Raw genomic sequence first — 57671 nt, forward strand, 5'->3', positions numbered from 1 at the left:
AAAGTAAACGTGGAAAAGAGCGTGGTTACCCGTCCATGGCAAACCAGACTACTGGGCTTTACCTTTTATCACAAGAAAGGTAGCAAAGGCATTACGGTACACCGTAAAAGCATTAGCACTTACAAGGATAAAATCAGGGAGATTACCTGCCGCAGAAAACCTTACCCGATCGAGGATCGGATGATGCAAATCAGGCAGCTGAACCAGGGTTGGGGGAACTACTTCAAGCTGAGCGAAGCTCATACTGTATTCAGAGAACTTGATGAGTGGGTCCGCAGTCGAGTCAGGCTATGTTATTGGATACAATGGAAGCAGGTAAAGACCCGCGTTAAGCAACTCGAGAAACTTGGGGTTCACCCTGATCAGGCTTATCAATGGGGAAATACCCGAAAAGGCCATTGGCGAACCGTACACAGCCCGATACTGACCCGGACTCTTAACAATGCATTTCTAAAGAAACAGGGGCTACTATGTCTAAAAGAAATAGTAACCCCTAAAGCTGTTTATGTTTAATGAACCGCCGTATGCCGAACGGCACGTACGGTGGTGTGAGGGGACAGGTAATCAAATAATGATTACCTTCCTACTCGATGCCTGATTAGTTTGTTTTCAGGCCATATTTCTCACTGAACTTCTTGTTCAATTGCTTGTGCAGGTTATCTAAGGAGATATTTCTGCCTTGGATAAATGCATTTTCTACGTTGATGGTGGTCATGTTCAGGGCATCACCTGAAGAGATGAACAAGGTCGCATCTTTACCAACCTCCAGACTTCCGGCAGTTTTGTCGATACCTAAGACCTTTGCTGTGTTCAACGTGATGGCTTGTAGTGCTTTTTCCTTATCCAAGCCCCATGCAGCTACGGTACCAGCCATAAATGGCAGGTTACGTTGTTGCCAGTAGCCATCAATGCTAATCACGATCGGAATGCCTGCATTGGCCAGAATTGCGCCGTTCTTATAAGGCATATTCACATCGTCGTCCACTGAATTCGGCAAAGCATGCGGTTGTTTAACCACCACGGTAATGTTGTTCTCTTTCAGGAAGTCCGTGATCAGATGTGCTTCATCGCCGCCTACAATCACCGGTGTGATCTTGTGCTTCTTGGCGAAGTTCACTGCAGCCACGATATCCTTCTGACTATCTGCTGTGATGAACAGCCGTTCTGAGCCCTCAAATACGCGCTTCATAGCTGCCAGACGGGGATTGGTTACTGCAGGTCTGCTCTCCGAGTAGGCCTTTGCTTCCGCGAAGAAAGACTCCAGTTCACTCAGCGCGGCATCGCGGCGCTCACGCATGGCTTCTTCTGACATGGCCATACGACCAAAGCGGCTGCGTGGGATTACCGGCCAGTTCAGGTGAATAGCGTCATCGGTACGCAGTGCTGCATCTTCCCAGTTCCAGGCATCCAGCTGCACGACAGAGGAACTGCCAGCAATAATACCACCTTGCGGGGTAATCTGCGCCATCAAGACCCCGTTGGAGCGTAGGGTTGCAGGAACCTTCGAATCCGTGTTGTACGCTACCAAAGAGCGGATATGAGGATTCAGGTTGCCTATCTCGTTAAAATCCAGTGTAGCTTTCACGGACTCGAACTCCGTTAGGCCCAGGTTGGTGATCGGTGCAATGAAACCCGGATAAACGTGCTTGCCATTGGCTTTGATCTCCGTTGAACCAGACTGAGCGGTGCCTCCCGCGGATACGGAAATGATCTTGCCTTTATCAAATACCAGCGTGCCATTTTCAATTACGCTGCCATTGCCAATATGGATCGTGGCACCTGTAATGGCGATGGCCTGGCTTTGTTTCGGTGCCGGAGAGATGTTCGCCTGCGCAAAACTTGTTGTGCTGACAAAATTTGTAACACTAAAGACGCTTAATGCTGCGGCTAAAATATATTTATTCATGTGAGTGGCTCCTTTCTAAAGTATTGAATTCAGCAGCATAGTCTTCTTCCATTGTCTCGCAGTTGTAGATGCGTTGTGCCGGTGCTGCCGCGCGTTGCGTTCTGCCGCCTTTGTTTTTGCTGTCTAACATTTTCTTAATGATCCTTGCTTTCTCTGCCTGCTGATCGGCACGTACTTTCGCATCACGCTCGATGTCCCAGTAAGCGACACCGTCTACGAAGGTTTTCTCTGCTTTAGCATAGATGGTAAGTGGATTTGCAGACCAGATCACCACATCGGCGTCTTTGCCAGCTTTTAAGCTACCAACACGGTTGTCGATATGCATCATGCGGGCTGGATTTAAGGTTACCAGCTTCAGGGCTTCCTCTTCAGGCACGCCGCCATAGAGCACAGATTTACCAGCTTCCTGGTTTAACCTTCTCGCCATTTCCGCATCATCGGAGTTGAAGGCAGTCGTAATACCGACGTTGTGCATGATCGCACCGTTGTAAGGTATCGCTTCTGCAACTTCCATCTTGTAAGCCCACCAATCGGAGAAGGTCGATGCGGCAATACCATGGGCCTTCATCTTGTCGGCCACTTTGTAGCCCTCCAGGATGTGGGTAAAGGTGTTAATTTTGAAGCCTAGGCTATCCGCCACATGCATTAACATGTTGATCTCTGATTGCACATAAGAGTGGCAGGTGATGAAACGTTTGTTGTCCAGGATCTCCACCAAAGCATCCAGTTCAAGGTCTCTGCGGGCATTGCTACCTTTCGCTGCCAATGCTTTTTTGTATTCTTTAGCACGGGTAAAGTCATCCACAAACACCTGCTCCACGCCCATGCGGGTTACCGGGAAACGCATGCCTGTACCGAAATTACTTTGCTTCACGTTCTCACCCAAAGCGAACTTGATGAAACCATCATTGCCTCCGAACTTAAGTTCCTCGGAGTTCTTACCCCAGCGTAGTTTGATCAGCTGACTTTGTCCGCCGATTGGATTAGCAGAGCCGTGCAACAAGTGCGAGGTGGTTACCCCGCCTGCCAGCTGACGGTAGATGTTTACGTCTTCCGAGTTCACTACATCGGCAACACGCACTTCCGCAGAGTTGGATTGTGCACCCTCATTCACGCCACCAGTGATGGCAATGTGAGAGTGTTCGTCGATGATACCCGGAGTGATGTGTTTTCCAGTGGCATCAATAACCTTTGCAGCACCGGCCGAAAGACCTTTACCTACCGCTTTGATCTTGCCGTTTTCAAGCAAAACATCTGCATTCTGCAAGATGCCCTCTTTCTCATTGGTCCATACCGTAGCGTTTTTAAGCAATACCGACTCCTGAGCAGGTGCTGTCGTTACACCAAAGCTGGTGAATGGATAGATCAATGGACCGTTCTCTGCCTGTTGTTTCGGGCTTTCTTTTTTAGGTTGTTCAGTGTTCGCCGATGTAAATGTTGCTGTCCAGCGACCTTCCTTGCCACCAGAAACTGCTTCGCCTTTGAAGGTTAATGGGTTTTCGCTGGTCACATAGCCGCTTAAACGTACGTCAGTGGCCGGATTTTTAAGACTGAAGCTCATGCTTACCCAGTCGCCATTACGGTTGAAGCTCGAGGTCACCTTTGCGCTGTCCGTTGCTGAACGCTGTACCGTAGCCGAATTGCCGCTACCTGTACCAGAGATCTTCAGTACCAATGGCGATTGTCCCTCGATGTTCAAGGTGTAAGTGCCACGAAGATCTGCCGTGTTTATCTTGTTTACCACAAAGCGTTTACCCTGCACCCAGTTCTCAAACACGATATTGCTGTTGCTGAATAGCTTGTCAGAAGTAATCAGGAAGTTCGCCAGTTTACCCTTGTCCAGGGTCCCCACTTTGTCATCAATACCCAGCATGGCAGCAGGGATCTCTGTTGTAGACAATAAAGCCTGTTTCTCCGTAAGACCGTTTTCGATTGCTGTCCTAAGGTTGGTCCAGAAATCTCTAACCTGCTCCAGACCAGTTGCGGTGATCGCAAAGCGGATGCCTGCTTTCTCCAGTGCTGCCGGGTTTGTTGGTGAAAGCTCCCAATCCTTCATCTGCGCCAAAGTGATGTTGCGTGCTTCTGCAGGATCTTCCACATCAAAAGCCTTGGTGAAGGTTAAAGGGATGATCAGGCTTGCACCCGTTGCTTTGACTGCTGGGATACGCTGATACTCGTCACCGGTAGATTTGAAGATGTACTGTTTGCCGAATTCCTTGCCGATCTTGTCTGCACGCAGGATATTCTGCCAGCCGTCCACCTCAAAGATCTGCGGTAACGTTTGCTGTTTATTGAACGCATCAAGCGAGATGTTGTATTCTTCTTTTTGTTTAGCGTACCATTGTCCGTCGTAGTAGGTCTGACGAAGCAAAGCGATAGCACCCATCAGGGAGGTTGGATAGTCGTTCTTTGAAGTCCCTTTGCTGAAAGAGAAATTCGCAGCCGTTTCACCTTTAATGATATTCTGATTCTCACGCTCCGTACTCAAGGTCACTGCTGCCGAGGTACCTCTCACAATACCATCACGGTTCACGACGTTTACGGCACCGAAGCCCACCTTACGCAGTTCTTCCGCTTTTTTGTCGTCATTGCCGAAGATGCCTCTTACTTCTGTTTCCGGACGGATGGCTTCGTTCCAGTTGTAAGCGCCTTTTTTGGTGGATACAAAGATCGACTGCCTGCCACCAAAGCCACCAGTTGCACGTGCAGGTTCTGCCACGCCATAGCTGCTGAATGCATCAATCAGAGATGGATAGATGTACTTGCCTTTCAGGTCGATCACCACATAGCCCTTTGGGACTGTGGTTCCCGAGCCCACCGCCTCGATGGTCTGGCCTTTGACCAGCAGGGTTCCGTTGCTGATCGTTTTGTTGGCATTAACAACAATGTTCGCATTTGTGAAAGCAAACTGTCCCGGGCGGTTGTCGAATGTACCATTAACCGGATAAGTTTGCTGCGCAAATAACACTGAAGCAGAAAATACCAACGTTAGCGTAAGTAAAATTTTCTTCATTTGATTATAGTTTTTCTAAAACTATCATTTATAATGCAGTAAATGTATATATAACACGTTTTTTACCCTGTTTTTTATGGGGTTTTTTAGATCCTGCCGCTGTTTTCGCAGAAATTGCCCGGAAGCCCAGTCTTATTGGCATCATGTGGGTGGATTTGGGGCCTCGAAAGCGCAGTATGCATTCGAAAATACTGCTGAGATGTATCGCTAAGGTATATCTCCGATCATTGTATAAGCGATTTCAAGCCCTAATGTGTTCGTTAACTAAAGTCAGAAGCTCTTCTGTCTGCAAACAGCGACTGTCCAATGTTCATATACAGCAACTCGCAAGGTTCCTATGCAGCAACTTGCAACCTTCCTCTGTAGCGATTCGCAAGGTTCGTATATAGCAACTCGAACCCTCCTCTGCAGCAAGTTCGCAAGGTCTCCTTGCTTAGCTTGTAGCAACAAAGTCCAAGAGGCAAAAGCCGCTCAATACCCAAGCTCAAAGCATAACATAACCGCTACCGAAAAGAAATGCCTTAAAAATTCTCAAACAGGCATTCTCTTTGTATGTTGCTTTTATTTATGTTTGAAAAAATAATTCTATCCGTATGTATGAAATTTTAAGGAGTGCACACTCAGGCTGGAGATACGTTGTTATCTTATTATTGTTAGCCGCATTTGTTACAGCAGTATCCGGCTTCACAGGTAAAAAAGCATTTACAGAAGGCAACAGAAAACTTGCTGTATTTGCATTGATCAGTTCACACATTCAACTGATATTAGGCTTGTTGCTGTATTTCATGAACGACTGGTACAAATTGGATAGTTCTGTGGCTTCTAACCGTTACTGGAAGATGGAACATATCGCCATGATGATCATTGCCATTATCCTGATCACCGTTGGAAATGCGAAATCTAAAAAGGCCGTAGATGCCGTTGCTAAACACAAAAACATCTTTGTATTCTTTGGTTTTGCATTACTGATCATTACAGTAGCCATATTCTTAATGGTGAAGAATGATGCTTCAAGATCTTTATTCGGGATTTCATAAAAATGCTCAAGAAATAAGTGTTTTTAAGTTTAATTTATAATTTTGCAAACCATGAATGCGTTATAGTCTCCTACAAAGGTTGATTATAAGTGAATCATAACCGTTAAAACGAAATTAAGATGAAAAACAATGTTAAAAGCTGGCAGTGGCGTGGTTATTCTGAAAAGGGTATCGTCGTAGCTTTGTGTAACATTTAGTTTTTCAACCTAAACCTAAAAACACATTTGAAAACCCGGCGTATACCACGCCGGGTTTTTTGCATTTTAGACATTCACAACCGACATACCAGCAAACATGAATCTCAGACCTCTCCAAAGCAATCTTAAGATCATGGTCGCTATCAACAAACTAAATTAAACAGATGAAAACGTTCGACATTAAAACATCTTTCCTTAAAAAGCTGGCCGACACCGCCACGCCGGTGAGCATTTATCTCCGCTTAAGAGACGTATTTCCAAATACGATTCTGTTGGAAAGTTCCGATTACCACAGCCGTGAAAATGCAGTCAGCTATGTCTGCGCAGATCCGGTTGCCGGCATTACCGTAAAAAATCAGCTACTCCGCAAATACTTCCCTGATGGGAGTAGCGAAACCATGGAATCCTTTGATCTTACCAAAGAGATCGAGGTGTTCAAGTCTGCCTTCCAGACCAGCGAGCTGCCCGATAAACGATATGTTTCTAATGGCCTGTTCGGCTACTTCACCTGGAAAGCCATTCCGTACTTTGAAGACATCACTTTCAAAGCACAAACACCCGCAGACGATGCTATCCCGGAAATGCAGTACCACATCTACCGCTACATCATAGCAGTCGATCACTTCCGCAATCAGGTAACCTTATTCGAAAACACCTTCCAGGGAGAAGAAGCGTCGGGGCTGGACAGAATAGCCTACCTTATTCAGAACAAGAACTTCCCGGAATATAAATTCAATACGCAGGGCGAAGAAAGCTCTAACCTGAAAGATGAGGAATTCATTGCTATCGTTGAAAAGCTTAAAACGCACATCCTAAGGGGAGATGTCTTCCAGATCGTACCCTCAAGGTCCTATAAGCAGGGTTTCAGCGGAGACGAATTCAATGTTTACCGCTGCCTGCGCTCCATTAACCCATCACCATACCTGTTCTACTTCGATTATGGCAGCTTTAAGCTTTTTGGTTCCTCGCCTGAAGCACAGATCACCATCAAGAACAACACGGCAAACATCTTCCCGATTGCAGGTACCTTTAAACGGACCGGCAACGATGAGGAAGATGCCATCCTTGCCAAACAGCTCGAAGAAGATCCTAAAGAAAGTGCAGAGCACGTCATGCTGGTCGATCTGGCCAGGAACGACCTGAGCAGGCACTGCAAGAACGTGGAAGTTAAGTCCTTCAAAGAGATCCAGTATTACTCGCACCTGATCCACCTGGTATCCAAAGTTAGCGGTACCCTGCAGCAGGATGCTACCGCCATCAAGGTGGTGGCAGATACCTTTCCGGCAGGCACGCTCAGCGGCGCACCGAAATACCGCGCACTGGAGCTGCTGGACGAGTACGAAGGGCTGGCCAGGAACTTCTACGGCGGAGCAATTGGCTATATGGGCTTCAATGAGGAGTTCAACCATGCCATCATGATACGTACCTTCATGAGCAAGAACAACCATTTACACTACCGCGCAGGCGCAGGCATTGTTGCCGATTCCGTACCGGTAAATGAACTGAACGAAGTGAACAACAAGATTGCTGCATTGCGCAAAGCAATGGAAATGGCTAACGACATTTAAAACATACCCAATGAAAAAGAAAGTCTTAATCATCGACAACTACGACTCCTTTACCTACAACCTGGTTCACTTAATCAATGAAGCTGGTCATGAGGCGGAAGTCTGGAGGAATGATAAATTCAATATAGAAGACGTGGATCGGTTCGATAAGATCCTGCTGTCGCCAGGCCCCGGTATCCCTGAAGAGGCAGGGTTACTGCTGGAGGTAATCAGAACTTATGCGCCAACAAAGAGTATCTTTGGCGTCTGTTTAGGTCAGCAGGCCATTGCAGAGGCTTTTGGCGGTACACTGTTTAACCTGGGCCGCCCAATGCACGGCATTGCAACCACCATCGACGTTAAAGATCAAGGCGAGTTAACCTTTAAAGACCTGCCAGAGCACTTCAAGGTTGGTCGTTACCACTCCTGGGTGGTCAGCAATGAAGGCTTACCGGAATGTTTAACTGTAACCGCCAAGGATGCCAATGATCAGATCATGGCCTTAAGGCATAAGGATTTTGACGTGAGAGGCGTGCAATTTCACCCGGAAAGCGTGTTAACGGAACATGGTAAACAGATGATGATAAACTGGTTAGAGGCATAAGATGAACATATTAGACAAAATCGTAATTCGCAAAAAAGAAGAAGTTGCACAGGCGAAAAGCAATAAGCCGGTCAACACGCTTGAAGCTTCCAGCTATTTCAGCAGAACTCCATATTCTTTCAGGGAGTTCCTGTTAAACCCTGAACGTACCGGCATTATTGCAGAATTCAAGCGAAGCTCACCCTCCAAAGGACTCATCAACGGAAACGTATCGGTAGCCGAAGTGACCAAAGGTTATGCCGCTGCAGGTGCCTCCGCACTGTCGGTGTTAACTGACCAGGATTTCTTCGGCGGCAGCTATGCCGATCTTGCCGTAGCCAGGGAGAACAACGAAATCCCCGTGCTTAGGAAGGACTTCATCATTGATGAATACCAGATCATCGAATCAAAGGCCATGGGTGCCGACATCATTTTACTCATTGCCGCCATCCTGACACCGGAGCAGGTCAGCAGCTTCGCCCGGCAGGCCAAAAGCCTCGGCTTAAACGTTTTGCTGGAGGTGCACAGCCGGGAAGAGTTACAACGCAGCATCGCCGATAACATTGATGCGATTGGCGTGAACAACCGGAACCTGGGCGACTTCAGTGTAGACATCCAGAACTCCTTTAACCTGGTTAAGGAGATCCCTGATGAGGTAATGAAGATCTCGGAAAGTGCGATCAGCGATCCTGCGATTATCGCGGAGCTGAAGCAGGCAGGTTTCAACGGCTTCCTGATCGGCGAAAATTTCATGAAAACCGACGATCCAGCAGCCGCTATGCAGCGCTTTGTCAGTGAATTGAGATCGGTATAACTTTTGTACCTTTAGCGATAACAATGGGAAAACAAAAGTTTTATGACACAGCACTCAAGCAGGAACGCGCGGTTCTTGTGGGAGTCATCAGACCTGGCGAAAAGCCAGAAGAAACTAAGGAATATCTCGATGAGCTGGCTTTTCTTGTAGATACTGCAGGAGGCGCAGTGGAGACGGTATTCACTCAAAAAATGCTTAAGCCCGACCGTGCAACCTTCGTAGGTACCGGAAAGCTGGAGGAAATCAAAGGTTATGTGCAGTCTGAGGAGATCGATATGGTTGTTTTTGACGACGAATTATCGCCTTCACAGCTCAGAAATATAGAACGTGAACTACAAGTAAAGATACTCGATCGAAGCAATTTAATACTTGATATCTTCGCCGGGCGTGCACAAACTGCCCAGGCGAAAACACAGGTAGAGCTTGCACAGCTGCAGTATTTGCTGCCACGACTAACCCGTTTATGGACCCACTTGGAACGTCAAAAGGGTGGTATCGGTATGCGTGGTCCGGGGGAGACCCAGATCGAGAGTGATAGAAGGATGATCCTGGACAAGATCTCCCTGCTCAAAGACAGGCTTAAACATATCGACAGGCAAAACGAAACTCAACGTAAAAACCGGGTGCAGCTCATCCGTGTAGCACTGGTCGGTTATACCAACGTGGGTAAGTCGACCATCATGAACATGTTGGCCAAGTCAGAAGTATTTGCAGAGAACAAGTTGTTCGCAACACTGGACACCACCGTAAGGAAAGTCGTAATTGAAAACCTGCCATTCCTGCTTTCAGATACGGTAGGATTCATCCGCAAATTGCCTCACCACCTGGTAGAATGTTTTAAATCTACACTCGATGAGGTTCGCGAGGCAGATATTCTGATCCATGTCGTGGATGTTTCACACCCCAACTTTGAAGATCAGATCAACGTAGTAAACGAAACCTTGAAAGATCTGGGCGCCAGAGATAAGCCGACGATCATGGTCTTTAACAAGATCGATGCGTATGTAAGTCCGGAAGCCCGTGAAGAGCATCATGAAGATGAAAAGGTAACACTAACCTTGGCCGAGTTTAAAAACAGCTGGATGGCACAGCATAATGCGCCTGCGCTGTTCATTTCCGCGCTGCACAAAGAGAATTTAGAAGAATTTAGACAGTTGCTGTACGATATGGTGAAGGGGCTTCATACCCAGCGCTATCCGTATGACAAGCTGTTGTTTTAACACACACAAATATGGAAAGTAAACGTCAACAGAAGTTTGCAGGCCTTCTACAGGAAGAGCTTGCCGCTGTTTTCCAGAAGGAAGGCGCAGCCTACCTTCCCAATACACTGGTTACCATAACGAAAGTAAGGGTATCCCCAGACCTGGCTGTAGCTAAGGTCTACTTAAGCTTTTTAAATACAAGCAACACAACTTTATCGGTTAATACCGTAAATTCACATGCCGGAGAGATCCGCTATAAGCTGGGTTCACGCATCCGCCATCAGGCACGTGTGGTACCAAGCCTTACGTTCTTCGTGGATGATACCAACGAGTACACCGAGCACATGGACAAGATCTTCGATAAAATTGCTAAAGAACGTAAAGAAAACGAAAGCGCAGAAGATGACGCCTAAACAAAAATTTGAGGCCCTTGGAAACAAGGGCCTTCATTTTCATCCAGTGGTTCCTTTTGAGCCAAATATCGATCAGCTGTTCCAGCTTGATCTTACCAGCAATAACAGCAGCCTTACCGAAGAGATCATCAGCGACACAACCATATTCAGCAAATGGATCAGTCAGGAGCTCGCAGATCATCACTGCCGCTACGGTATTGGTGGTTACAATGAACACCGCAGCATCTATTCCAGAAGTAGTTATTTCGACGGGGCAGAAGAACCCCGGCGCTTACACCTGGGAACTGATATCTGGGGTCCTGCGGGGACACCCGTTTACAATTTTTACGACGCTGAGGTACATAGCTTCAAATTCAATGACCACTTTGGGGATTATGGCGCCACTATTATCCTGAAATATAACCTGGAAGGGCTTGTTTTTCATGCCTTATACGGCCATTTAAGTCTTAATTCCCTAGCTGGCCTCAGAGAAGGACAAAAGATTCCCTCTGGCAAAGAATTTGCAGCTTTTGGCATTCCAGAGGAGAACGGATATTGGCCGCCCCATCTGCATTTCCAACTCATTATGGATATGCAGGGCAATGCAGGCGATTATCCGGGTGTTTGCCAGTATTCCAGAGCCGATCAATACTTAGAGAATTGTCCTGATCCAAAACTGATACTAAAAGATACCTTTGGACTTGCAGCAAGCTAAACCTAACAACCAGGCGATGCGTCGGATCTTCAAACTATTTGCTTTTTTAGACCTCATCAGTATCCTATTTATGTTTTCCCAGGTGTGGTTCCTGTTAACCCACCTTGGTAAAATAAAACCAGATGCATTTTCATTGATAAAAGCAGGTTTAACCCTGCTGATCTACATTTCGCTGTTTTATACCGCCTATGGGCAGTTCCGTTTCAAGCGCTACGGCATGATCATCTATTACATCCAATTTCCCTTCCGCTTATTCCTGATGGTGCTTTCCATTGGTTTCATCACCATGTTGCCTGAACTGGTACCCATGAGCGATAACGCCTTTACCTGGCTGTTCCGGATCTGTATTGTCGCTGAGTTTTTCCGGCTTTACTACACCATACTCGCGTATAAGAAATTCGTTAAAGTCAGACAATTACCCGGATTGCGTCAGTTATAATATGCGCTGATATCGTGTTTACCTTGCCCTGATATTCGCCATCCACCTGGAAATGTGTTCGGTGTTTAGACTTGATCACCAGCTTATCGGTTTTAAAGGTTTCAATGGAGTTCGGGTTAAATGGCAGGTTAGTGAAACGGATCTTCAGGATCTCCAGAATGTTGTAGTTCTTCACCAGGATCACTTCAAAAACATCGTCTTCCAGGCTGCCTTCAGGATTAATCTTTACGCCGGTACCGTACATCGTAGCATTCGCGATTACAACCATCGACGCTTCAGAGCGTATCTCTTCACCATCGATCTTTATCGTCACTTCCATTTTATGGTGGTTCCATAAGGCATGCCAGGCCGCTCTGGCGTAACCTTTCATGCCACGCTGCGGCAGGTCGTCAAACTTCTTGATGATGTAGGCATTGAAGCCGATGTCCGACAGGTGAATGCAAAGTTCATCATTAACCATTACCGCATGGATGCGTTTGGGGCTGCCAATTACCGCCGTTTCTAAGGCTTCATCAACCTCCACGGAAATACCCAGTTCTTTAGCCATACCATTTGCAGAACCCGCGGGAATGATACCGATAGGCATCTCTGAATTTAAGAGGCATTGGGCCACAAGCTTTAAGGTACCATCGCCACCCACGGCAATAACGCGGTCTGGTTTAGCTTCCTCAATACGTGCTTTAATCTGCTGGTTGGAGCAATCTTTCGGCAGTTCGTAGATTTCAAAATCATGTTGCAGCTCGGAGAAGAAATGTTGAATCGCAACTTTATAGTCTGTTTCGCCATTACCGGAACCCGGGTTAACGATAAACAGAAATTTTAAACCAGCAGGCTTAGGGTTCATGAAGTGTATTTTAATCTAAAAACAACATTGATGATCCTGATGTTTTAAATTCAATGAACAATTCTGTCAGCATTAAAGTCTACCATGGTTACGGCCATACCCACAACCTGGTCATCTATGGGAATGCCTTCAAGTATAAAGCCAGAACGGTTCAGCAATACAGTGATAACCTCTTCACCAATATCCTGTATTTACTGAAGCTCTTTATTCTTAAACCTTTTCCATCGTTGCGCCTGCGGCTGACCTTTTATGATCAGGTAGTGTACCAGACTTCCGAATACGATGGCTTTTTTAAGTTCGAATGGAAAGCAGCCGCGGAGGTGGCTCCGGGCTGGCACATGGTAAAGGTGGAAGCCCTCGACGAAGAGGATCAGGTACTGACGGAATGCAGCAGCACCATCTTTGTGCCGCACATTACCCAATATGCCTTTATCTCCGACATTGATGATACGATCATGGTGTCACACTCCGCAACCATTTACCGTCGCCTGCGGGAGCTGTTCATCAAAAATCCCAGGACAAGAAAAACCTTTACCGATGTGCAGCTGCATTACAGCCTGCTGGCACTGTCACATACCACGGCCGATCAGCCCAATCCTTTTTTCTATGTTTCCAGTTCTGAATGGAATCTCTACGATTACCTGGTCGAAACTTTCCGCTTCAATAAGCTACCCGAAGGGGTTTTCCTGCTTAACCAGATCAAGATGTGGACGAACTTTCTGAAGTCCGGCAAAACCGGGCATGAGGGGAAGCTGATCCGGGTGATGCGCATCATCGCTGCATTTCCCAACCAGCGATTTGTGTTTTTCGGCGACAACTCCCAGCGTGATCCTTTCATTTATGCGAGCATTGCAGAGAAGTATCCGGAGAAGGTAGAAGCCATATACATTCGCAACATTGTGCCACAGAATGAGCGAACAACCATAGATACGCTGGCACCGGCAAAAGAAAAAGGGATCAAGATTTGTGTATTCAACAGCAGTTCGGAGGCCATGACACACTCACGTGCTGTCGGACTGATCGCACCACTGTCGCACATCGAAGGCATTGAAACGATATTAAAATAATTATAATTGCAGTATGGTTTTTGGACTTGACGAAGTTTACCTGGCCTTTCCTGATCCTGCATTGGCAGATCCCGACGGATTGCTCGCTATTGGCGGTGACCTGAGTCCTGAGCGGCTTAAGAATGCGTATGCCAGTGGCATTTTCCCCTGGTTCAGTGAAGGCGACCCGATCTTATGGTTTGCACCACATGAGCGTTGCGTCATATTTCCGGAGAAGGTTAAAGTAAGCAAGTCCATGCGCAAGCTGCTGCATAGCGGTACTTTCCAGATCACCTGGGATCAGGCCTTCGAGCAGGTGATCAGATGCTGCGCGGAGGTGGATCGTACCAAGCAAGGGCAGGATGGCACCTGGATCACAGATGACATGCAGCAGGCTTACATCAAGCTCCATAACTTAGGAAGGGCCCACAGTGTTGAAGTCTGGCATAAGGGCAAGCTGGTGGGCGGGCTTTATGGCGTGGTGACGAACAAGGTTTTCTGTGGTGAAAGCATGTTCAGCCTGATGAGCAATGGTTCTAAAGCTGCCTTGATCTCCCTATGCCAAAGCGGAAAGTTTGATTTGATCGATTGTCAGCTGCCTAATCCGCACCTGATGAGCCTTGGTGCAGAACTTATTTCCTGCAAAGATTACCTCAGCATCTTAAAGCAGCCTTAATTCAGAATTTCCTGGATATCTGCTTTCGTTAAAGATTTGAAGAAACTCTCCTCCGTGGTGATCAATGAACTTGCAAGTCGCTTTTTGCGGTTCTGCAGGGCAAGGATCTTTTCCTCTACCGTGTCTTTGGCGATGAACTTATAGATAAACACCTTTTTCTCCTGGCCAATCCTGTGGCTACGGTCAATGGCTTGTTGCTCAACGGCAGGGTTCCACCAAGGGTCCAGAATGAATACGTAATCCGCCTGGGTGAGGTTTAAACCAACACCACCAGCCTTGATCGAGATCAGGAACACTTTAAGATCCGGGTCATTCTGAAAGTCCGCCACGGTTTCTCCGCGGTTCTTTGTAGAGCCATCCAGGTAAGCATAACGAATTTGCTTCTCCTCGAACTCCGCTTTAAACAGGTTCAGGTGTTTCACAAACTGGGAAAAGATCAGCACCTTGTGTCCACCTTTAAGCACGTTGTCTAAAGCATGAAGCACATTTTTAAACTTCCCGGAATCCGAATGGTAATTTTCATCGATCATAAAGGGATGGTTTGCCAGTTGCCGCAACAGGGTTAGTCCCTGCAGCAGTTGCACCTGTTTCTCCTTATAGCTGCCATCGTCCATGCTGCTCAGCAGGTCGTTCCGGTAAGCCGATTTGGTCTTCTCATAATAGGCCGCCTGATCCTCGCTCATGTCGCAATAGAACACCTGCTCGGTCTTCGGTGGAAGCTCCTCTGCAACCTGCTCTTTGGTCCTGCGTAACACGAAAGGTTTAATGATGGCCTGCAGCTTCCTTGCTTTTTCCTCATCCTTCTTCTTTTCAATGGCCTGCACATACTCTTCATTGAAAAAAGACTGCGTTCCCAATAAACCTGGGTTCAGGAAGGTCAGCTGTGTCCATAAGTCGCCCACGGAGTTCTCCACGGGCGTACCGCTCAGGATCAGTTTATGCCTGGACTTCAGGGAGCGCACTGCTTTGAAGGACTTTGAAGCCGGATTTTTGATGTTCTGACTCTCATCCAGGATGATGTAGTTGAAGTAGAAATGCTGCAGCAGTTCCGCATCTATCCTGGTGATGCCATATGTCGTGATGATGATGTCGTAATCAATAAAATGTGAGACATCCTTATTTCGGGCGCCACCGGTATGTGCAAAGATCTTCAGCTGCGGCGTAAATTTCTTCGCCTCATTGAGCCAGTTGTAGATCAGCGAGGTTGGCATGATGATCAGTGAGGTACTCCTGGTGTCATTATGCTGGTCCTCCTCCTTAATTTTCTGCAGCATCGCCAAGGTTTGGATGGTTTTACCAAGACCCATATCATCGGCAAGGCAGCCACCAAAGTGGTATTCCCGAAGAAAACTAAACCAGTTATAACCCGCTTTCTGATAGCTGCGCAAATGACCTTTAAAGTGTACCGGCATTTCCGTCTCTTCGATGTTTTCAAAATCATTCAGCTTTTGCAGCTTTCGGTTAAGCGTTACATGTACAATGCTGTCTTCAGACAGATCATTGATCAGTCCGACATGATGTTTATGCAGCTTCAGCGCTTTGCTGGAATCAGAGAAGTTAAAGAGACTTCCATATTGCGAGAACCATTTATCTGGGATGATCGCGATGGATCCATCGGGCAGTGGGAACTCTCTTTTTTTGCGAAGAATATATTGTTTTAAAGCAATGAATGGTATGGCAAAAGATCCAAAGTAAACGATGGCATTGATGTCAAACCAGTCATTTTCCTCTTTGATCTCGAAGTCAATGTGGTTGCTGGCAAAAAGAAATTTCTTCGGCCCGGCAGATTGCTGGATTTCAAATCCACGTTCCTGCAGCTCCTTGATGTGTTCGTTGGTCCAGTTGAGCACGCCATAGGCAGGGTCAGCATCCTCCTTATTGTTCAGTTCCAGGGTATAAAATACGGGTCCTGTTTTCCGGAGCCCCATTTTCAGCAGCTCTGCATATTTGCCCTTTTCCCAGTCGCTTTGTCTTTTGATACGGTTAAATATATATTCATCAGCTTCCTTTGAAACTCTTACCGTTACCTTTTGTTCATCGCCCATGGCAAAGGTGTAGCTGCCATAGCGGAAGCAGAGCTGAAGTTGCGAGATCCCGTCTTCCACGAAGGAAACATTCAAGATCGGTACCGGATCATTTTTCTCCGTTCTGATGTCAAAACCTTCTGCATATACGTGGTACTTTTCGATCAGCGGTGCTACGAATTTCTCAAAGTAGGTTTCCTCCGTTGCTTTGGGGATGGTGATGTAGCGTTTATTGAGAAAGGGCTGCAGCTTTTTACCCTCCATACCCGGCTCAAAGAAATACAAGGTCTGGTCTAAGAGCAGCCATGCGGGTTGATTGCTGATCAGCTGTGCATCCTTAAACATAAAGTCGATGCGCATACCGGCGTATTTAATCGTAGGGAAGTAGCGGGTTTCCTGAGGATTTCTTCTGAAGTGAAAAAGGATTGTAGCAGGCTCAGCGGCAATTTGTAGCCTTGATCCAACTGGCCAGCCATCTTTAGACATCAGGTAAAGTGATTTTGCAACCACCGGATTTTTCAGGATGTCTGCCAGCTTTTTTTCTACCCTTGGGCGCACATGATCGTAGAACTTATCGTCGAATACCTTACTGAAGAATTCAAAGGGGCGGATCTGCTTTTTATAGTATTTCTTAATGATGGAATCCTGCTCGATGTCATCGAGTGTTTTAATGATTTTCATATCCGCTTCCGAGAGGTGTTTTTCAAACTCTGCAGCAGTATGACTGAATATCCGCTGGTAAGTTAAGGAAAAATCGCCCTGCGGATTAAGTTGAACGACGTGTGGTTCAACAAGATAGCCCAAAAAATCATGTTTACACAAGGCGTACACTAATTTGAATGGCTTGGAACTATCTACACGTAACATGGGATGAAAATAAATTTAAAACTAAGGGAGTGCGCGTATAAAAGTTTTAAACATACAGGATTTTCACTTTGTATCAAACATCAAATCACGGAATTAAAATTTTTTTTACCTGTTGGTCGAAATATATATGCCTTTCGTCGAAATACAGGCTGACATGGTCTAATTAGACAAAGCAGGCTGAAACGTTTTTTTTGTCGAGGCGTCTTATTACCAAACAAATAAAAAGATATAAATAATTGATTTACAAACATTAAGGAATAAAAATCATGAAAACTTCAGTAAAAACCTTGTTCGCTCTATTCACCGGAATAATTTTAATCGCCAACACTGCCGCAGTAAAAGCAGGAGCGCCTAGCCACTACATTACCACCTTAAGTTCGGTTAAGGAAATTAAGAAGATCGTTGTTAGTGGAAACGTAAACCTGCTGCTGGTTCAGGATAGCAAGGAAAGCGTGAAAGTATATGATAAGTACTATTCCAAAAACGCCTTGGTGCAACAGCAAGGGGGTACGTTGCGCATCAGCTCTTTCGCTGACCGGCCTTTATCTATTGTGGTTTATGTAAAAGAACTGACCGCAATTGAAGCGAACAACCAGTCGAAGGTTAGAACTGAAGGTTGTTTCCAATTATTGAACCTCAATGTGAAGTTGAAAGACGAGGCCACTGCGGATATTAAAGCTAAAACGGTGTCTTTATTTACCTCGGTAAAAGGCGCATCAGCACTTAAAATTTCAGGTAAAACCGATCAGCACGCGATTGAGATGTGTGATCTTGGAAACCTGACCATGGACCAGTTTGCAGCAAATGAAACCATTATTGCGAGTCGCCCAACTGCAACGCTGGCTCGTCGTTAATCTCCAGTTATAGGATTGTATAGTTATTATCGGAAATACGGATGTGGGTGTATAATCAGTTTAGTATTAACAGCTAAACAGGTATAGCTATATTAGGATAGGACAAGGATAGGACAGCTTTGGAGCAAACGCAGATCTGACCCACATCAAACGCACATCAACCCCAGATCAAGCGCACACAAACTGTGCGTTCGATCTGGGGTTGATGTGTTTCAGCTTTGCATTCTATTTGGTTTTACTTGTATGCTGGTGCTGCTATAAAGACAGCCTTCGGTTTTCTTGCCGCAATCTATGCTTAATGCCTTCTATTTAAATTTTTTGCGTATCTTAAGAATTCATGACTTTAAATGGTCTAAGCCTTATTAATCAGGAAGAAGATGATTCAAAAAGACTTGGATGAAAGATACCTTAGGACTCGTCACCTTGATTCCGTTATTCTTTGCTTACAAACTTATAAATGGTTCAAAATACGATAAGCAGGAATTGGAAGCCGTTTTGAAAAGTCGCCGATTGAAGTAACATACCCGAACCCCCAAATATGACGCAACTACTAAAGCTAAATGTTCTCGCCCTGTTCAGTTTTCTTTTCTTCTCATCAAAGGCTGCCCCTGCAGCTGTGATGGTAGATCCGCCGGGGATAAAAGCAGGCGTTTCTAAGATTACCGGAACCATAATCCGGCCGGATGGCCCCGATTCGGATGAAACCTCGGTAAATATTACCGTTCCACATCCGATTTCAGGGGAATATGTTCGTTATAAAGCTATCGTTGATCAGTCGGGGAAGTTTTCAATTGATGTTGATATTGAAACAGATAGCGCCATGATTGGCTTAAACACAAGTCTGAATCCGGAAAAGGCTTTTCTAGTTAAAGTAGGCCATGCTGGCCTTACCAATATTGATATTGCCTATGAATCGAACGGCGATCTTAAGAGTGTTGGGATTCATCCGTATAGAAATCACTATGACCTCACCCAAGGCTTTGATGTGGTCAATAAAATGATCGCGTACCGGCCGAAGCGGGCAGCGCAACCGCTATACGAAAAAAGTACGGATTACTTTTTCAACTATGTTAAAATGGTCTTGGGGGAGCGGCTAGAGATTGTCAGGAAAGATAGCTTGTTGTCAAATGAGCTAAAAAGCATTTTGGCGAAGGACTTCGGTTTGTTCATGTATAGTGGACATGTTTTTGATTACGAAAGTGAGATGAAGCTTAATTATCGCAACATCAATAATGATGAAAGCGGTCAGCCCACTATTCAGAAGATCGACAGAACTTATTATCGCTTCTTAAAAGACATGAAGTTGAATGATCTGGAATACCTGCAATGTTTTTCATTAGTGGAGTTTCAGATGAAGATTCTTCAGAATGAAACCATCGGACTGCCATTAATTAAGGAAAGCGATATTGCATCCTGGATCGCAGATACAAAGCATATTCTGGGAGATTTGCTTGGGTTTAAGGACGGTCCATATTACGATATTTTAGCAGCTAATGCGTATGCAAGGCAGCTTAATGAAGAAGTGCGACCACTTAGCAAGAAACAAAAGGAGCACATTGCCAGGTACTGGAAGAATGGAGAGATTGCAAAAATTCTGCTTCGGAAAAACCTGCAGGTTGAGGAATTGGATAAATTTAAAACACCGACCAATGTTCATGATATATCGTCTGTTCCAGCGGAAAAGGTGATGGAGACGATCGTAGCCAAGCATAAGAACAAGGTTGTTCTGGTAGACCTTTGGGCAACATGGTGTGCACCCTGCCTGGATGCCATGCAGCAATTCAGAACTGCAAAGACCAGTTTCCAGGATAAGGATGTTGCATTTGTGTATCTCAGCAATAGATCATCACCTCGGAAACTATGGGAAGAAAAAATTAAGGGGATAGGGGGTGAGCAATATTACCTGACCGATGCACAATGGGAATACGTGATGGATCATTTTGGCTTCGAGGCGATTCCGTCCTATGTCATTTATGATAGCGCGGGTTCGCTCGTACAGAAGTTTACAGGCTTTCCGGGGAGCGGTACGATGGCGGGGATGATTGACGAAGCATCTAAATCTAAGGCACTTGATTAATCTCGATTTGCTACCTGCCTTGTATATTGCATCTAAAAGGTACAATAAATGCATATATAAATAACTTTGCACGAATGAAGTTAGCGCTATACCAAGTTGATGCTTTTACAGACCATATATTTGGCGGTAATCCGGCCTGTGTTGTTCCTTTAGAAGCATGGCTTTCTGATGATCTTCTGCTGAAGATCGCCAAAGAAAATGCAGTAGCGGAAACGGCCTTTTTTGTAGATCGGGGTGATAAAATCCATCTACGCTGGTTTACCCCGGAAATTGAAATGGATCTTTGCGGACACGCTACCCTTGCAACTGCACATTGTTTAAAAACTATCCTGGACCATAAGGCTGAGGAGCTGACGTTCGAGACCCTGAGTGGAGATCTGAAAGTCAGGATTGAAGATGATTGCTATACGATGGATTTCCCTTCAAGAATGCCCGTACCGGCTAGCTTGCCAGAAAGCATCATGAAATCCTTAAACATTAAACCGAAGGAGGTATTAAAATCCAGAGATTTCATTCTGGTGTATGAGGCCGAATCAGAGATCAGGGATATTAAGATTGACCGGATGCTGTTTGACCAGATCAATCTTGATCCGGGAGGTGTGGTCGTAACTGCACCTGGTGAGCACTGTGATTTCGTTTCGAGGTTTTTCACTCCTCAGGCATCAATTCTGGAAGATCCAGTAACAGGTTCGGCCCATTGTTCGCTGGTCCCTTTCTGGGCAGAACGTCTACATAAATCCAAGCTGAATGCTTTACAAGTTTCCGAACGGCTTGGGCAGTTGGTTTGTGAAGCGAAGGGCGATCGGGTGCTAATTAGTGGTAAAGCTAGAACTTACAGCATTGGGGTTATCTGGATAGAATAATGAGTTTGAATTCACTTTCCAGGCAGTACAAATCAAATCTCAAAACGAACTTGACCAATCGGCTAAACTGGAGCCGGTAAATATTGTGCCATCCAAATTGTAGCATAACCACAATCAGGATCTCTCACAACGTGCTCAAGAACTTTAAAATTGTGTTTACTCAACAAATCCTCATAATCCATCTGATCCAAAGATGCATGAAATAGGTTTTCTCCGCCGTTCATCCCCCATGCTTCTTCATTCTTAGTTCCTGAGGTAAAAAGCAAAATTCCGTCACGACGAAGGTGTTCTTCAAAAATTTTAAACATTGCTGGTTGTTCAGTAGTCGCCAAATGGAAAAAGCTATGCCATGCAATAATTGCATTGAACCTTTTATTTAGATTAAGAAGGCACATATCCTGTAGAATAAACTCTACTTGAGGAAAGTTAAATTTAGCGATTTTAAGCATTTCACTGCTTGCATCGACTCCGGTGACTTTGAGATTTTTACTAAGAAGGTATTCCAGGATTGGCTTGCCTGCACCGCAGCCCAGATCTAAAACACTGCCCCTATCAGGGAGAAACTCTATTAAATTGTCTAGGTAGTTCCTTTCAATTAGTCCAACATCCCTATTGTTAGAAAACCAAGTGGCAATCTTGTCGTAAACTTTAAAAACATTTTTACTTTCACCGTTTTCCATAAGCGAACAGACAAGCTAATTGTAGTTAAAACCCGAAAAGACATTTTTTATTGTTTGCACGTAAGGGTTTAAAACATAGGTTTTCTCGTAGAAAGCTTCCTTTTGAGACAGATCTTTAGTACCGCCTAACCTCTGGGTCCCATTAATACGAAGGTTTCCTTACAGGTCAAAGTAGGAATCCAAACAACGTGATTAGGAAGAGCTATTTCAATGAGTACATGAGAAGTCAGATAACTCGCAACCGAGGATCAGTATCCTTTTAGCCTGGGAGTTTTTTACATATATACCAAGCATTGGCAGCTTCTGTGCAAACACAGATCCGGCTAGAATCAAGAATATTGCAGAAAATTAAAGTGTGTTAGTCATGGTATTTTAGTTTCTGCTTATTAGTTTTTCAAAGATGGCATTTCATCCAGCGTAATGACATAATCACTTGCAAACATCTTCTTCCAAAGATCCAGTGAATTGTGCTTGCTTGTACGTGTGTAGTCGCCATACCATGGCATAAACCATGACCATGCCGTTGCATCCTTCTTAAGATTGTCTACATCAGGAATTGATCCAACTTCACTTAAGGTCACCATCTTTTTAGTACCATAAAGTGTGTTCATGGTGTTAAATTCTGTTTGTTGTGAGGTATGATCACCTTCTTTATAAACGTCACGGCCAACGATGTCTACATACTGATCACCTGGATACCAAGCATCATCATTAGTCTCACGGGTCCAAACCCAGATCAGGTTATTTAATTTGTGGGAGTTCACCATACGGTCGTACATGACCTGATAAAGTTTTTTGCAGGCCTCTCAGCCTTTCGCACCCCACCAGAACCATCCGCCCGCCGCTTCATGTAATGGTCGCCAGATTACCGGCACATTTTGGTGCTGTAGTTCCTTCAACATGCCCGCAACGTAATCGATATCATTGAGCATTGCTTTGTATTCTGCTGATTCAGGGTCATTGATTTTACCTTACATCGAAGGTCGTTGATTTAGTATAAAATTCTTCCGTAACTCTTGAGGGATCCCGCCAATGCCAGACAAATACCGGGATTCCGTTTTTCTTCCAATAGGCGACAGCATCTCTAATTGGCGCTTTGTCGTCATACCAATTGTAACTTCGTCCGCTGTGCATAAAATCAAGGCCTACAATTGCCGGCTCCTTGCCAGTATTGGTTTTAAGCCATTCGGTTTCGTCAAAGCTGTTTAAAGTCATCACCCCTGAGATAATTTTCTTACCATAGTTATCTTTTAAAAACTGATAAAGATTATTTGCTTCCTTAGATGGGTTGGGGCTTACAAGTGTAGGATTAATGTTAAAGCGGGAAGGGATAACCACTTCGGGCCGTTCTTTAACAACGGTTGCGGTGCTTGGGTCCTTTTTACAGCTTGGAATAATTGCGGAAAGAACACAGAGCATGAAAATCCGGTTTTTCAAGGCAGGGTAGGTCATGATTTATATTGGTTAGCTTTTGTTGGATAGATGTAATCAAAGCTATCACAATGGAACCCCGATAATCGATGGTATTTTATCAGATCATAATATTAATTGTCTTGGTAAACTTACATGCAAAAGAAATATATTATATCTAAGTAGGTATTCTATAAATATGCTTGATTGAAGGAGGCTTATATTAATGTGAGAGGTGGCAAAGCTTCCTTTTTTAAGACTATAACTAAAAATGAGCATTATCAAGATCTTCATTCAAAATTTTGAAATAAGGTGTCCGGCTAAAAAAAGCTTGATAATGATTAAAAGTTTCTAAATTTAATAGTTACTGAAATATTTGCAGCTTTAGAATCAATAAGAAATGGCCAATGCCAATCCATAACCAGGGACTGGCATTGGCTCAAGTTATATTATAATTGGTGACAGAATACTTCAGGAAAATAGAGGTTTCTGAGCGGTGTTAATTAATTGATACATTTCGAGTTACATTCCAATCCATATTAACCATGCTCTGCATTTTTTTGTCAATCAATATCACTAAGGACCTTGCCTAGCTCGACAAATGTTGCCCATACTTAAACCTTCGATCTTGCTTATGCTTTCATTTGAAATGTCTGTGGTTCAAAACGTTTAGAAATAATTTTACACTCCACAACTTCCACGCAAATTTATTTACGGTTTCCATTGAATGCTATATATTTGGTACCAATCTAAGTTGAAACTAAATGTCGCAAATTACTAAAGCATTCCGTTACGATATAAATGCACTCCGGGCAATAGCTGTGCTTGGAGTGCTGTTATTCCATTTCAAGGTGCCTTATACAAACGGTGGCTTTGCAGGAGTAGACATCTTTTTCGTGATTTCTGGATATCTAATGTCAAGAATAGTATTGAATGGAATGTCAAAGAACAGCTTCAGCATTCTTGACTTTTACAAACGTAGAGCATTAAGAATTATACCTGCACTGTTGGCATTAGTGACAATCGTGACCTTTGTGACCTTCTTTTTATTTTTACCTGTTGACTATAGGGATTTGTCAAAAAATGCGCTATCAAGTCTCGTGTTCATATCTAACATCATTTATTCTAAAGTTGATTATTTCGCGCTATCCTCCGATAATAACATGTTTCTCCATACGTGGTCATTATCTGTAGAATGGCAGTTTTATTTGATTTTGCCTATAGCACTAGTTTTAATAAACAGGTACTTTAGAAATGACAGAAATAAGTTTTTGCTTTTATTTGTTTCTGCTTCAGTTTTATCATTCGCGTATTCTGTATATCTCAGTGATCAAGACCCTTCAATATCTTTTTATTTTTTACATACAAGAGCATGGGAGATGTTGCTTGGCGGTATTGCTTTTCTTTGCGAGGATAAAATAAAATTCAGGTTTAAATCTACTATCGCTATAATCGGGTATCTTACCCTTATTTTGAGCATAGTTATTTTAAGAGAGGACATGCAATGGCCGGGCTGGTATACATTAATTCCAACTATTGCCACTTTCGCTATAATTCTGTGTAACCAGAACTCATTCTCGGTTTTAAAATCTGGATTTGTCCAATTTATAGGAAAAACATCCTACTCCATATATTTATGGCACTGGCCTTTATATGTGTTTGCAGGTTATTTTGCGCTTTATTCTATCGAATATGCTCAGCTAATATTAATATTAGGATCAATTACACTTGGGTACGCCTCCTATAATCTGATTGAGAAATATGATTTTTCTAATGTTTTCAAGATTATAATACCAACCCTCGGGGCAGCAGCTGTCCTTATTATCGTCAACAAGTTGGACTTTAATGATAGGCTATTTGAAAAAGAAACTTTACGTGTCGCCAACTATAAAGAAAGTCATAAAGTTGAAGTAGATAAGCTGTTGACCAGAGAATGTGCAGTAAACTTTGAAATGGGTGAGAAACCTGACTTTGATAGCAAGTTGTGTTTTGGACTCGTGGATGGCATGAGGAATGTGATACTCATAGGTGATAGTCACTCAGCCCATGTATCGCAATCATTTAGAGAGCGGTTTCTACGGGATTCCACTAACTTAATTCAAGCTTCATTTGTAGGATGTATGCCTATTTTGAACAAGAATGGTAATCAAGGTTGTAGTGAAGCCGTCGATTATATGTACGCTGATTTTATACCTAAGAACAAGAATAAAATTGACGCAGTCATCATTAGTGCTAATTGGATTAATGCTGACCGTAAGGAAGAACTAGTTCCAAACATTATGACGACCATAAAATATGTTGAAAGCTTCAATATACCTGTACTCATACTGGGGCAAAGCGAGACATATATCACCTCCTATGCTTCAATTGCAGCAAGGGAAATTGAATATAAAACATCTTTTGATAAGAAATTTATTGATCAGGAGTCCCACAAAGTAAATCAGGTACTAAAAAAATCCTTAGGGTCCTATTATATTGATATTTTCGAAGTGAATACCGACAAACTAAATAAGGACAATGTTCCTTATATGTACGATCATAATCATTATACAAGATATGGTGCTGAGTTTGTAACCAACCATATTTTCAAAAATCAAGCTTTTTCTTCCATATTAGATAACTAATCGCCTTCGTACCTGGTCTTTGCTGTTAACGATGTAGTAACAGTCAAAAGATGCAACCCGGATAGGGGAGAGCTATGCGTTACCTGTGAAATTATCAGCCCCCAGAGGGCTAGATCTTGCAAATCGACGACGTACGTCGAAGCCTTGTTATCCGCTGATTTTCAGTAAATTAATTTTGTATTTAGTTGTTACAAGAGTAAATTTTCTTAAATTGACTAGATAAGTTCTTATAAGCTGTTTATATCATCCCATGCTGGATTTCCAAGTCCAGGCGATTTTTTGACGTAACACTTCAAAAATAAATCAGATATGAAACATTGTATATCCGTTGCTTTATGCGGCCTAATAATACTTGGATTACTGGTCCCTACTAGGGCATTCGCCCAGCCCAGGCTCCCTGAGGGATACTTTCACAAAAAACTTTTAAATGGGCTGGAGGTCGTGGTTATTGAGAATAGTAAAGTTCCCTTGGCAACCATCGAAATAGCCGTTAAAAATGGTGCTTACACAGAAGGTCCGGAATTTAGCGGGCTTTCTCATCTGTTCGAACACATGTTCTTCAAAGCAAATAAAGACTATCCAAACCAGGAAAAGTTTCTTAAACGTACGCAGGAGTTAGGCGCGGTATGGAATGGCACAACGGATATAGAGCGGGTAAATTATTTTTTCACGTTCGACAAGGACAGTTTGGACGCAGGGCTTAAATTTATGAATTCCGCAATTCGTTTCCCGATCTACCGGGAAGAGGATATGAAAAAGGAACGTCCGGTGGTGGACGGCGAATTTCAGCGCGCGGAAAGTGATCCTAGATTTATCCTCTGGTTTGACTCCCAGAAATACCTCTGGGGAGACTTGCTGACACGGAAGAATCCGATTGGTGATCACGAGGTAATCAATACTGCGACTCCGGAGAAAATGATGATCATCAAAGACAAGTATTATTACCCAAATAATAGTTTACTGACCATCTGTGGCGACGTAAAACATGAAGACGCTTTTAAAATGGCGGAATCCATTTTTGGTGATTGGAAAGACAGTGGTTTTGATCCCCATACTAAATATCCAATACCTCCATTTAAAGCACTTGATAAAAGCATTTTTTTTGTTAAGGAGTCTCCAATTGCGGAAACCCCGTTCATCATGTATTCATGGCAAGGTCCTGCCTATCATACCGATTCGGCTTCCACGATTGCCGCAGATGTGTTTTCAACAATGCTGGAAATGAATTCCTCCGAATTTAAACAGACCCTCGTTGATAAAGGACTGGCAACTTCGGCATCTCTCTATTATGTGACAAATTATTATACCGGTCCAATAGAGCTGGTTGTAGTTCCCAATCCCACTAAGTTGAAGGAATGTTATGACGCCATCCAGCAGCAAGTTACCAGGTTTACGGCCAATGACTATTATACAGATCAACAACTGGCGACTGCAAAAGCCACTTTAGTGAAGACCAAGATTCGAGAAATGGAAAAACCTTCTTCCCTTCCGAGTCAATTGAGCTACCATTGGTGCAGCACTTCTTTAGATTATAATACTGATCTGATTGGTAACTACCAGAAAGTGACCCGGGCAGATATTGATAAATATTTAAATGCTTATATCAAGGGCAAGGCTATGGTTGCCGGAATCATTCTGCAACCCGCCCTCAACAAACAAGCTAATGTGAACGCATTCTTTACGTCTAAATAGTTTATCATGAAGACTTTTATTTTAGTAACTCTTGCTTTTGCTGCTGCGCTTAGTTTCGCAAAGGCGCAGCAAAAACCATATGAAACCATCGTAGATGGTGTAAAGGTAATTGTACAACCGAGTGGCAATGAGATTGTTGAAATCCGAACCATCATCAAGGGAGGGGTGCAAAACTATCCCGACAACAAGGCGGGTATTGAATCCCTGGCCATGACCGCCTTAACGGAATGTGGTACAATCGTTCATGATAAAAACACGTTCAAAAACAAACTTGATGAAGTGAGTGCATATATAAACGGTTTTACCGGTAAAAATTACTCCACCTACACCCTTAATTGCATAAAGGGAGATTTCGAGACGGCATGGCCACTTTATGCGGAAGCCCTTACGAAGCCTCGGTTCGATCCTAAAGAGTTCAATCGGATTAAACAAGACGCCATTAACGTACTAAATGCCCGGCAGTCTGAACCTGACGAAGCCATAAATCTATATGCAGAGAAAGTTGCCTTCGCTGGGAAAGCGTATGCAAGAAATCCGGATGGTACGCCGGAAATTGTTAAAACATTGACAGCGACTGAAACTAAAGCATACTACCAATCTATTTTAACCAAATCCAGATTGCTAATCATCGTAGTGGGAGACCTCGACAAAGCACTGATCGTATCAAAGATAAAATCTTTGTTAACCAGAATGAAAGTAGGGCAGCCTTTTGTATTCAAGAAGTCATCCTATAGTGGTACTCAGAATAACTTCAGTGCTATGCCCAAAATGCTGTCAACAAACTACATAGAAGGGATTACTGGAGGACCTCAGCCGGGTACAAAGGAATTTACCGCTTTCAGTGTGGCGATGCGGATCTTCAGTCAAAAGCACTTTCTTGAAATCCGAACCAACAATGGCCTGTCCTATGCACCTCAGTCCTGGTTTAATGGTGATGCTACGTCCTCGTCCCGCATTGCTGTGTCAACAACAGATCCTAATAAGTACATCACTGTATATAATACCATGATGAGCAAAATAAAGAAGGACGGATTTACAGCGGAAGAGTTGAAAAACATGAAAACCACTTATTTAACCAGGTTTTTTTACCAGCAGGAAACAAACGCTGCCCAAGCAGCTTCACTAGCTTCTGATGAAGTGTTGCATAACAATTGGAGACGCTCTATCGATTTAATGGATGAAGTCAAAAAGCTAGATCTTGCAGAAGTTAACAAAGCTTTTAAGACTTATGTTGGTCATACTTCCTGGGTGTATCATGGGGATGTAAGTAAAGTTGATCCTACACTTTTCACAAGTGGCGCAACCCCACCACATTTACCTTGAATAAGCCTCTGGTATTTATTGTTCATCTTTGAAACTCACAATTATCCCTTGGTTTAAGTAAGTCCCAATGCTTTAGTTATCATCAACTTTGTATCAGATAATTAAAGTCCTGGGAACCTATTGCGGGTAGGCTTATATTTGAAGCTAAATGAAACTTAGATGAGCTCTAAAACGAAAAAGTTAGTCGGAGGTTTTTTCCTCATTCTCCTTATTTTAATAATAGCAGCGGTCATACGGGTAAATGAACAAATAGGCGAGCGTTACTCGCATGAAGAAAGTATTGAGAAATTTGGAGGACTTTCCTACTATGATCCCACGCTTGATGAGTTTGTGAGTCCTGAAAGCATCATCTCCGCAAAAGATAAAACTACAGGAGGCGATCCGGGCTTTCTAAGGTTTTTCACTAAATCGCCCTATGCACCGCAAAATGAGCTGCCAAAGGTTAAGCTTAACCAATCGGATTTCTCTAAAACACCCCTGGATCTGGCCATGTACTGGTTTGGACATTCTACAGCCTTGATGGAACTGGATGGATACCGGATCCTGATAGATCCTGTTCTTGATAATGCAGGTCCGCTTCCTGGAATCACAGAGCGTTTTTCGGCTGCTCCAGTTGAGCGGAAGGAGCTTCCATCAATCGATGTGCTGTTGATTACACATGATCATTATGATCACCTGGAAGCGAACACGATTAAGCATTTTGCAGCTACAGAGACACGGTTTGTGGTGCCCTTGGGCGTTGGCGCCCGGCTAAAAGGCTGGGGTGTTCCGCCCAACCGCATCACTGAACTTGCCTGGCATCAAAGCTTTGATTTTAAAAGTATTAAAATCACGGCAACACCGGGTGTTCATTATTCGGGCCGGAGTAATAAGGACAGAAACAAAACGCTCTGGGCTTCGTACGTCATCAGCGGGAAAAAGTCGAAGCTTTTTTGGAGCGGTGACACCGGATACAGTGCACATTTTAAACAGGTCGGCGAGAAATATGGCCCCTTTGATATCGCTTTTGTAGAGATTGATGCCTGGAATAATGGCTGGCCAAATACACATCTGTTTCCGGAGCAGGTAATTCAGGTTGTGTCTGATGTTAAAGCCAAATCGCTGTTCCCGATTCACCTGGCAGCGTTCGATCTTGCGCTACATCCATGGAAGGAATCTATAGAAATGGTATCGAACCTTGCTGAAAAGTCAAATGTAACGATCATTACGCCGCTTATGGGTCAGAAAACCATTCCTGGTGTTACTAAGACCGGCAAGTGGTGGGTATCACAACAATAAACAGGTATTAATTTTTAGAAAACCTTTTTTTGAATTCCATTGGCCCTAGTCCTTCTAATTTGTTAAAGAGCTTATTGAAATAGGACAGGCTTTGAAACCCGACATCATAACATGCTTCTGTTACCGTAACATCCTTAAGTAACATGGTTTTCGCCTGATTAATCCTGTACTGATTGACGAAGTCTGTGAAGGTCATCTTCGTTTGTCGCTTGAAGTAACGGCAGAAAGCGGAGGTGCTTAAACCAACACGCGCTGCAACCTCGTTTACATCGACATGTTCATGATAATTACTATGAATATAGCCATAGATCGTACCCATCCGAACCTTATCTTTTAAATAAAGACTGATACTCGTATCCTGATCATTTAGTAGTTCACACTCATCGCTGAGTGCCAAAAGCTGAAATATCTCGAGCAGCTTAAGTAGCCGATCAAAGCGGTTCAGAGCCTCCATTGCTTTCAACATCTGCCCGGCTGCGGCTTTAACACCACCTTTAAATACGATACCATATCTGGCTCTTTTAAAAAGCTGTTCAATAGAGGCAAGTTCAGCTGTAGCATGAAGCACATCGCCCGGGAAACTTTCCTTCATTTGCACTACGATTTGCCGGTATTCGGAAGTTAAGCCGTAATCGAAATTCAAGTGCGGGATATTGGGTCCAATCAGTACAAGGTCACTGTCCATGAAACTTGATACATGCTGTCCCACATGGCGAATACCGGTCAGGCCTTCAATGAAGATAAGCTCGACCTCTGGATGGTAATGCCAATAGAAATACTCCCTTAAGCTTGGTGAAAAAAGCTTAAAGGATTGTCCGGGATCTATAATAACCTGCTCTTTTTGAATTTGCACGGTTGCTTGCTCTAATACATTTAAAGATAGCAGTATTTTAATAACGGTCAACCCAGAGCAAAAACTTGCCATTATAGAGAAAAGCAAGTGGAGCACGCTGCAGCATTTTTGTATGGTCAACTAACATTAAGCAATTATGGAAAGAGAAACAATGATGCCCGGCGCTGGAGTGAATACGGCGCACAAGGAAATTCCTGGGAACCCTTCTACAGCAACCAGCAGTAAGATCAAATTAAATGACCGGAGTAATGGCAGGCCCTTAAAGGTTTTATCTGAGGATGACTGGAAATTCTGGATCGAAAACGGCTATGTGGTAATCAAACAAGCCATTCCCAGGGAACAGGCGCAAAGGACGGCTGACTTTCTATGGCATTATGAGGATAAGGATCCTAATGATCCTGAAAGCTGGTACCGCATACCCTCAGCGAAAATGCAAATGACCGAATTGAATAATACCGGAATGGTAGAAGTTTACAACAATCAGCTGCTGTGGGACAATCGCCAGAATAAACGCATCCATGATGCTTTTACAGATATATGGGGTACAGAGAAGCTTTGGGTAACCATAGACCGGGCTAACCTTAACTTTCCGATCCGGCCGGGACATGAGTATAAGGGTTTCATTCACTGGGATTATGACCCGGAAACCAAACCACAAAATGTACAGGGCGTGTTGGCGCTGGCCGATCAGATGGATGAGCACATGGGTGGGTTCCAGTGTATCCCGGAATTGTTCCGCACTTATGATACCTGGAAGCTTAGCCAACCGGCTGATCGCGATCGCTTCAAACCAGATATCAGCGGTTTTACACCCACAAAAGTAAAATTAGAAGCTGGCGATCTGCTGATATTCAACAGTACACAGCCACATGGCATCAGAGCCAATAACAGCGTCGATAAAGTGCGTGTTGCACAATACATCTCGATGATGCCCGCTGATGAAGATAATGAAGCTATGCGTCAATGGCGGATAAATTCCTGGCAAGCACGTCTCGCTCCTGAAGGTTATGCATTCCCCGGCGATCCGGCACGTCGGGAACTAAACTATCCTGTAGCTGAACTGTCGCCCTTAGGAAAGAAGTTGCTAGGCCTGGAATATTGGTGATAAACCGCTATAGTCTTGCTCTTCGGGACTTTGATGCTGGCCTTGAATCCACTGGCCCATATACCAGCAGTACAATCATCGATCAAACAAGCTGCAGCTGTTTTAAAAGATGCCTTAAGAAAATAGAAGCTATTCGTTAATGATAGAAAGCGCCTGGTCATGCATCATGATCAGGCGCTTTCGGTGTTTATCAGGTTTTCCGATGGCATTAAGCAGGATTAATCCTACTTTTATTCGATCAAAATCTATATGCACAACATAAGGGCCTTGCTAATTTTTGTATGTTTCCTGTTCGGGTGCAAACAGAAGCCGGTCGTCCATCCAACTTTTTATTTCTGGAAAACCAATTATCAGAATAACGCGGTGGAGAGCAGTTATCTGGAGCGGTTTAAATCGAAGTCGCTTTACCTGCGCATCATGGATGTAGACTACAATCCGGATTTGCAGCAGGCTACTCCAGTTTCTCCAATCAAATTTTCTGATCCGCTACCACATGGCGTTGAGGTTATACCAGTGGTGTTTATCGTAAATCAGGTTTTCCATAAACTTGATGCTACACAGCGTGCTGCACTGGCAGGAAGGATAGCGACCTTCGTAGCGGCTAAAGTTAAACAAGGAGGGAAGCAAAGTTTCAAAGAGCTCCAGATTGATTGCGACTGGACCAAAACAACCCGGGATAGCTACTTCGACTTCCTTCAACAATTAAAGGCACATCCGCTGTTACATGGCAAATCGCTTTCCGTTACGCTCCGCCTGCATCAGGTGAAAAATATTAGCTCAAGTGGCATTCCGCCCGTAGAAAAAGCCATGCTGATGTGCTATAACATGGGTAATCTCCGGAAATACGGCGAGCAGAACTCCATTCTTGACCAGCAAGAAATGGATCTTTACTTGCAGGATTATCTTCAAAATTATCCTTTAAAACTGGATGTGGCACTACCTATTTTTGACTGGGCTGTTGTTTTTAGAAACCGCGAATATGCAGGTATATCCAAGCGAATCAGCAAAACGCAAATTGAAGACAAACACTTGTTCCGGCAAAGGGGCAATTCCATTTTATACGATTTGCTAATCGACTATCCTGCTGCCGGGTTGAAACGTGGCGATGTCGTTCGTTGGGAGGAAATTTCCAGTGCAGATTTACAACAATCCGCCCGGTTCTTATCAAGTAATTTAAAACCGGAAGAAAGAACTCTGGCATTCTATCACTTAGATGCCAACCTTTTAAAACATTATACTGATGAAGACTATCAAAAAATCATTGCTAATTTTTAGCGTTTTCCTATTTACTTTTTTCGCTGAAATTGCTGTCGATATTGCTTGCGGTGGAGAAGTAGATCCTTATGATTATTATGTGTCGTATTTTCATAATAACGTGCAGGGCGATGAATACATGCCCTTCGCTTATAACCAAATGGCTTATTTGAATAGTGAGCAAGATGTTGAAAGTGAATCGGAGATCAACAGCAGGGAATGGGGGCACTACCTGCATGTTGCAGCAACTGACGTATATCAGATCATGTATCAGGCGGATAGTGTGACAAGTTCAAGACTGGCCACATACAATGGAAATATTGCAGCATTGCCTGACAGTTTACAGAAGAACAGCTTTGTGCAGGGCCTATCGAAACACAAAAAAGCTTTAAAATATTTCCGCTTTGCCAAACGCTGCGAGCCCTATGCTGATGTCGCGTTTGATCCATGGGATCCGGAACCGAGAGATAGTTTGGGCATGTCTGTTTTAGCGAAGGAGGCCTTAGCGTTGACCAAATCAACACGCGATAAGTTCCTGAAGTTGCGCTATGCCTATCAGGCAGAAAGGATGTTCCATTATGCAGGCATGCACGAGGACAGCAAAGCGGTATATGAGCGGTTCATCATGAACAATAAATCTAAAACTGCGGTAAAAGGATGGGCGCTGGCGCTTTATGCTGGTTCGATTCGCAGGCTTGGAAACCCCGGGCAGTCTGCTTTTCTTTTTTCGAAGGTTTTCGCCAGCAATCCGGAAAGAAGAATACAAGCCTATAAAAACTATTACTATAACAGTGCTCCGCTGAGGGCTGCACTAGAGTATGCCACGACGGCCGAAGAGAAGGCTAATATCTGGGCGATCAATGGTTTTGGAAATCCAGAATTCAACCTGGAGAGTTTACATCAGGTGTACCAATATGAGCCAAAAAGTGCTTTGAATGGAGTTTTATTGGTTAGGGAGGTAAATAAATTGGAACAAGCGTTGATCGAGACGAGCGATATTGCCAAGGTTTCCTATAATTACTATTTCGCAGACAGCGACAACACCAATTACAAGGATAGTGTCAAAGCAGCTAACCTAAAGCAGCTTAATGAGATCAGAAACTTCGCTTTAAAATTAGCGGCAGAGCGGAAGTATCCTCAACCCGAGCTGGGGACCCTAACAGCGGCCTATCTTTCCTGGATGGAGCATAAAGATTCATTGGCGATGGACTATTTAAGGGCTTTAAAACCAGATCAGCTGAATGAAAAGCTACGCGATCAATACCGGGTCACGACCTTATTAATTAGCGCTAACAGCCTTAAAAAGGGAGGTGTACTCAATGAAACTGCGCTGCTACCCACGTTGAAGTGGCTGGAGGAAAAGCGTTCTGCGGAAAACAGCGTAGAGGCCGGCCGGCAATTTGCTAATGGCTCGGGCACAGCGGAAAACCGGTTTAGCAGAACAGCCCGGAACTTTTATCAGCAGATTCTGGCACCTGCGTATTTAAAGTTAGGGGACACTGCCAAGGCTGCGCTGGCGATGAGTAAAGGTGATCCCGGGAGTTATCAGGCCACTGCCTTTCTACAACAATATATGAGTCCGAAGAGCATGCAGGATTTGCTTAAGTATAAAAACAAAGCAGCTGGAAATGAGATAACGGACTATCTGGCGAGATCGCTGGTCTGGTTTAGTGATGATGACTTTTATGAGCTTTTCGGGACGACTTATCTGCGAACGCATCAATATAATAAAGCAATTCAAATGTTTGCAAAGCTCCCGGCAGGCTACAAGTTCTTCACACCGGAAAACTGGTACAGTGATGCTTCAAACCCAAAGCTTTACGCAAACCCTTTTGCCGAAACTATAAACGACTATCCGAAAAAGTATATTTCCGAAAAGAGCGCTTTTACTAAAAAGACTTATGCTGCGGAAATGCTACGGCTGCAGCATCTAACGGTCAGCGATAAGAAGAACGCTGCGTTGCATTATTACAAAATGGCAAATGCTGTTTACCAGACAGGCTATTTTGGCAACAGCTGGTATTTGATCAGTTATAACTGGTCATCTTATGATAATACCGCCCCATTAAAACACGCTTACGATGCGGATTTCAAGATAGCCGAAACGGCAAAGCGCTGGTACCTGAAAGCAAGAACCTTAAGTAAGGATCCTGATTTTAAGGCAAAATGCACCTTCATGCTCGCCAAATGTGAGCAAAAGGAGGTCATTGTGAATGCACAGATCAATGCTTTTTCCCAATGGGATATCAATAATATGCGCTATAAAAATTTTAGTGCGGCATACTACGGCAACGCCTATTTCAAAGAGTTAGAATCGAAATACAGCAAAACACCTTTCTATAAGATTGCTGCAGGGGAGTGCAGTTACCTGAGTGATTTTATTACAAGGAAGTAAGCTGCTAATTATCGAACAGATGACAGCCGATCATATAAAGCCATAGTTTAGTATCTTTAGAAGGATACTGGCACATCAACAACTTACTTAAAATGATCGTTGTAAAAGGTTTAAGCAAATACTTCCAGCAAACTGCTGCCGTGCAGAAAATATCCTTTGAAGTTAAAAAAGGAGAGACCTTGATCTTGCTTGGGACCAGTGGCTCGGGTAAGACGACAACCTTGAGAATGATCAACCGTCTGGTAGAACCTTCTAGTGGCGAGATCTTTATCAATGCACAAAACGCCTTAGCATTGCCGGCAGAAGAGCTCCGCAGGTCTATCGGCTACGTGCTGCAGAATAATGGACTATTTCCACATTATACAGTTGCTGAGAATATCGGCATTGTGCCGCAATTACTAGGCTGGGAAAAAACTCGAATCAAGGCCAGGACGAGGGAGTTGATGCTGAAGTTACATCTTGATCCGGACGGTCATGCGCAGCGGTACCCTGCTGAACTCAGTGGTGGACAACAACAACGCGTAGGACTCGCACGAGCATTGGCCTCTAATCCGCCAATTCTGTTGATGGATGAACCTTTCGGATCGCTCGATCCAGTGACCAGAACGCGTATCAGAAAGGAGTTTATTGGTCTGGATGAACTGAATCAGAAAACTATTATCATGGTTACACACGACATCGAAGAGGCTTTTGAACTTGGAGACAGGATTTGCCTGTTGGATCGAGGACAAATTCAGCAAATTGGAAGACCTGCTGAATTGCTCTTTAAACCCGCAAATGATTTTGTACGTGATTTCTTCGGTATCGAGCGGCTTCCTTTGGAAATGAAAGCACTCCGGGTTAAAGATATTTGGGGCAGCTTAGTCCCTGCTGCCGGAGAAGGGCCAGGGTATGAAGGAGCTTCGGGAGCTGGAAAGCCCGGGCCGACCGATAGTTTGTGGACCCTGATGCAAAGCTTAACTGCCGGGGATGTTCAATCGGCAACTGTTCAGATGGGGAATGAAGCGAAAACAATCACGCTACAGGACATCTTTAAGGCAATAAAGCAGCTTAAGGAAAACTAACATGAACGAACAACAAAGTCTCTGGCAGTTCCTGACCTTACAGTGGGAGAAAATTCTCGATCAGACCATAACACATATTGGCCTGACCTGTACCTCCTTGCTTCTGGCGGTGATCATTGGTTTTCCAATAGCAATCCTAATTGCCAGGAAGAGAAACCTTGCCGCTCCGGTACTGGGGATGACTTCTGTGATGCAAACCATTCCAAGTGTGGCACTCCTGGGTTTTATGATCCCATTGTTTGGCATTGGTACCTTGCCTGCGATCGTTGTCTTGTTCTTGTATGCTTTACTGCCCATCATCAGGAATACCTATACCGGCATCGCCGGAATAGACGAGGCAGTCCGGGATGCCGCAAAGGGGATGGGAATGACCGACAAGCAAATCCTGTTTAAAGTTGAAATTCCGCTCGCCATGCCGGTGATTCTTGCTGGCGTACGTACGGCAACTGTGATTAACGTGGGGGTTGCTACACTTGCGGCCTATATTGCCGGAGGTGGATTAGGTGAATTCATCTTTGGCGGTATTGCCCTGAATAATACAAACATGATCTTAGCGGGAGCGATACCTGCTGCGCTGCTGGCGATATTATTCGATTTCCTGCTTGGCAGGATACAGCAACGAAAACCCGCAGGTATACGTAAGTGGAGTTTGATGCTTCCCCTTATTTTGCTGTTAATGGCCTGCTTTCAACTTGCTCCGGTTACACGTACAAGTCTACTGGCCGGATTTGAACCGGAATTTATGGGTAGACTGGATGGATATCTGGGCCTGAAATCCCGCTATAATTTGAATATATCTTCAGTTGTCATTAATGATGCGGTGATGTATGAGGCACTTTATGAAAATAAGCTGGATGTTATCGGCGGTTATAGTACCGATGGGCGGTTGAAGGCTTACGACCTGATTACCTTGCAGGATGATCAGACCATTTTTCCGCCGTATTATGCAGCTCCACTGGTGCGCTCTGATCTACTCAAGCGCTATCCGGAGTTGGCGGTGGCACTTAATCTGATTGCCGGAAAGATCACTGATTCTGCGATGACGGCGATGAACTACCAGACGGATATCTTAAAACGCAGTCCGGCAGGCGTGGCTAAAGAATTTCTAGTCAGCCAGAACCTTTATCAACCACCGACAAACGGGAATAAGGCAACCATACGCATTGGCTGTAAGATCTTCGGTGAGCAGTATATCCTGACCGAGATCTACAGGATGTTAATAGAGGGCAATACTGACCTTCGCGTAGAAACGAAGACCGGTTTAGGGGGCACTAAGATTTGCTTCGACGCGCTTACGAATCATCAGATTGACCTTTATCCTGAATATACAGGAACTGGTTTTCTGGTGATCCTGCAGCCGTCTGCTGCGGTGGTGCAAAGCATGATATCGAGCCCCGAAGAGGTCTTTAGCTATGTACAGACACAGTTCGAAGCGCGTTACGGTTTAACCTGGCTGAAGCCAATGGGTTTTAATAACACCTATGCGTTGATGATGCGGCGGAAGGATGCGCTGGCCTTTAAGCTGAAAAGCATAACAGACCTGAAAAACTATCTAGATCGTCAAAAATAGGCTAAATGTTAAACTTGATCCCTTGAGCCAGTGGCAAGGTGTTCGAGTAATTGATGGTATTCGTTTGCCGGCGCATATAACCTTTCCAGGCGTCGGAGCCGCTCTCACGCCCACCACCAGTTTCTTTCTCTCCTCCGAAAGCACCACCGATTTCTGCTCCTGAAGTGCCGATGTTTACATTGGCAATCCCGCAGTCGGATCCAACGGCAGATAAGAACTGCTCGGCTTCACGTAGGTTTAAGGTCATGATCGCAGATGATAAACCTTGCGGTACTGCATTCTGTAAAGCAATCGCTTCATCAAGGGTTTTGTATTTGATCAGGTAAAGAATTGGTGCAAAGGTCTCTTCCTGCACGATCTTGTAGTGGTTTTGGACTTCGGCCACGCAGGGTGTTACGTAACATCCAGAGGTATAGGTTTCGCCTTCTAAACGACGGCCTTCCACCAGGAATCTGGCACCTTCTTCTTTGGCTCTTTCAATTGCTTTCAGGTAGCTATCGACAGCTGCCGTGTCAATCAGCGGTCCTACATGGTAACTTTCGTCCAGTGGGTTGCCGATGCGCAACTGTCCGTATGCGGCAACTAATCTTTCTTTGAAGGTATCGTAGATATCTTCATGGATGATGAGGCGGCGGGTAGAGGTGCAACGTTGACCCGCGGTACCTACAGCGCCAAATACCGCGCCGATGACAGACATATCAAGGTCCGCATCTTTGGAAATGATGATGGCGTTATTGCCTCCAAGTTCCAGGATAGATTTTCCGAACCTCCCTGCTATGGCAGTGGCGACGATCCGGCCCACGCGCGTTGATCCCGTGAAGGATACCAGGTTGATGCGTGGATCATGGTTGATCCTGTCGCCGACAGCATTGCCAATAAGCAGGTTGCTGATACCCTCAGGCAAGTTATTTTCTTTCAGCACTGTGGCCAGGATATGCTGACAGGCAATGGCGCAAACCGGAGTTTTTGAAGAGGGCTTCCAGATACAAACGTTTCCACAAACCAAGGCCAATGCCGTGTTCCAGCTCCAAACCGCAACAGGAAAGTTAAAAGCAGAGATAATCCCGACGATACCTAAAGGGTGCCACTGCTCGTACATGCGGTGCGCAGGACGTTCAGAGTGCATGGTTAAGCCATAGAGCTGTCGGGACTGCCCCAAGGCAAAGTCGCAGATGTCGATCATCTCCTGCACCTCGCCCAATCCTTCCTGAAGGCTTTTGCCCATTTCGTAGGACACCAGTGTGCCGAGGTTGGTTTTGTTCCTGCGAAGCGCATCGCCGAATTGACGTACAATTTCACCTCTTCGTGGTGCTGGCACAGCCTTCCAGTATGCAGCGGCAGCAGTTGCCTGCTCCAGCACGGTCTCATAATCCTGTTCGGTGGCCGTAACTACGCTGGCAATTTTCTGCCCGTCAACCGGAGAGAAGCTGTCGATGGTAGTGCCTTCAGGTTTACCCCAGACACTGCCGGTGCTATATGATGGATTGGTGTCCTGGATGCCTAGTTGGTCGAGAATGCTTTTGATGTTGATTTGCATAGCTATAATCTTTATCTACACAAATAGACAAAAAATATATTTAATACAGGAACACACATAATTGGGGTAACATTGTTATTCCTGTGCGGTTTTCATGACCGGAATTTTACCAGGTTGTTGATGAAGTTTTGTTACTTTGTATTTATAATCGAACCGCCCAGACCGGGCTTATCTATGCTGGAAGTAAATTTCCCATTCAATTTCTTGCCTTTCATTATCAATAGGTTAGCCCTAAACCGGGTTTTTGTTGAAAATTATATAAGCATTCTGTTCTGCAAACGTCAACTTAATAGTTATATTAATTACGTTGAGCTGTTCTTTTAATTAATTAGTACGATGGAAGAGGATTTTAATTTTGATTTTAGTGATGATGCGCAACGTTCCGTAGAACGTTATGAGGAGATGTTGAGGAACCAGGATCAATATTTTTTTGATGCCCATGCTTTTGAAAATATCATCGACTATTATATAGAGAAAAACGATCCTGTAAAAGCTTTGCAGGTGACAGAATATGCATTGAACCAGCATCCTTATGCGGCGGTTTTCAATGTAAAACAGGCACATTTATATGTTGCGACAGAACAGCTTGAGCTTGCTTTCCAGGCTTTGGAGAAGGCAGAGATGCTGGAAGCCTCCGAGCCGGAGATCTACGTAGTCCGCGGAAACATCTATGCCAGCCTGAAAAGGTACAACGAAGCGTTGGACAATTACCAGAAAGCGCTGGAAATGGCCGATTCTACGGATGAGATCCTGCTGCAGATCGCGTTTGTGTATGAAAAGATGATGGATTATGAATCCGCCATCGTGTACATCAAGCGCAGCCTGGAGCAGAACATGGAAAACAAGGATGGTCTTTATGAACTGGCTTTCTGCTACGATATTCTCGATAAGCAGGAGGAAAGCATCAAGTTCTACCAGGAGTATATTGACAAGGATCCATATTCCTATGCGGCATGGTACAACCTGGCTAATTCCTACCATAAACTGGATCTATTTGAAAAGGCCATTGATGCCTATGATTATGCAATCCTGATCAAGGACGATTTTGCTTCTGCATATTATAATAAGGGTAATGCTTTGGTGCAATTGGATAAGTTCGCAGAAGCCATCGAGGTGTACAAGCAGACTTTTGAATATGAAAAGCCTGATGCCGATACGTATTGTGCGATCGGTGAATGTTATGAAAAGCTGGAGCGCATGGATGAAGCACGTGCTTACTACAAGAAGTCTGTAAAGATGGATAGCACAATGGCTGATGCCTGGTTTGGCATTGGCGTGACCTTAAATTTCGAAGAACGTTATTTCGAGTCCCTCCATTTCTATAAAAAAGCGATTGAGCTTGATGAGGAAAATCCTGATTTCTGGTTTGCCATGGCGGATGCCTATTACAAGCTCGGACAGATGGATCAATCAGCTGAGGCTTACGAAAAAGTAATTGAATTTAATCCTATAGACGTAGAAGCATGGCTGGATTATTCCACCTTGTTGTATGAACTGGGCAAATTAAGGGAAGCTGCAGATACCATTTCTGAAGCAATTAAGAATAATCCGGATGCTGCTGAATTATACTACCGCATGGTTGCTTATCTGTTCGCTTTAGGGGAATCTGATGAAGCGCTGATCTATCTGGAGACGGCATTGGTTACCGATCCGGATAAACATTATATCTTATTTGAATACTTACCACAGCTTCAGGAAAATGGGCTGATTTTGGAAGTAATTAATAAATTTATGAGATAAGAGTGATGTGCTAAGCAGAATTCGTAAGCAGAACTTCTGATTTTTTTATAACCTTTGCAGCATATATGAATTACCAATTAAATAATATACCGGAACGCCCGGTGAAACCGCGTCAAAAAGGTCTTACCATGGTCATGGATAAAGGCTTAAGTTTGAGACAAGTTGAAGACTTTATTGATGTAGCCGGCGTACATACAGATATTGTAAAATTAGGTTGGGCAACATCTTTTGTTACCCCGAATCTTAAAGAAAAACTGGCTATATATCGCAGCGCTGGAATTCCTGTCTACTTTGGAGGTACCTTGTTTGAAGCCTTTGTGATCAGGAATCAGTTTGACGACTATCGCCGTGTGCTTGAGGAGTTCGGAATGGAGTATGCAGAGGTTTCTGACGGTTCAATCACTATTGAACATGATGAAAAATGTAATTACATCAGCAAGCTTGCGGAACAGGTGACCGTAATTTCGGAGGTTGGTTCTAAAGATGCAAAGAAGATCTTTGCACCGTATAAATGGATCAAACTGATGAAAGCGGAGATTGAAGCGGGCAGTTGGAAAGTCATTGCTGAAGCTCGTGAGGGTGGGAATGTAGGTATTTACCGTGATTCGGGAGAGGTTAGAGAGGGCTTGGTTGACGAGATCCTTACTGAAATTCCTGAAGAAACCATCATCTGGGAAGCACCTCAAAAGGAGCAACAGGTTTGGTTTATCAAGCTGATCGGTACGAATGTGAACCTCGGAAACATTGCGCCGGCAGAAGTGATTCCTTTGGAAACGATACGCTTAGGATTGAGAGGTGATACCTTCGACTATTTCTTAAATTCAATTAAATAATACATTCAGAGGCAGCCTTGCTGCGCTCGCTTGAGGGTAACAGAATGAAATTATTTGGTTTGATAGGCTTTCCCCTTACACACTCTTTCTCCAAGAAGTATTTTTCGGAGAAGTTTGCGCGGGAAGGCATAGCGGATTGTGCATATGAGTTGTATCCCATAGAGCGCATTGCGCAGTTAGAAACGCTATTGACAGATCACTCACAGATCGCAGGTCTGAATGTTACCATACCTTATAAAATTGCCGTGCTTGATTTCGTAGATGAGCTTGATGCCGCTGCGGCTTACATCGGCGCGGTAAATACTTTGCACATCAGCGATCTTGATGGTAAACGCTTCATTAAAGGCTACAATACGGATGCTTTTGGATTTGAAGCTTCTTTAAAACCGCTTTTGGAATCCCAGCATAAACAGGCATTGATCTTTGGTGACGGTGGCGCTGCAAAGGCCGTTAAGTATGTGCTGGAGCAGCTAAACATCTCTTATACATCCGTGCTACGCAGACCTCAGGCGGGTTGTTTAACGTACGGGGATCTAGATGAATCAAACATTACGGCATCCAAGATCCTGATTAACACGACACCACTCGGCACTTATCCGGATGTGGAGGCCTGTCCAGACATTCCCTACCAGTTTATAACTTCAGAACATTTAGCGTACGACCTGGTATATAATCCTGAAGTAACTGAATTTCTCCAGCGTGCTAAAGCGCAGGGCGCTAAAACCAAGAATGGCTTAGACATGTTACATCTGCAGGCGGAACGCGCCTGGACCATCTGGACAGCATAAATATGAAAAGAGCCCTGTTTTATCTGTCGTTTGTACTGCTCCTGCTCAGTGCTTGTTCCGGGAATGACCCGGTTACACCAAAGCCCAGGGGGTATTTTAATATAGAACTTCCGAAGAAAGCCTATCACCATTATACTGGCGAATGTGCATACAGCTTCGACTATCCGGTGTATGGAAAAGTAGAACCTGATCTGGACAAAGCAGCGCAGCCATGCTGGAAAAACTTGGTGTTTGAACGATTTAATGGCAGGCTGCACATGACCTACCATAAGATAGATTCTAAAGAAGATTTCAACCGCCTGGTAGAGTACGCAAGGGAACTTGCCTTTAAACATACCGTTAAAGCAAATGCCATTGACCAGAAGTTCATCAATTATCCGGATAAAAAGGTTTATGGCGTGTATTATGCTATAGATGGCAATACCGCATCATCGGTTCAGTTTTTCTTAACCGATAGCACAAACCATTATTTTAGAGGTGCATTATACTTCAATGAAAGGCCACAGTATGATTCCATTCAGCCTGTGATTAGCTTTTTGAAGAAGGACATCGATGTGATGATTGAAACATTCAAGTGGAACAACAACAAATAAGCTCATGATCAATATTAAACAGTTTACATTTAATGCCTATCAGGAAAACACCTACGTTTTGTTTGATGAAACGGGTGAATGTGTGATTATTGATCCGGGCATGTATGATGGTGCAGAGCAAAATGAACTCGTGCAATTTATCACCGCGGCGGAACTAAGGCCTGTAGCACTTTTAAATACGCATTGCCATATTGACCATGTATTTGGCAATAAATTCGTGTTCGATCAATGGGGCCTGAAACCCCAGTTCCATAAAGGTGAATTGGCTGTGCTGCAAGCTATTCCCGGCTATGCGCCGCAGATGGGGATGCGCTACGAACTGTCGCCCGAGCCAGAAAGCTATTTGCCTGAAAGCGGTGAAATCACCTTCGGGAACAACAGATTAACCTTAATCTTTGCACCGGGGCATTCTCCTGCGCACTTGTGTTTCTATTCTGAAGCGGATAACATCCTTATCGGCGGAGATGTGCTATTCTATCAAAGCATCGGCCGTACGGACCTTCCCGGTGGAAACCATGAGCAGTTACTGAGCAGCATCAGGGAGAATTTATTTATCCTACCGGCAGAGACCAAGGTGTTTCCTGGGCATGGTAAGTCGACTACGATTGGATTTGAGATGAAGCACAATCCATTCTTAACTTAATCTGTTCGAGCTTGAATACACCCTTTTATATTGCCCGCAGGTACCTCTTTGCAAAGAAGTCTACCAATGCCATCAACATCATCTCCACGATCTCGGTGGTGGGTGTATTCGTAGGCAGTGCGGCGCTGATTATAATACTTTCTGTATTCAATGGCTTTGAAGAGGTGGTGTTGAAGATGTTCAATACGGTTACTCCCCACCTGGTGATTACACCGAAAATGGGTAAAACCTTTGAACCTAATACAAGCTACTTCAACAACTTAAAGACCAACAAGGATATTTACTCCTATACCGAAGTGCTGGCGGAAAACGCATTGCTGGTATATGATAAAAGGCAGAGTGTGAGCCTGGTAAAGGGTGTTAGTGCAGACTACTTGAAAAATCCAAGCCTGGATAGCATAACTGTACAGGGAAAGTTTGTACTCCGTAATGATGCCGGAGCGAATGCCGTTATTGGCTCCGCCATCCAGAACTACCTGATGGTGAATACCAACGATCCGTTCACGCCTTTGCAAATCTATTCGCCAAAGAAGGGGGTGACCACAGCCAGCGTGATACCAGGGCAGGACCTGATCATTAAATCCTTGCCGGTTTCCGGGATATTTGAGGTTCAGCAGGACTTTGATAACATGACCATTGTGCCGCTTGATTTTGCCCGCGAGTTACTCGGTGAGGAGAAAGAGATATCGTCCATTGAAATTAACTTAAAGCCTGGCTTTGATGCTGATGAGTTTAAGGATCAGATAGAGTCAGAGATCGGTGAACACTTTACCGTTAAGAACAGGATTGAGCAGAATGTTGTGCTCTATAATATCCTGGGCACTGAAAAGTGGGCAGTTTACATCATATTAACTTTCATTCTGATCATTGCCATCTTCAACATCATCGGGTCTTTAACCATGCTGGTGCTGGACAAGCTGAAGGACATTGCTATTCTGAGGAGCCTGGGTGCCGGGAAGGCATTCATCAAGCAGATATTTTTATTTGAAGGAATGATGATTACCATGGCAGGTTGTATATTAGGCCTTATTATTGGCTTTATCTTTTGCCTGGTTCAGCAGAAATACGGATTTATAAAAATGTCGAATGTTGCATTCAATGCTTATCCGATCGCTTTTAAATGGACGGACTTTCTGCTTGTTTTTTTTACCGTAAGTTTGTTCTCTTTTGTAGCATCAGCGCTTTCGGCCCGCTTAAGTGTTAAAAAGATTAATGAAATGAATAAGGATCTTTAATCATCAATGGATTAGAATCGCTTCATTGCAAAAACATAAATAAGAAATGATGAAAATAGTTAAACAATTATCGCTGTTGCTGCTGCTATTAACCTTGTTTGCTGCATGTAATTCCAATTCTGCAGGTAAAAAGCAAGAAAAGGCCAGGATAGTTAAAGGGTTGTATAGCTATGGACCAGAAATTCGCTCCTTTACCGACTGCGATGAAGCCAGAGAGTACTGGGTTGTTGACAGCGCCAATACGCTGGAACTTGCCTACAGTAACATGAATTTCGAAAAGCCTTACGAACCCGTGTATATTGAAGTGGAATGTAAAGTCGTAAAGTCCGACAGCCTTACCGTTACTGCTGACTATGACTCTACGATGGTGGTTACCAAGCTCCTGAAGATGACCAAGGAGATCCCTGATGGCCCCTGCAACCAGTAGGCTTAAGAATTTAGATACAGGCTCTTGTTGATTTCAGGAATAAGTCCTTTTTCCGTAGCCATCTTGAATAAGATATCTATCGCTTTGCGGCCTTCAGCGCCAAGATCCAGCGAATATTGGTTTACATAAAGTTCAATATGTTTGTACATCACGGACTCTTCCATTTCCTGTGCATGTGCACGAATGAAGTCGAGACCTGATTTGGGATTTGCAAACGCGAACTCCACAGATCTTTTTAATACGCGGTTAACTTTATGCTGTACTTCCAGGTCAATATTCCGGTTAATTACAATACCCCCCAAAGGAATTGCGCAGCCGGTTAAGTTTTCCCAGAAGCTACCAAGGTCAACAATCTTCTTCAAGCCTTTTTCCGCGTACGTGAACCTGTTCTCGTGTATTATAAGGCCCAGATCAATCTCGCCGGTAAGCAATGCATTCTCAATGTCTGAAAATACTTTCAATACCTTATTCTGCAGATTGGGATAAGCAATACCAAGCAGGAAATTAGCTGTGGTGAGTACACCAGGTATCGCAATGGTTGGATTCAGTTTCCGGAGATTTTCTGGATCAAGAAAGCGTTCGTCCTTGCAGATCAGTAAGGGCCCTACACCAAAGCCCAGGGCACTACCGGAATCCAGCAGGGCATACTTTTCCGCCACATGCGCAAAAGCGTGGAAGCTAAGCTTGGAGATGTCTAGTATGCCGTTCAAGGCCTTTTGATTAAGGGTCTCCACATCATCAAAAAACACTTCGAATTCAAGGCCTTCGGTATCGATCTTGTGGTGTATTAAGGCATCAAAAATGAAGGTGTCATTTGGGCAGGGGGAGAATCCAAGGCTTAGTCTCATGTGGTAAAAATAAATACAATCAGAACAGGATACGTTAATCCTTTGTCAAAAACCGGATTGCCCAATTATTAAGGTTTTCAATAGCCAGTTCAATCTTCCAGTTTTCTCTATTTCGGGGTTCTACGAAGTTTGATATCGCCCGTACCTGGATGCAGGGGGTCTGTATCTGGTTGCAGGCGTAAATCACAGCAGCACCTTCCATGGTTTCAATGTCTGGCGAAAGTCGCGCTTTCAGGGCATCAATGCTGGGTTGATGCCCATGAACTTTGTTCACGGTGATCCCTTTTACGGTGCTCAATGGCGGATGTAACGGCTGCAGCGGGGGTATGGCTGTGTAACTGCTTTCGCCGAAGCCCAGGGTCTGTATTGGAAGGAACTGCTGTCCATCCTCGGCGCCCAATTCTGCGAAGATATCTGTGCAAACCTGAACAATCGTACCTGGTGGAAACTCGGGACTGAAGCTCCCTGCAATGCCGAGATTTAGCACTTGTCCGTATTTCCCTGGCAATAGGTGTTGACCCAGTGCAAAGGCGGTTGCTGTCATGCCAACGCCAGTTATCAGCACATCAAAAGTTGGTGTTTCGACATAGTTTTCCGTGCCTAAGTTAAAGTGTTTCAGTACGTTTTTGATTTCAAACCCAGTGGCTGCAACCAGTAATGTTTTCATATTGCTAAGGTAAAGAACTTTCTACTTAATGGTTTCTGCGTATATTTGTAATCTATTCACAAGAAATGATTTATATTACACGCAAAGCAAATTTTAATGCTGCTCATAAATTATCCCGTCAGGATTGGTCTGATGACAAGAACCTGGCGGTTTTTGGGAAGTGCTCTAACCCAAACTGGCACGGACATAACTACGAACTTTTCGTAACGGTAAAAGGGGAGGTAAACCCGGAAACGGGCTTCCTGGTAGACCTGAAATGGCTTAAGCAGGTTATGAACACGTATGTGGTGGATAAGATAGACCATAGGAACTTAAATCTGGATGTAGATTTTATGGCTGGTAAACTTGCCTCTACAGAGAACCTGGCGATCGCCATCTGGGATATTTTATTACCGCACATTGAGGCTGCCAACGCGAGCCTTCACTGCATAAAAATTTATGAGACCGAAAACAACTTTGTAGAATACTTCGGTTAAGCACACAACAAATGGACAAACACACACAAGATTTTACGGAAGAAGAAAACGAAGGATACGTTAAAATTGACAGGTATAATCAAGGTAGAATTGATTCTATTGCTTCCCATTATAAAGACATTCTAGAGCAGATTGGAGAGGATCCAGAACGAGAAGGACTGGTGAAAACACCGGAACGCGTTGCAAAAGCACTTCAGTTTTTGACCCATGGTTACGATACCAAACCGGAGGAAATCCTTCGCTCAGCCATGTTCAAAGAGGATTATTCACAAATGGTTGTCGTTAAAGACATTGAAATCTTCTCCATGTGCGAGCACCACATGTTGCCATTTTTTGGCAAGGCACACATTGCCTATATTCCAAACGGCCATATTGTAGGGTTGAGTAAAATTCCAAGAGTAGTTGACGCCTATGCCCGTCGTTTACAGGTACAGGAGCGATTAACGAATGAGATCAGGGATTGTATCCAGTCTACACTGAATCCTGCAGGTGTTGCTGTGGTGATCGAGTGCAAGCACCTGTGCATGTCTATGCGCGGTGTTCAGAAGCAAAACTCCGTGACTACAACTTCCGCATTTACCGGACATTTCAAGAATGAGACCACCAGGGCAGAGTTTTTGAGGTTGATTACAGCAGGTTTACATTAAAATTTATTGAATGAAAGCATACATATTTCCAGGTCAGGGGGCACAATTCTCTGGCATGGGCAAAGCATTATATCAAGATCCTTCTTCTAAAGACCTGTTTGAGCAGGCGAATGAAATTATGGGCTTCCGCATCAGCGACATCATGTTCGAAGGTAGCGATGAAGCGTTGAAACAAACCAATGTTACCCAACCGGCGATTTTCTTGCATTCGGTTATCCTTGCACTGTCCTTAAAAGATAATTTCAAGCCTGATATGGTTGCTGGTCACTCTTTGGGTGAGTTTTCTGCACTTGTTGCGGCTTCTGCTTTGAAATTTGAAGATGGCCTTAGACTGGTGATGGCCAGAGCAAACGCCATGCAGCGTGCATGTGAATTGCAGCCCTCTACCATGGCCGCAATCTTAGGTCTTGCAGATGATGTTGTAGAGCGCATTTGTGCGGAAATCGACGAAGTGGTTGTACCGGCAAACTATAACTGCCCGGGCCAGCTGGTAATTTCCGGCAGCATCGAGGGTATTGATCTGGCATGTTCAAAATTGACTGAAGCAGGTGCTAAAAGGGCTTTGAAGTTGAATGTTGGCGGTGCTTTCCACTCCCCGCTCATGGAGCCTGCCAGGGTAGAGCTTCAACAGGCAATCGAGCATACCACCATCATGAGCCCGATCTGCCCGATATACCAAAACGTAGATCCACGTCCGAATACTGATCCAGATCAGATCAAGGCTAACCTGATCACCCAACTTACCGGCGCGGTAAAATGGACACAAACGATTGAACAGATGCTTGCTGACGGTGCAACTGAATTCACTGAAGTAGGACCAGGAAATGTGTTACAAGGATTGGTTAAAAAGGTGAACAGAGCGGCAGTGACCAACTCCGCAGGTTAAGCATAAATACGGGCCCGCCCGTAAAGAACAAGTTATGAGTATAGGTGCGAAAATAAGGTTTCTGTTACTGATTTTAAGCCTGTGCTGTATAGCGACTGCAGTGTCGCTGAAACATTCAATTTCTAAAAAAGACCTGCTGGACCATGAGGCATCCATCTTACAGGAGAATTTAGCTGTAAGGGAACACATGGTCTATAATTTTTTAAATGATCCCGCTGAGCTGAAAAAAGCGCAGGCATATCACCTGAATGAGGATTATGCGCTGGAGTTTATCCAGCGCTTTAAGACCAAAGGCATCCAGGTACTGACCTTTCAAAACAATAAACTTCTATTCTGGAGTTCATTCAAGACTTTTCCCTCCGAAGTTGTACGACTTCGGGAGGGAAATTCTTTCCACCAGTTTCCGAATGGCTGGGCGGAAGTAATCAAGAAAACCAGGGGTAATTTCACCATTGTCTTTCTAATCGAGGTTAAAAACCAATACAAGTTCACTAATAAGTACCTGAGCAACAACTTCGTGCCGACTTTGACGGACTCAAAGTCGCTTACGCTGGCAAGCTTCAATGATACCGAGGTGCATGGCATCAACGATCACAGTGGCAATCTTTTGTTTGTGGTTAAACTGGTGCCTGGCTACGTAGATACGATCTTTTCCAACCTGGAGGTTTGGCTGTGGATCATCGGCTTATTTAGCTTCTGCCTGTTTGTGAACTCCCTTTGTGCATTGCTGGTGCGCTCGGGTAAGCTGTTGCTCGGTACCCTGCTGATCACCTTGTTCTTCCTGATCTTACGGGTAACGGATCTGGAATTCGGTTGGTTTAACCACCAGTTCAACTTCCAACTGTTCGATCCAAAGGTTTATGGCGAGAGTTATGTGCTGCCCTCCCTTGGAGATTTCCTGTTGAACGTGATCGCCATTACCTGGGTGGTGTTATTCGCCTATACTTACAAAGATCAGTATGTGCTTCCTGAACGTTTAAAGCGTAGCAAGGCTGCTGGTATAGCATTGCACGTGGTATTAATGTTGATATTCGTGGGTATTGGATTTCTCTTTGATCACATCGTTTATGGCCTGATCATCAACTCGAAGATCAATTTCGAGATTACCAATATTGTTGGCCTCGGCTGGCTTAGCTGGATCAGCATCATCATTCTTTGCCTGGTCTGGTTTAATGCCTTTATCCTGGGCTATATTCTGATGAGCCTAAGCAAACAGCTTCAAGTAAGCAACAAGCAGCGATTGCTGATCTTTACTGCTATCGCCTGTGCCTTTTTGATCGGTTACCTAAATCTCGGCTTTGCAATCTTTTTTGTTGCTTACTGTTTCTTTGTTTTCTTGCTCGGTTGGAACATTTACCTGCAGCAGGCACGATTTTATGTGTACATCTATTCGTTGATGTTCTTCTGCCTGGCTTTCATTTCAGCGATCAAATACCTGGAATATAACGGTAAGCGGGAGCAAACCATGCGCTTAACTATTGCCCAGCGATTGCATTACACGGATGATCCAAAAGTGCTCATGGCAATCAAGACCCTGGAAGAGGGCGTCACATCCGACAAATATGTTGCTGAACGCTTTGTTTCATTGAAAGAGAAGCAACAATCCGCCTTGGACAAGTACATCAACCAAAAGTTCCTGGACGGCTATCTTACACAGTTTGCAAATACGGTGCTGGAATATGGTAGTCAGGATACTGCAGCTGACACCGTTCCGAATAAGTTAAGTTATTACCGCAACCTGGTTCGTTCTGGATCTGTTAAAGTCTCGACCTACTTCTATCGCTTGAACGATCCTTTTGGCTTTGAAAATTACTTCGGAATCATTCCCGTTTTTGATGAACAACGCCTCATCGGAACTTTGCTCATTGAGTTAAAATCGCAGCAATATAACTACTACAGCAAGTTCCCTGAACTACTGGTAGAAGGGCGTACTTCGAGGGAGGAGACGGACGGGGATTATTCCTTCGCTTTTTATAACAATGGTAAGTTGTTCCGGCAATCCGGGCCTTATACATACAAGCTTTCTGCTGCAGCATATTCGATCAGCTCAAATCCCACCTACATTAATGATGAGGATGGTTTTAACCACTTAATTTACCGCCCTGGGGCTTCGAAACTCATCATCATCAGTAAAGAGAACATTGGAGCGGTCATGCATCTGGCCACACTATCCTTCTTTTTTCTGGTGTTTATCATCTTTTCGGCAGCGCTGTATATTCTAATCTGGCTGGTCAAGAACATTGATGAAAGCTGGACCGGTTGGTTTAACATCAACCGCTCTTTAATGATCAACGCAAATAAGATCCTTTATAAGACGCGTATTCAGTTTTCTATTATTCTATCTGTAGTGGCAACCCTGCTAATCGTTGGCTGGACGACTTACTTTTACATCAGTGCAGAGTATCGTAAACAGCAGGATGAGCTGATGCGGGAGCGCATTCGTAAGATCCAAATTTCTTTTGAGAAGCAAATTGCTGATTTCGGCTTACCTGAGGTTAACACGCAGTCCGTGGTAGATTTTAATCAATTCGCGGATATGAATGCAGCCTATCTGAACCTGTTCAATGTACAGGGAGATCTGCTGTTCAGTTCTTTGCCAAACATCTACGAAAATGGGCTGATTGGTAAAAAAATGGCCTCAAACGCTTATATCTACCTGCATGAGTTACAACGTTCCGAATTCCTGAATCCATCAGAACGGATTGGCGACTTTACTTATTCCTCTGCTTATGCACCGATCCGTGATCATCAGAACAGGACCGTTGCTTATATCGGCTTGCCAAATTATGGCAACGAATCAGATTATCAAAGCAAGATCAGCCTCTTCGTAAATACGCTGATTAATATCTATGCACTGGTTTTTGTGGCCATTGGCGTCCTTGCAGTATTCCTTGCGAATCAAATTACCAGCCCACTAACCTTTATTCAGGAGAGTATCCGTAAAACCAAACTTGGCCAGATCAATAAACCCATCGTGTGGTCGCGGCACGATGAGATCGGCGCACTCATCAAAGAATATAACAAGATGATCGCTGCCTTGGAGGAGAGTGCACGGAAGTTGGCGCGCTCGGAACGGGAGCATGCCTGGCGCGAGATGGCCAAACAAATTGCCCATGAGATCAAAAATCCACTCACACCATTAAAACTAGGGGTACAGTTGCTGGAGCGCTCATGGAAGGAACAGGATCCCAATTTTAACATAAAGTTCGATCGTTTTAACAAGTCGTTTATTGAACAGATTGACAACCTGTCAACCATAGCTTCGGAATTCTCCAACTTTGCCAAAATGCCTGATACGAAGCTGGAGAAGCTGCAGGTACTGCCGATCATCGAAGAAAGCAAGAGGATGTATGGCAATGCGGACGCTGCCGAAATTATAATCGATAACCAGGTAGATCATCATGTTTTGATCTGGGGGGATAAAGGCCAGCTGAGCCGCTCATTTAACAACCTGTTCAAAAATGCGATTGAGGCTGCTGCTGCCAATGCGGTTCATTGTTTGATCTACGTGAAGATCTTTATTGATGCCAGCGATCTGGTGATTGAGGTTGCGGACAATGCTAAAGGCATAGACCTTGCGCTCCAGGACCGGATCTTCGTTCCAAGTTTTACCACAACCTCGTCAGGTACGGGGTTAGGACTAGCCTTTGTAAAACAAGCAGTTGAAAATGCAGGAGGCAGTGTTACCTTCAGCTCGGTTATCAATGAAGGTACGACCTTCTACTTACGCTTTCCAGTCGTGTAATGTTAATTAAGGTCGATTGATCCTTTACCCATTACAAAGCCATCAGCATAAAGAATAATGGCGTAGGTCCCCTTGATGAATTCCTTAGGATTAACCCATTGCATACTGTAGGCCGTATTATCGTCATTGAATGAAATCGTGATCATGTCACTGTATTGCATTTCCTGACCATCAGCTTCAAACATGTTGTTTTCATTGGCAAGGAGATTTCCAGCAGGGTCAAAAACCCTTAAATAGATTTGGTGGTAGTCCTTTTTAGCAAGTTGGTTCGGTACAACATTGAAGTCGATCTGTAGCTTCTTCGCCGACGATGCGCTGTTTGTACTGATGCTCTTGCCATTGTTTTTAACCCGGAACGCCTGGATGTTTACATTAGTAGCTTTCAAGGCCGCGCTTGTTTTAACCAGTGCACTCAACTCTTGGTTGTTCTGTGCCAGCAGCTCCGCCTTCTCGTTAATCTGATCAACGGATTTCTGCAAACTGTCTCGAACATTCTTCAACTTGAGGTTTTCCTTGCCCAGTCTTACAATTTCTTCATTATAGTTATAGACAAATTCTTTGAGTTCTTTGATCTGCTTTTGTGCAAGGGTCAGTTCACCTTGTGTAAGCTTGCCCTTTTCCAATGCGGCTTTAAGTTCTGCAATTTTAATTCTGGCGAGGTCCTGCTCTTTGATCAGCTTTTCATTCAGCTGCAGGTTAATTGCACTGACTTTATCCAGTTCAACTTCTATCTTTTCCACTTCCAGCTTAAGCCGGTCTTTCTCGGTGTTGACGGTTACAAACCGTTCATTCTCATGCTTATCTTTAAAATATAAGTAAACATTACTACCCAATAAAGCAACAATGGCAATGGTCAGAAAAAAGATCTTATTTCGATCACCCTTATTAATCTTGGTATTTTGTTCAGACATTTTATCTTAAATAATAATGCTAAGTGCTGGTTGAAGCTTGTTTTTTAAAAATCTAACATACTACAAAAGTTGATAATATTGGTTAAAACCAGCTTTTGATTGTATCAGACTTTAAATAAATTCGTTTAAATGGTTACTTAGCAAGTACTTTTGCATACTGTTATTCACACAAATACACATCAGTAAGAACTTAAGAATGCCTAAAAATAAAATTTATGCAATTCTAATTGCACTCCTTATAAGTACGCCCATTCTAGCACAGACTACATCAAAAATAAATCCAAAACGTGAGTTTCGGGGTATATGGGTTGCAACTGTTACAAATATCGACTGGCCATCAAGAGCTGGACTGAGCGTAGATCAGCAAAAACAGGAACTGATTGCTTTGCTCGAGTACCATAAAGGTAACGGCATGAATGCCGTTGTATTGCAGGTTAGGCCTGCTGCCGACGCTTTTTACGCGAAATCACGCGAGCCATGGAGTAAGTGGCTCATGGGGAAACAAGGATTAGCACCAGCTGCAGGCTATGATCCCCTAGAATTCGCCGTTAAAGAGTCACATTTTCGTGGCATGGAGCTTCATGCCTGGTTCAATCCTTACCGTGCTACCATGAGTGCCAACGAAGTTGTGAGCCCAGATCACATGACCCGCAAAAAACCGGAATGGTTCTTTACCTACGCAGGCAAAAAGCAGTTTGATCCAGGAAAACCTGAAGTACGGGAACACATTGTGCAGGTCATTCTGGATGTTGTTAAAGGATATGATATCGATGGTGTTCACTTTGACGATTACTTTTACCCCTATCCGGTAGCGGGCCAGAAGATCAATGATGAGCAAACCTTCGCGCAATACAACAATGGGATCAAAAATATAAACGACTGGCGCAGGAACAATGTCGACGTGCTGATCAAGGAATTATCAGACAGCATTCATCATTATAAAAAGCATGTGAAGTTTGGGATCAGTCCATTCGGCATCTGGCGGAATAACCACGAAGATGCTGAGGGCTCCGAAACCAAAGGTTTGTCGAACTATAGCGCCTTGTTCGCAGATTCCCGTAGATGGATCAAAGAAGGTTGGGTGGATTACATCAATCCACAGATCTATTTCTCTTTTACCCGCAAGGCGGCACCATTTGGTACTTTGGTAGATTGGTGGAGTAACAATACCTACGGAAGACACCTTTACATTGGGCAAGCGGCGTACCTGGTTAACCAGAAAGCTGAAGCAGCCTGGCGTTTACCGGAGCAAATTCCAGATCAGGTCAGATACATCCGTGACAATAACCGGGTGCAGGGCAGTGTATTTTTCAGTTCTAAATCTTTCTCTACGATTGCACGAGCCGCAGGAGATTCGCTTCGCCTGAGCCTTTACAAATACCCGGCCCTGCCTCCGCAGATGCCATGGCTGGATGATGTTGTGCCTAATGCACCAAGAAGTTTTGCGGCCACGGCTACCCCAACCGGTGTGCAGTTAAAGTGGGAGGCACCTACTGCAGCCAGCGATGGGGAAACTGCCTCCGGTTACGTGATTTACCGGTTTGAGGAAGGTGAGCAAATCTCTATCCTGGACCCAAAGAATATTATCAAGATCAGTTTCGAAGATTATACCATGTTCCTGGATACGGAAGTAGAAAAGAACAAACGTTACAACTACCTGGTAACTGCATTAGACCGGCTTAAGAATGAAAGTGACCCCAGCGGACCGGTAGGCATCGAAGCCCGGGCCTCAAACTTTGATAAAGATGTTCTTTCTGTACATGATGTAGAGGATGGCAAACCAAAAACAGATCTGGGCAATGGCCCAGGCAAGGGAAGCGTTAATGGGGCTGAAGTTCGTGCTGAAGAAGTTGGTGTAGAGAAAGGATTGTAAGCCTGATACTGTGCCGTCGGCGTTGCTTACCTTTATCATATTCATCGTTCTTGGCAATAAGCCGGAAAGGAAGAAGACTGTTATGGCATTCTTTCCGTATACCACAAAGGGCAGGGTGTAACGCTGGTATCTATTTACATCGATGATCCAGTAACAAAAGGAAAGGATCATGGTCGCCAGACCTCCGGTGTACAATACAAAAGAACTGGTCCAAAGGGATTTGTTCAACGGAAACTGTAGCGCCCAGATCATCCCAGCGATGAACAACATTAATCCTGTGCTGAAAAGCCAGGAGGTCTTATACCCATCTTCAAGATCTCTTCTTCGTAAAAAGGAACCAACAAGCACACCGATCAATCCCGAAGCGATTGCTGGTAAGGTACTGAGCATGCCCTCCGGGTCCCAGGTTTTCGCAGATTTCCAGAGGTGTGCTTCTGTGAGGATGCTCCGGTCTATCCATGCCGCCATATTCGTCTCTTTCTCCAAATTGGCAAATCCGGTTCCAGGTACCGGAATAAAGGTCATGATGATCCAATACAGGAAAAGTATACCGCCTGTGATCCGCATAATGTTCCGTTCCGTGTTCTTAAGAAAGATGATGCTGGATATCAGAAAGACCACCGCGATCCGCTGAAGCACGCCCGGTATCCGGACCTGAGCGAGTGCGTTTAATGGCTCCGTGAAGATCTTTGGGTATAGTGATAGAAACAAGCCCAAACCAAACAATATGGCTGCTCTTTTTGCAGCTTTCAGGATTGTTCTGGTATGGGCTTGTGGATCTGCCTTCTTTGAAGACATGGCGTATGTAATGGATACGCCGACAATAAATAAGAAGAATGGAAAAATCAAATCAGTTGGCGTACATCCATGCCAGGAAGCATGTTCCAGCGGTGCGTAGATATGCCCCCAGTCACCCGGATTGTTTACCAGGATCATTGCTGCTACCGTGGCTCCTCTGAAAACGTCGAGTGAAAGTAAGCGCTGATTAGATTTTTCCATCAAGTATCATTAAAACTTCCAGCGAACGAATGCTTCCATCGCTTCGTATTCTGCAAGGCCAAGCTCGTCGTAGCGGCGTGCGGTTTCCCGGTTGCGGTCTTCAGCTCGCTTCCAGAACTCCCGTTCATCATCACCAGGGAAAACAGCACGGTCTTTTTGTGACTGGTGTTTGAAGATGGCGTATTTCTTACGCTCTACCTCTTGCGGACTAAGTGGTACGGCCATTTCGATCTCATGGGTCTCGAACTCATGCCATGCACCTCTGTACATCCATAACCAGCAATCCTGTGCCCAGGCTTCTGTTTTGCGAAGTTCTGCCAAGGCATCCAAAATGATGTTGAAGCATACGATGTGTGTCCCATGTGGATCTTCGAAATCACCGGCTGCAAAAACCTGGTGTGGTTTAACCTGCTGCAACAGTTCAATGGTGCGGCGCACATCTTCGGTTGTCACCGGGTTTTTCTGGCTTTTGCCACTCT

The 57671-nt window shown here is 44.3% G+C and carries 48 protein-coding genes and 2 pseudogenes (1 of these 50 running past the window's edge); 36 read left to right on the forward strand and 14 right to left on the reverse strand.

All coding sequences use genetic code 11. The features are described 5' to 3' along the window. Window positions 1-513, forward strand: a 513-nt coding sequence (locus AC5WJX_RS15655) for a group II intron maturase-specific domain-containing protein (protein WP_494483672.1), incomplete at its 5' end; no start/stop codon positions are given. 85 nt (window positions 514-598) lie between these two features. Here AC5WJX_RS15655 and AC5WJX_RS15660 read toward each other — a convergent pair. After that, entirely contained in the window at window positions 599-1906 is a 1308-nt protein-coding gene (locus AC5WJX_RS15660) for an amidohydrolase family protein (RefSeq protein WP_494485264.1), read from the reverse strand. Continuing rightward, complete coding sequence (locus AC5WJX_RS15665) at window positions 1899-4919, reverse strand: amidohydrolase family protein (protein ID WP_494485265.1); 3021 nt, start codon at window positions 4917-4919, stop codon at window positions 1899-1901. The genes AC5WJX_RS15660 and AC5WJX_RS15665 overlap by 8 nt, the downstream gene beginning before the upstream one ends. 593 nt (window positions 4920-5512) lie before the next feature. Between AC5WJX_RS15665 and AC5WJX_RS15670 the strand changes: the two genes are divergently transcribed. The 8 genes from AC5WJX_RS15670 (at window position 5513) to AC5WJX_RS15705 (ending at window position 11845) form a co-directional block, all read left to right on the forward strand. Next, window positions 5513-5956: a cytochrome B gene (locus AC5WJX_RS15670; protein WP_440428900.1), complete on the forward strand. Its 444-nt coding sequence runs from the start codon at window positions 5513-5515 to the stop codon at window positions 5954-5956. Window positions 5957-6317: 361 nt separating this feature from the next. Next, entirely contained in the window at window positions 6318-7721 is a 1404-nt protein-coding gene (locus AC5WJX_RS15675; protein ID WP_494485266.1) for an anthranilate synthase component I family protein, read from the forward strand. 10 nt (window positions 7722-7731) lie between these two features. After that, a complete protein-coding gene (locus AC5WJX_RS15680; RefSeq protein ID WP_494485267.1) occupies window positions 7732-8304 on the forward strand; it encodes an anthranilate synthase component II in 573 nt (190 codons plus the stop codon). Between the two features lies 1 nt (window position 8305). Further along, window positions 8306-9097 carry an indole-3-glycerol phosphate synthase TrpC gene (trpC, locus tag AC5WJX_RS15685; protein ID WP_494485268.1) on the forward strand — a complete coding sequence of 264 codons (792 nt, stop codon included), beginning with the start codon at window positions 8306-8308 and terminating at the stop codon, window positions 9095-9097. A gap of 23 nt (window positions 9098-9120) precedes the next feature. Continuing rightward, on the forward strand, window positions 9121-10317 hold the full coding sequence (gene hflX, locus AC5WJX_RS15690; protein ID WP_440428904.1) for a GTPase HflX: 1197 nt from the start codon (window positions 9121-9123) through the stop codon (window positions 10315-10317). Window positions 10318-10328: 11 nt separating this feature from the next. Further along, a complete protein-coding gene (gene rbfA, locus AC5WJX_RS15695) occupies window positions 10329-10712 on the forward strand; it encodes a 30S ribosome-binding factor RbfA (RefSeq protein WP_440428905.1) in 384 nt (127 codons plus the stop codon). Beyond that, entirely contained in the window at window positions 10702-11406 is a 705-nt protein-coding gene (locus AC5WJX_RS15700; RefSeq protein ID WP_494485269.1) for a peptidoglycan DD-metalloendopeptidase family protein, read from the forward strand. Before rbfA ends, AC5WJX_RS15700 begins: the two co-directional genes overlap by 11 nt. After that, complete coding sequence (locus AC5WJX_RS15705; RefSeq protein WP_494485270.1) at window positions 11393-11845, forward strand: hypothetical protein; 453 nt, start codon at window positions 11393-11395, stop codon at window positions 11843-11845. Before AC5WJX_RS15700 ends, AC5WJX_RS15705 begins: the two co-directional genes overlap by 14 nt. Here the strand turns inward: AC5WJX_RS15705 and AC5WJX_RS15710 are convergent. Next, entirely contained in the window at window positions 11814-12689 is an 876-nt protein-coding gene (locus tag AC5WJX_RS15710) for a diacylglycerol/lipid kinase family protein (RefSeq protein ID WP_494485271.1), read from the reverse strand. The genes AC5WJX_RS15705 and AC5WJX_RS15710 overlap by 32 nt on opposite strands. A 53-nt stretch (window positions 12690-12742) precedes the next feature. Here AC5WJX_RS15710 and AC5WJX_RS15715 point away from each other — a divergent pair, with 53 nt between their 5' ends. Together AC5WJX_RS15715 and aat are read left to right on the forward strand one after the other, a co-directional pair. Further along, window positions 12743-13756: an App1 family protein phosphatidate phosphatase gene (locus AC5WJX_RS15715; RefSeq protein WP_494485272.1), complete on the forward strand. Its 1014-nt coding sequence runs from the start codon at window positions 12743-12745 to the stop codon at window positions 13754-13756. A gap of 13 nt (window positions 13757-13769) precedes the next feature. Beyond that, entirely contained in the window at window positions 13770-14411 is a 642-nt protein-coding gene (aat, locus tag AC5WJX_RS15720) for a leucyl/phenylalanyl-tRNA--protein transferase (RefSeq protein WP_494485273.1), read from the forward strand. On the opposite strand, the gene AC5WJX_RS15725 is transcribed toward aat, so the two are convergent. After that, window positions 14408-17302 (reverse strand): DEAD/DEAH box helicase, encoded by a 2895-nt coding sequence (locus tag AC5WJX_RS15725; protein ID WP_494485274.1) that lies wholly within the window; start codon window positions 17300-17302, stop codon window positions 14408-14410. The two genes, aat and AC5WJX_RS15725, sit on opposite strands and share 4 nt — an antisense overlap. A gap of 266 nt (window positions 17303-17568) precedes the next feature. Here AC5WJX_RS15725 and AC5WJX_RS15730 point away from each other — a divergent pair, with 266 nt between their 5' ends. From AC5WJX_RS15730 to AC5WJX_RS15745, 4 genes are all read left to right on the forward strand, one after another. Then, complete coding sequence (locus AC5WJX_RS15730; protein ID WP_494485275.1) at window positions 17569-18156, forward strand: GIN domain-containing protein; 588 nt, start codon at window positions 17569-17571, stop codon at window positions 18154-18156. A gap of 396 nt (window positions 18157-18552) precedes the next feature. Continuing rightward, window positions 18553-18675 (forward strand): hypothetical protein, encoded by a 123-nt coding sequence (locus tag AC5WJX_RS15735; RefSeq protein ID WP_494485276.1) that lies wholly within the window; start codon window positions 18553-18555, stop codon window positions 18673-18675. Between the two features lie 19 nt (window positions 18676-18694). Next, window positions 18695-20233: a TlpA family protein disulfide reductase gene (locus tag AC5WJX_RS15740; protein WP_494485277.1), complete on the forward strand. Its 1539-nt coding sequence runs from the start codon at window positions 18695-18697 to the stop codon at window positions 20231-20233. A gap of 74 nt (window positions 20234-20307) precedes the next feature. After that, complete coding sequence (locus tag AC5WJX_RS15745) at window positions 20308-21096, forward strand: PhzF family phenazine biosynthesis protein (protein ID WP_494485278.1); 789 nt, start codon at window positions 20308-20310, stop codon at window positions 21094-21096. A 62-nt stretch (window positions 21097-21158) separates the two neighbouring features. Here AC5WJX_RS15745 and AC5WJX_RS15750 read toward each other — a convergent pair whose 3' ends face one another. From AC5WJX_RS15750 to AC5WJX_RS15760, 3 genes and pseudogenes are all read right to left on the reverse strand, one after another. After that, window positions 21159-21776, reverse strand: a complete 618-nt coding sequence (locus AC5WJX_RS15750; protein WP_494485279.1) for a class I SAM-dependent methyltransferase — start codon at window positions 21774-21776, stop codon at window positions 21159-21161. A 386-nt stretch (window positions 21777-22162) separates the two neighbouring features. Next, window positions 22163-22741: pseudogene (locus tag AC5WJX_RS15755) on the reverse strand (glycosyl hydrolase). Between the two features lies 1 nt (window position 22742). Then, the gene (locus AC5WJX_RS15760; protein ID WP_494485280.1) at window positions 22743-23228 is read right to left on the reverse strand and encodes a glycosyl hydrolase; all 486 of its coding nucleotides are present in this window, start codon (window positions 23226-23228) and stop codon (window positions 22743-22745) included. Between the two features lie 722 nt (window positions 23229-23950). On the opposite strand from AC5WJX_RS15760, the gene AC5WJX_RS15765 reads away from it, so the two are divergent. The 4 genes from AC5WJX_RS15765 to AC5WJX_RS15780 all read left to right on the forward strand — a co-directional run bounded on the left by AC5WJX_RS15765 (window position 23951) and on the right by AC5WJX_RS15780 (window position 30103). Then, on the forward strand, window positions 23951-25810 hold the full coding sequence (locus tag AC5WJX_RS15765; protein WP_494485281.1) for an acyltransferase family protein: 1860 nt from the start codon (window positions 23951-23953) through the stop codon (window positions 25808-25810). Between the two features lie 309 nt (window positions 25811-26119). Continuing rightward, window positions 26120-27502 (forward strand): M16 family metallopeptidase, encoded by a 1383-nt coding sequence (locus AC5WJX_RS15770; RefSeq protein WP_494485282.1) that lies wholly within the window; start codon window positions 26120-26122, stop codon window positions 27500-27502. A gap of 6 nt (window positions 27503-27508) precedes the next feature. Further along, window positions 27509-28825, forward strand: coding sequence for a M16 family metallopeptidase (locus tag AC5WJX_RS15775; protein ID WP_494485283.1), 1317 nt, complete (start codon window positions 27509-27511; stop codon window positions 28823-28825). A gap of 159 nt (window positions 28826-28984) precedes the next feature. Continuing rightward, window positions 28985-30103, forward strand: a complete 1119-nt coding sequence (locus tag AC5WJX_RS15780) for an MBL fold metallo-hydrolase (RefSeq protein WP_494485284.1) — start codon at window positions 28985-28987, stop codon at window positions 30101-30103. A 7-nt stretch (window positions 30104-30110) separates the two neighbouring features. Here the strand turns inward: AC5WJX_RS15780 and AC5WJX_RS15785 are convergent, their stop codons facing one another. Next, the gene (locus AC5WJX_RS15785) at window positions 30111-30956 is read right to left on the reverse strand and encodes a helix-turn-helix domain-containing protein (RefSeq protein WP_494485285.1); all 846 of its coding nucleotides are present in this window, start codon (window positions 30954-30956) and stop codon (window positions 30111-30113) included. 136 nt (window positions 30957-31092) lie between these two features. Here AC5WJX_RS15785 and AC5WJX_RS15790 point away from each other — a divergent pair, with 136 nt between their 5' ends. From AC5WJX_RS15790 to AC5WJX_RS15810, 5 genes are all read left to right on the forward strand, one after another. Then, window positions 31093-32061 (forward strand): phytanoyl-CoA dioxygenase family protein, encoded by a 969-nt coding sequence (locus AC5WJX_RS15790; protein ID WP_494485286.1) that lies wholly within the window; start codon window positions 31093-31095, stop codon window positions 32059-32061. Window positions 32062-32310: 249 nt separating this feature from the next. Then, window positions 32311-33336: a hypothetical protein gene (locus AC5WJX_RS15795; RefSeq protein ID WP_494485287.1), complete on the forward strand. Its 1026-nt coding sequence runs from the start codon at window positions 32311-32313 to the stop codon at window positions 33334-33336. Continuing rightward, window positions 33302-35710 (forward strand): hypothetical protein, encoded by a 2409-nt coding sequence (locus tag AC5WJX_RS15800; protein ID WP_494485288.1) that lies wholly within the window; start codon window positions 33302-33304, stop codon window positions 35708-35710. The genes AC5WJX_RS15795 and AC5WJX_RS15800 overlap by 35 nt, the downstream gene beginning before the upstream one ends. 92 nt (window positions 35711-35802) lie before the next feature. Then, window positions 35803-36774 (forward strand): ABC transporter ATP-binding protein, encoded by a 972-nt coding sequence (locus AC5WJX_RS15805; protein WP_494485289.1) that lies wholly within the window; start codon window positions 35803-35805, stop codon window positions 36772-36774. 1 nt (window position 36775) lies between these two features. Beyond that, window positions 36776-38344 (forward strand): ABC transporter permease/substrate-binding protein, encoded by a 1569-nt coding sequence (locus AC5WJX_RS15810; RefSeq protein WP_494485290.1) that lies wholly within the window; start codon window positions 36776-36778, stop codon window positions 38342-38344. A 1-nt stretch (window position 38345) separates the two neighbouring features. Here AC5WJX_RS15810 and amaB read toward each other — a convergent pair whose 3' ends face one another. Then, window positions 38346-39881, reverse strand: a complete 1536-nt coding sequence (amaB, locus tag AC5WJX_RS15815; RefSeq protein WP_494485291.1) for an L-piperidine-6-carboxylate dehydrogenase — start codon at window positions 39879-39881, stop codon at window positions 38346-38348. Window positions 39882-40217: 336 nt separating this feature from the next. On the opposite strand from amaB, the gene AC5WJX_RS15820 reads away from it, so the two are divergent. The 7 genes from AC5WJX_RS15820 (at window position 40218) to AC5WJX_RS15850 (ending at window position 46140) form a co-directional block, all read left to right on the forward strand. Further along, window positions 40218-41621, forward strand: a complete 1404-nt coding sequence (locus tag AC5WJX_RS15820) for a tetratricopeptide repeat protein (protein WP_440428933.1) — start codon at window positions 40218-40220, stop codon at window positions 41619-41621. Window positions 41622-41686: 65 nt separating this feature from the next. Next, on the forward strand, window positions 41687-42454 hold the full coding sequence (locus AC5WJX_RS15825; RefSeq protein WP_440428934.1) for a phosphosulfolactate synthase: 768 nt from the start codon (window positions 41687-41689) through the stop codon (window positions 42452-42454). A gap of 44 nt (window positions 42455-42498) precedes the next feature. Further along, window positions 42499-43242 (forward strand): shikimate dehydrogenase family protein, encoded by a 744-nt coding sequence (locus AC5WJX_RS15830; protein WP_494485292.1) that lies wholly within the window; start codon window positions 42499-42501, stop codon window positions 43240-43242. Window positions 43243-43244: 2 nt separating this feature from the next. After that, window positions 43245-43835, forward strand: a complete 591-nt coding sequence (gldD, locus tag AC5WJX_RS15835; RefSeq protein ID WP_494485293.1) for a gliding motility lipoprotein GldD — start codon at window positions 43245-43247, stop codon at window positions 43833-43835. A gap of 4 nt (window positions 43836-43839) precedes the next feature. Further along, window positions 43840-44478: an MBL fold metallo-hydrolase gene (locus tag AC5WJX_RS15840; protein ID WP_494485294.1), complete on the forward strand. Its 639-nt coding sequence runs from the start codon at window positions 43840-43842 to the stop codon at window positions 44476-44478. A gap of 11 nt (window positions 44479-44489) precedes the next feature. Continuing rightward, a complete protein-coding gene (locus tag AC5WJX_RS15845) occupies window positions 44490-45713 on the forward strand; it encodes an ABC transporter permease (RefSeq protein ID WP_494485295.1) in 1224 nt (407 codons plus the stop codon). Between the two features lie 46 nt (window positions 45714-45759). Next, window positions 45760-46140: a hypothetical protein gene (locus AC5WJX_RS15850; protein ID WP_440428939.1), complete on the forward strand. Its 381-nt coding sequence runs from the start codon at window positions 45760-45762 to the stop codon at window positions 46138-46140. Between the two features lie 2 nt (window positions 46141-46142). Here the strand turns inward: AC5WJX_RS15850 and AC5WJX_RS15855 are convergent, their stop codons facing one another. Both AC5WJX_RS15855 and mqnB read right to left on the reverse strand, forming a co-directional pair. Further along, window positions 46143-46988 carry a menaquinone biosynthesis family protein gene (locus tag AC5WJX_RS15855; protein WP_494485296.1) on the reverse strand — a complete coding sequence of 282 codons (846 nt, stop codon included), beginning with the start codon at window positions 46986-46988 and terminating at the stop codon, window positions 46143-46145. Window positions 46989-47022: 34 nt separating this feature from the next. Next, window positions 47023-47655, reverse strand: coding sequence for a futalosine hydrolase (gene mqnB / locus AC5WJX_RS15860; protein WP_494485297.1), 633 nt, complete (start codon window positions 47653-47655; stop codon window positions 47023-47025). A gap of 65 nt (window positions 47656-47720) precedes the next feature. On the opposite strand from mqnB, the gene AC5WJX_RS15865 reads away from it, so the two are divergent. The 4 genes from AC5WJX_RS15865 (at window position 47721) to AC5WJX_RS15880 (ending at window position 53409) form a co-directional block, all read left to right on the forward strand. After that, window positions 47721-48131: a 6-pyruvoyl trahydropterin synthase family protein gene (locus AC5WJX_RS15865; RefSeq protein ID WP_494485298.1), complete on the forward strand. Its 411-nt coding sequence runs from the start codon at window positions 47721-47723 to the stop codon at window positions 48129-48131. Between the two features lie 11 nt (window positions 48132-48142). Further along, a complete protein-coding gene (gene folE, locus AC5WJX_RS15870; RefSeq protein ID WP_494485299.1) occupies window positions 48143-48778 on the forward strand; it encodes a GTP cyclohydrolase I FolE in 636 nt (211 codons plus the stop codon). A 10-nt stretch (window positions 48779-48788) separates the two neighbouring features. Further along, on the forward strand, window positions 48789-49664 hold the full coding sequence (gene fabD, locus AC5WJX_RS15875; RefSeq protein WP_494485300.1) for an ACP S-malonyltransferase: 876 nt from the start codon (window positions 48789-48791) through the stop codon (window positions 49662-49664). A 100-nt stretch (window positions 49665-49764) separates the two neighbouring features. Further along, window positions 49765-53409, forward strand: coding sequence for an ATP-binding protein (locus AC5WJX_RS15880; RefSeq protein WP_494485301.1), 3645 nt, complete (start codon window positions 49765-49767; stop codon window positions 53407-53409). 2 nt (window positions 53410-53411) lie between these two features. On the opposite strand, the gene AC5WJX_RS15885 is transcribed toward AC5WJX_RS15880, so the two are convergent. Continuing rightward, entirely contained in the window at window positions 53412-54320 is a 909-nt protein-coding gene (locus AC5WJX_RS15885; protein ID WP_494485302.1) for a DUF8428 domain-containing protein, read from the reverse strand. 196 nt (window positions 54321-54516) lie between these two features. Between AC5WJX_RS15885 and AC5WJX_RS15890 the strand changes: the two genes are divergently transcribed. Further along, entirely contained in the window at window positions 54517-56193 is a 1677-nt protein-coding gene (locus AC5WJX_RS15890; RefSeq protein ID WP_494485303.1) for a glycoside hydrolase family 10-like protein, read from the forward strand. 303 nt (window positions 56194-56496) lie between these two features. Here AC5WJX_RS15890 and AC5WJX_RS15895 read toward each other — a convergent pair. Beyond that, a pseudogene (locus AC5WJX_RS15895) lies at window positions 56497-57192 on the reverse strand (acyltransferase family protein); the annotation flags it as partial. A 9-nt stretch (window positions 57193-57201) separates the two neighbouring features. Then, window positions 57202-57671, reverse strand: the final stretch of a protein-coding gene (gene nagB / locus AC5WJX_RS15900) for a glucosamine-6-phosphate deaminase (RefSeq protein ID WP_494485304.1). The gene runs 1450 nt beyond the window's last position; only the last 470 of its 1920 coding nucleotides appear in the window; the start codon falls outside the window, past its right edge; the stop codon is at window positions 57202-57204.

Source organism: Pedobacter sp. NEAU-ZC8 (assembly GCF_059278965.1).

Coding starts and splice junctions, on each gene's coding strand:
- AC5WJX_RS15865 (WP_494485298.1), top strand. CDS start 47,721: ATGATTTATATTACACGCAAAGCAAATTTTAATGCTGCTCATAAATTA.
- AC5WJX_RS15675 (WP_494485266.1), top strand. CDS start 6,318: ATGAAAACGTTCGACATTAAAACATCTTTCCTTAAAAAGCTGGCCGAC.
- AC5WJX_RS15790 (WP_494485286.1), top strand. CDS start 31,093: ATGGAAAGAGAAACAATGATGCCCGGCGCTGGAGTGAATACGGCGCAC.
- AC5WJX_RS15745 (WP_494485278.1), top strand. CDS start 20,308: ATGAAGTTAGCGCTATACCAAGTTGATGCTTTTACAGACCATATATTT.
- AC5WJX_RS15885 (WP_494485302.1), bottom strand. CDS start 54,320: ATGTCTGAACAAAATACCAAGATTAATAAGGGTGATCGAAATAAGATC.
- AC5WJX_RS15750 (WP_494485279.1), bottom strand. CDS start 21,776: ATGGAAAACGGTGAAAGTAAAAATGTTTTTAAAGTTTACGACAAGATT.
- AC5WJX_RS15850 (WP_440428939.1), top strand. CDS start 45,760: ATGATGAAAATAGTTAAACAATTATCGCTGTTGCTGCTGCTATTAACC.
- AC5WJX_RS15820 (WP_440428933.1), top strand. CDS start 40,218: ATGGAAGAGGATTTTAATTTTGATTTTAGTGATGATGCGCAACGTTCC.
- AC5WJX_RS15735 (WP_494485276.1), top strand. CDS start 18,553: ATGAAAGATACCTTAGGACTCGTCACCTTGATTCCGTTATTCTTTGCT.
- AC5WJX_RS15710 (WP_494485271.1), bottom strand. CDS start 12,689: ATGAACCCTAAGCCTGCTGGTTTAAAATTTCTGTTTATCGTTAACCCG.
- rbfA (WP_440428905.1), top strand. CDS start 10,329: ATGGAAAGTAAACGTCAACAGAAGTTTGCAGGCCTTCTACAGGAAGAG.
- AC5WJX_RS15830 (WP_494485292.1), top strand. CDS start 42,499: ATGAAATTATTTGGTTTGATAGGCTTTCCCCTTACACACTCTTTCTCC.
- AC5WJX_RS15825 (WP_440428934.1), top strand. CDS start 41,687: ATGAATTACCAATTAAATAATATACCGGAACGCCCGGTGAAACCGCGT.
- AC5WJX_RS15795 (WP_494485287.1), top strand. CDS start 32,311: ATGCACAACATAAGGGCCTTGCTAATTTTTGTATGTTTCCTGTTCGGG.
- AC5WJX_RS15725 (WP_494485274.1), bottom strand. CDS start 17,302: ATGTTACGTGTAGATAGTTCCAAGCCATTCAAATTAGTGTACGCCTTG.
- AC5WJX_RS15800 (WP_494485288.1), top strand. CDS start 33,302: ATGAAGACTATCAAAAAATCATTGCTAATTTTTAGCGTTTTCCTATTT.
- AC5WJX_RS15715 (WP_494485272.1), top strand. CDS start 12,743: ATGAACAATTCTGTCAGCATTAAAGTCTACCATGGTTACGGCCATACC.
- amaB (WP_494485291.1), bottom strand. CDS start 39,881: ATGCAAATCAACATCAAAAGCATTCTCGACCAACTAGGCATCCAGGAC.
- AC5WJX_RS15700 (WP_494485269.1), top strand. CDS start 10,702: ATGACGCCTAAACAAAAATTTGAGGCCCTTGGAAACAAGGGCCTTCAT.
- AC5WJX_RS15665 (WP_494485265.1), bottom strand. CDS start 4,919: ATGAAGAAAATTTTACTTACGCTAACGTTGGTATTTTCTGCTTCAGTG.
- AC5WJX_RS15855 (WP_494485296.1), bottom strand. CDS start 46,988: ATGAGACTAAGCCTTGGATTCTCCCCCTGCCCAAATGACACCTTCATT.
- AC5WJX_RS15840 (WP_494485294.1), top strand. CDS start 43,840: ATGATCAATATTAAACAGTTTACATTTAATGCCTATCAGGAAAACACC.
- AC5WJX_RS15805 (WP_494485289.1), top strand. CDS start 35,803: ATGATCGTTGTAAAAGGTTTAAGCAAATACTTCCAGCAAACTGCTGCC.
- AC5WJX_RS15730 (WP_494485275.1), top strand. CDS start 17,569: ATGAAAACTTCAGTAAAAACCTTGTTCGCTCTATTCACCGGAATAATT.
- AC5WJX_RS15770 (WP_494485282.1), top strand. CDS start 26,120: ATGAAACATTGTATATCCGTTGCTTTATGCGGCCTAATAATACTTGGA.
- fabD (WP_494485300.1), top strand. CDS start 48,789: ATGAAAGCATACATATTTCCAGGTCAGGGGGCACAATTCTCTGGCATG.
- AC5WJX_RS15775 (WP_494485283.1), top strand. CDS start 27,509: ATGAAGACTTTTATTTTAGTAACTCTTGCTTTTGCTGCTGCGCTTAGT.
- AC5WJX_RS15780 (WP_494485284.1), top strand. CDS start 28,985: ATGAGCTCTAAAACGAAAAAGTTAGTCGGAGGTTTTTTCCTCATTCTC.
- hflX (WP_440428904.1), top strand. CDS start 9,121: ATGGGAAAACAAAAGTTTTATGACACAGCACTCAAGCAGGAACGCGCG.
- folE (WP_494485299.1), top strand. CDS start 48,143: ATGGACAAACACACACAAGATTTTACGGAAGAAGAAAACGAAGGATAC.
- trpC (WP_494485268.1), top strand. CDS start 8,306: ATGAACATATTAGACAAAATCGTAATTCGCAAAAAAGAAGAAGTTGCA.
- AC5WJX_RS15680 (WP_494485267.1), top strand. CDS start 7,732: ATGAAAAAGAAAGTCTTAATCATCGACAACTACGACTCCTTTACCTAC.
- AC5WJX_RS15660 (WP_494485264.1), bottom strand. CDS start 1,906: ATGAATAAATATATTTTAGCCGCAGCATTAAGCGTCTTTAGTGTTACA.
- AC5WJX_RS15670 (WP_440428900.1), top strand. CDS start 5,513: ATGTATGAAATTTTAAGGAGTGCACACTCAGGCTGGAGATACGTTGTT.
- AC5WJX_RS15765 (WP_494485281.1), top strand. CDS start 23,951: ATGTCGCAAATTACTAAAGCATTCCGTTACGATATAAATGCACTCCGG.
- AC5WJX_RS15740 (WP_494485277.1), top strand. CDS start 18,695: ATGACGCAACTACTAAAGCTAAATGTTCTCGCCCTGTTCAGTTTTCTT.
- aat (WP_494485273.1), top strand. CDS start 13,770: ATGGTTTTTGGACTTGACGAAGTTTACCTGGCCTTTCCTGATCCTGCA.
- AC5WJX_RS15760 (WP_494485280.1), bottom strand. CDS start 23,228: ATGACCTACCCTGCCTTGAAAAACCGGATTTTCATGCTCTGTGTTCTT.
- AC5WJX_RS15890 (WP_494485303.1), top strand. CDS start 54,517: ATGCCTAAAAATAAAATTTATGCAATTCTAATTGCACTCCTTATAAGT.
- gldD (WP_494485293.1), top strand. CDS start 43,245: ATGAAAAGAGCCCTGTTTTATCTGTCGTTTGTACTGCTCCTGCTCAGT.
- mqnB (WP_494485297.1), bottom strand. CDS start 47,655: ATGAAAACATTACTGGTTGCAGCCACTGGGTTTGAAATCAAAAACGTA.
- AC5WJX_RS15810 (WP_494485290.1), top strand. CDS start 36,776: ATGAACGAACAACAAAGTCTCTGGCAGTTCCTGACCTTACAGTGGGAG.